Source organism: Thermostichus sp. MS-CIW-34, from assembly GCF_054060435.1.
Window position 1 is genome coordinate 55289 of record NZ_JBSSDE010000003.1, and the last position, 56877, is coordinate 112165.

Here is a 56877-nt window from a genome sequence, read left to right on the forward strand (position 1 = left end):
ATCCACAGGACGAGACCCGATCGCACAGCCGCCGGGCAAGGGAACTCTGGCCACCCCCAGCCGCGCCAACAGAGGCCCTATGATGAAAAAGCTGGCCCGCAACTGGCTGACCAATTCATAGGGAGCTTGAGAGGTTTTCAGGGAGCTGGCATCCAGGTCGAGGGTATTGCCAACATGGGAAACCTTAACTCCCAGCGTGGCCAGGATCTGTCCCATGCGTTCAATGTCCAGCAGACGCGGCACGTTGTGAATTCGACAGGCCTCAGGAGCCAAGATGGCCCCGGCCATCAGCGCCAAGGCAGAGTTTTTTGCCCCGCCAATGGGGATGTGGCCACTCAGGGTCTGCTTGCCAATGATTTTCAGCACTGGCCCCATCATCTCTGGCGCGGTTGCCATGCCGGTCTGGGGCGGCGTCAGGCCAGGCTCTAGGGGATCCGCCCCGCTGACGCGATTGTCAAAACCTTTCAATCTCCCTCCTCACCCACAAAAAATAGGCGAACCCTTCTCAGAGAATACTCTGGGGATCACAGCAGCGGCTAAACTCGCAAGCCAAATTGGGTGTGAGGAAGAAGTTCCCATGGCTGTGCTTCTATCCTGCAGCAGCGGACAGGGGAGCGGCTAGGCCAGTTCACCAGATGCAGGTTCTCAGCGAAGGCAACTGGGGGGCAGCCCAACAGCAGGGGGCGGTATGATGGATGCTCAGGGGAAGTGCTTGCAAGGAAAACAGGAAGGAGACAGCCGATGATTGCCACTCAAGTCTCTGCCCAAGAGTTGTTTCGGGCCGCCTATGAAAACCGCTACACCTGGGATCCCGCTTTCCCAGGCTACAGCGCCGAGGTCAGCTATTGGGATGGGGAGCGCACATTCGTTGGGCAGGTGCGAGTGGGGGCAGACCTAAAGGCCACCGTTACGGGCGTAGAAGATGAGGAAGCTCGAAAAGCCATTCACAACCAACTTTGGGAGATTGCCATTCACCGAGTGCGCCGCAGCTTCGACGAGACCCATGGGAACAACACCTTCCGTTACGGCCAAACCCTGCCCGATGGCACAGTGGAGATCCTGGTGGGGGGCAAAGCAGAAGGGGATCGCTACCACGTGCGCGATAACCAGGTTACCATGGTGCATCGGCATATCCACGGAGTGGTGGTTACCATCCACACCTTCAGCAGCCACGATACCGGCGAAGGCTATCTTTCCCACCGCTACGATTCCGTCTATCACGATCCCCAAACGGGCCAGCAAAAGGGCGGGCGCAGCCAATTCGAGGATCTGTATACAAAAGTGGGCAAGTACTACATCCTCTCGGAGCGGTGTATCCAGACGGAGACGGAAACCGGCCCTGTGGAGAAGCGCTTCACCTTCAGCAACTTGACCTTGCTGGACACTGGGGCGTGAGCGACCCGGCATTGACCCCAGCAGGGTAGGGGGCCAGCTCTCCCGTTCGTCACTGTTGGGCAGCTACCGGGAGGCTGAGTTCACGCCCTTCTTGGCGGCCAAGCCTTTCTCGATAACGGGAAAGCCGATCTGTAGGCTTTCAAGCTTTGTTGCAGAACGATCCTCCCGGTTAGAAAAAGCAAGAGAGCCTGAGCTATGCTTTGAATATTCTCCCGCCTGCGATTGGCATGGACAACACCACAGCAAAACCTGACCCGGATGCCGAAGCCCCCATTGGTGCCCCTGAGCTGATCATTCGCCCCGCCCAACTGGGGGATCTGGAGGCTGTGGAAGAGATTTTGGCGCAAGCCTTTGATGAAGAGTACAGCAGCCGCTCGGTGGATATTCGTCGCCAAGTGCGGCGGTTGCGCCAGTGGTATGGGCCCCTGAAAACCCTGACCCTGTTTCCCAATCGCTTCCAGCACATGTTTACAGTGCATGTGGCGGAGCTGAAGGGCAAGATTCAGGGGGTGATTCAGGTTTCTCCCTTCAACCATTCCCGCAGCACCTGGCGGGTCGATCATATCGCAGTGGCGCCCTCTGCCCAGCGACAGGGGGTGGGATCCCGGCTGCTCAAGCACTGCATGGAGCACTTTCGGGAAGCTCGCACCTGGATCCTGGAGGTGAACATCCACAACAAAGGGGCAATGGCGCTCTACCGGCGCAACGGCTTCCAACCCTTGGCTCAGATCACCTACTGGTCGATTCCAGCCGATATTCTGGCAGCTCTCAGCCAGCACGAGCCCAAATTGCCCAACCTGGTGCCGGTGACCAACCGGGATGCCTATGCCATCTACCAACTGGATACGGGATCCATGCCGGCCACTGTGCGCCAGGTGTACGACCGTGAGGTGAACGATTTTCGCACTAGCCCACTGGATTGGCTTTTGGAGCAGGCCAAATGCGCCATTAGCCAGACGGAGCGGGTGGAAGTGTGTGTTTATGAGCCCGAACGCAAAACCGCCATCGGCTACTTCAACTTGAAGTTGGATCGCACCGGGCAGCAACCTCATGTGGCCAAGCTTACGGTTCACCCTGCCTACACTTGGCTTTACCCCGAACTCATGGCCAAGATGGCCCAGCTTACTCAGGCTCATCCGCCGCAATCTCTGGCCTTGGCCTCCACCGATTACCAGCCGGAACGGGAGGAGTTCTTGCTGAAGCTGGGAGCCCAGGATGTAGAGCGGACGTTGCTGATGTCGCGTTCGGTGTGGCACAAAATCCGCGAAAGCCGCCTCTTTACCTGGGATAGTGCTTATCTCAACGCGATGCTGCGGGGATTACAGGTGAAGCAGCCGGTGCCGGAGCGGTTTGAGGGGCCACCGGAAGGCTGGCTGGAGCACCACTTTCATCCCATCAGCCCAACTGAGCCGGATCCCAGCTCTGGTCGCGTCGGCGGTGCGGAGTCCTCACCAGGGCTCTCCAGAGACTCCCAATCTGAGGCTTCTCCACCCCCTAGCTAAGGGAGAGAGAGCCCCAATCCTGGCTTGCTTGCACCTTGCGAAAAACGGATGAAAGACCCGAAGGGCAATTCTACTGCGGATCCCTCTTGGCGGGCGCTGATTCAGGCGGCACTGCACCGGAACCGTAGCGATCCCGGTGTGCGGTATTTGCAATTGGCCACGGTGGATCCCCAGGGGCATCCGCGCAACCGCACGGTCGTTTTCCGGGGGTTTTTGGGCGATACCGACCGCATTCAATTGGCGGTGGATAGTCGCAGCGAGAAGATCCGACAAATTGCCCACTGCCCCCAAGCCCAGATCTGCTGGTATTTCTGCAAAACCCGCGAGCAATTCCGCATCGCTGGCACCCTTGAGGCCATCGCCGCCGATCATCCGGATCCCCAGGCCCAGCGCCAGCGGCAGCAGTTGTGGCAACAGATATCGGAAAAAGGACGGCTCCTCTGGTTTTGGCCGGAACCTAAGGGGCTGCTTGCCCCGCCAGAGGCTTTTATTCAAGAGTTGCCGAAAGAGAAAGATCTGCTGCCCCCGCAGACTTTTGTGGCATTACTGCTGGAGCCAACAGAGGTGGATCACTTGCAGCTTAAGGGGGATCAGATCTATCCCCAATTGCGGACAGTGTACGAACGTACCTCCCAAGGGTGGCAGCGTCGGGCCGTGAATCCCTGAAGGCGATCCAAACTGGTTTCAGCCTGGTCTGGAGTGGGGGATCCCTTATTCCTTGTTCCTCCAAAGCACAGGGAATAGAGGAATGGACGTGTTAACGTAGCTGAACGATCGTGTTCTGCACGGTGGGGGCGTTATCCTCTGATGGAACTCTGTACGCGTATGGCTGGTCTATCAGGGGTAGGGCAGCAGTTGATGCCTTTTGTCTAACTCGACACGTATCACTTTGGCTTGCAGTGGTCTCGATGTGCGTCTTGATCTGCTCATTCGCTCAGGCTGTTGCCTCTTTTTTCGCCGGCGGCCCATTGCTGAACAGAGCTTTGAGGGGCAAGGGATCCCTAGTGTTGTCTGTCGCTTTGGTTGGGGTAGGGGTTCTCGTGCAGGGATTGAGAGCACAGACTCTGGAGAAACCGACGCTGGAAGCCTTGGAAGATTCCGTTGAGGGGAATGTTGTCCCTGTTCTGCACTCAGAGCCTGCCTTGCCCCCCCAGGCTGCCCCCACCTCCGCCCGCACAGGATCCTTTCGGGTCGGCAATCGCACGCCCCATCCGGTTCGGCTGGTGATCTTGATGCGCAGCGGCGAACGGATGATCAATCCGGAAACGGCCCACTGGGACTTTGCCCCTGGAGAGGGGGGGAGCGAGGGATTGCTGCTGAGCTTGGGAGAAGAACCGCTGCAAATCGGCCCCGGAGACATTGTGGTGGCTTTCGCCTTGGATGGAACCCGCCGCTATTGGGGGCCAAATGTGGTGGGAGAGTCTCTGGCCCCGTTTTGGGATGGGGAGAGCGGCTCCTGGTCGATGATCTTGCAGCCTTAGGGTGCTCCGCGCGCAGCTTGGACATTTGCAGCGGTCACCTCAAACTCCTCTGGGGCAACTTCTCCATTCCTCACTCTTCTGGGCCGAAGGGGGAGGATCCAAGCAACAGAACATTTTGAGAACAGTCTCCAAACCATAGTCATTTCAAGCTAGATTGAGACACTCCCCAAGCGCTCTGTGCCGCTGCCGCGACCAACCCCAGCTCTTCTCCCAGAGAGAGAGGGAAGTTAGGGAACAATGCAACAGAAATGTTTCATTCCTGTTTAATAATGACTACACAAGTGGCTGCGCAGTTTATAGCTCTGTAGGGTGTTGGCCAGCAGCATCGTTACCGTCATCGGCCCTACGCCGCCCGGTACGGGCGTGATGGCAGCGGCCAACTCTTTGACCGCTTCATAGTCCACATCTCCCACCAGTTGCTCAGATCCGGCAGGGGTCTCGATGCGGTTGATGCCAACGTCGATGACCACCGCGCCGGGTTTCACCATGTCTGCCCTCAATAGGCGGGGGCGGCCCACGGCCATCACCACAATGTCGGCGGCGCGGGTCACTTCTGCCAAGTCGGGGGTGCGGGAGTGGGCTAGGGTGACCGTCGCATCGGCGGCCAACAACATCAAGCTCAAGGGCTTGCCCACCAAGATGCTGCGACCGACCACCACTGCCTTTCGGCCTGCAATCGGGATCCCTTCTGCCTGCAACAGGCGCATCACGCCCAAAGGGGTACAACTGCGTAGGCCGGGCTCGCCGCGCAACAGCCGGCCCAGGTTGAGGGGGTGAAGTCCATCCACATCTTTGTCGGGATTGATGGCCAGAAGGGGGGGGATGGGATCCCAGCCGGGGGGCAGGGGCAGTTGGACGAGGATGCCATCCACCCGCTCGTCCTGATTGAGTTGGTCGATGGTGTCGAGCAAATGGGCAGGGGAGTCTTGGGCGGAAAAATGTCGGCCAAAAGAAGCAATGCCCAACCGCTCACAGGCCCGCTCTTTGCCGCGCACATAAGCCGCACTGGCGGGATCCTCTCCAACCCGCAGCACTGCCAATCCCGGTGGCCGCCCCACCTGGGGTATCCAAGCTTGCACTTGGGCGGCCATCTCCGCTTGCAAGCGGGCGGCTAAGGCTTTGCCATCGAGGATCTTTGCGGGCATGGGGGCGCAAGGATAAAGACAACCATCCAACGACCATCCATAGTGAAGCAGAATGGCGACAGCAGTGCAGGGGGAATGATCAGGTGGGATCCCTAGAACGCCTGCGAGTCTTCTTCCTCTTGGCCCAATTGCTCGATGATGATCTCCACCTGCTGCCGCTTTTGCTCTAAAAAGTCCGCGCAGGTTTTCAGGGTTTGGGCGGCCTGTTGAAAGCGCTCCACCACTTCCGCCAGATCCAGTTCCCCCGATTCAATCTGGGCAATCAAAGTTTCCACCTCGGCAATGGCTGCTTCATAGCGCCACGGCTCCTCACGTTTGCGGCGGCTCATGGCTCTCCTCTACTCGTACCCATAGGCTTCCCGAGGCCAGTTGTATCATCAGGCGGGTTTGGGGAGGCAGGCGATGGGTGCGGATCAGGGATCCCTCTTCATCTCGCACCAAGGCATAGCCCCGTTTCAGAATGGCTTCGGGATCGAGCGCTTGGAGGCGATCTTGTAGGGCCTGTTGGTGCTGTTGGTGTTGCTGGAGGCGATGGCGCACGGCTTGGAGCAGGCGATGTTGGCGCTGGGTCAAGCGCTCCTGGGCCTGTTGCAACAGCCGCTCTGGATGCACGTAAGCCAGGTGGTGTTGGGCCTGCTGCAAACGCTGCTGGGCCCTTTCCAAAGCTTGGCGAGTGCGTTCGATCAACTTCTGGCGCAACTGGGATCCCTGACGCTGCAATTCCCCCAGATCCGGCACGATCCGCTCGGCAGCTGCCGTTGGGGTATGGGCGGCGTAGTCGGCAGCGTAGTCAGCCAGGGTTTCATCCCGCTGGTGGCCAATCCCGGTGACCACCGGGATCCGACATTCGGCAATGGCTCGCACCACCCGCTCATCGTTAAAACAGGCCAAATCTTCGCTGGCTCCACCGCCCCGCGCCAAAAGAAGCACTTCCGCCCGCCCATCCTGTTCCACCCGGCGAATGGCCCGCACAATTGATTCCGGGGCCGCCTCCCCTTGCACTTGAGCTGGGGAGAACAGCACCCGTAGCCCGGGGTAGCGCTGGTTGAGGGTGCGCCGAATATCTCCCCAGCCGGCAGCGTGGGGGGAACTAACGACGGCAATGCACTGGGGATGAACAGGCAGAGGTCGTTGATTATCGAACAAGCCCTCAGCACTGAGGCGGGCCTTGAGCTGTTGAAATCGCAACGCCAACAGCCCTTCCCCGGCAGGCAGCAATTGCCAGATGACGAGGCGATAATGGCTGCCGCCGCTATAGATGCCAAGTTGCCCAAGGGCAAGCACCTGTTGCCCCACTTCCGGCCAGAAGCTGAGCCGGGAAGTTTGGCCCTGCCAGACCACCCCCTTGAGAACGTCACCGGTTTCCGGATCGACTAGGGTCAAGAACAGGTGGCCATTGCGGTTGCGCTGGCAACTGGAGACTTCCCCGCTCACCCACAGCCTGACCAAGTAGGGATCCCCGGCCAGCAGCGATTTCAAATAACGGGACACTCCCCCCACTGAGAGCAGGGGAGCTTCATCCGTGAGCAAAAACTCCATCCCACTGCTGCGGGCGGCTAAAGTCACTTCTGAAGGGACAGGATCGCGCATCCAGGGTTCTCGAATAGCGATGGGACTTGTCGGGATCCCATCTAGAATAGGCGACAACCGGGCGAGAGAGGAGGTGAGCTGGCGGGTGACCTTCGCCCAGTGGCTGGGGCTAGGGGCGCTGTTGGGCCTGCTAGTTCTGCTTTGGCAGATCCGGCAGATCCTGCTGTTGGTGTTCGCGGCCATTGTGTTGGCAGTAGCATTGGATACCTTGGCCCAGATCCCACAGCGCTACGGCTTTCGGCGTGGCCCCTCAATTGTCATCACCAGTTTGACGGTTTTGGTGGCCGCGATCTTGGTGGGGCTAATCGTGGTGCCCCCCCTGGCGGAGCAGTTGCGGCGGCTGTTTACCGATGGGGTGCCCGCCGGGATCGTGCAAGCGCAGCGGCTGTTCGAGAGCTTGATTCTCTCTTTGCCGACGGATATTGAGCTGCCGACGCTGCGGGAATTGGCCAATAGCTTGGTGCCCCAGGCCACCGAGTTGGTGCGACAGGTGCGCGACTTTTTCTCCGAGTCCTTCACTGCCTTTTTTGGCACCCTGCTCAACCTATTGTTTGTAATCATCCTCACCATTTTGTTGTTGGCGGATCCCCAAGCCTACAGTCGCGCTTTTGTCTCGGTTTTCCCGGCCTTTTACCGTCCCCGCATTCGCTACATCCTCAAGCGCTGTGAGCTGGCGCTGCGAGGGTGGCTGATGGGGATCCTGTTTACCAGCACCTTGGTGATGCTGCTGAGTGGGATCGGGCTGTGGATTTTGGGGGTGCCCCTGATCTTGGCCAATGCGGTGCTGGCGGGATTGTTCAACTTCATCCCCAATATCGGCCCCACCTTAAGCGTGGTGGCCCCCATGCTGGTAGCCCTCACGGATGCCCCTTGGAAGTCCTTGGCAGTGCTGGGGCTGTATATCCTGATCCAGCAGTTGGAAAGCAGCGTCTTCACCCCCATCGTTATGTCCCGACAGGTGTCGCTCCTGCCCGCCCTAACCCTAGTAGCTCAAGTTACTTCAGCCTTTTTCTTTGGGGTGCTGGGCCTGTTCCTGGCCGTGCCTTTGGCGGCAATCCTGCAGGTGTGGATTCAGGAGGTGCTAATTCGGGATGTCCTGGATCCCTGGCAGGGATCCCGATTGCGGCCCTTGCTCAGGTTGGAAAGTGGAGAGAACGGGATCCAAAGCTCCACCCAGGCGGAAAACCAGGATCCCATTCCGCGACCGCAATCGGTGCGAGAAGGTTGAGGGGGCAATGCTCCTGACTTGGCTCAACCCCATCAGCTTAGCCACACGACCGGCCCTTCCATTGGGCAGGAATCGACGTTCTCCCCACGGCTAGAGTCGGGGGATTCTTTCCCGTCGCTCCACGCTCCTCGCGCTTGACCGGTGTGAGAACGCGACAACTGGCAACTGCGCACCCAGGCAGAGCGGCATCGGGGAAACAGTGAGGCCCACGGCCCGCTGTGCGAAGGGCATTCTGTCAACCAAGGATTCTGTCCCGCTATCGCTCACCTGGCAAGGTTGGACTGTGGAGTCCCGGCGGGAAAAGCCGCAACCCCTGCTGTCGCACCCGCCGCTCCTGGAAAGGGATAGGGGTCACGCGCGGCAAAGGCGTAGCCACAGGCTGGGGAGTTGAAGTGGGCACAGCTTGCGGAGAGGGCTCTGGGCTGGGCTCAGGCGTAAGCTCAGGTTCAGGAGTGGCCACCACGGGCGGTGGCGTTGGAACAGCCGGGATCCCCTCTGGTGTCGGACGGGGGCGGCCCAGTTGAAAGCGCGGCTGGCGACGAGGTGCAAGCGTGGGCGTCGCCTCTGGCGTTGGAGTCGGAGTGGGTGTGGGTGTGGGCGTCGGGCTGGGTGTTGGCGTCGGAGTAGGAGTGGGCGTGGGTGTCGGAGTTGGCGTTGGCGTCGGAGTAGGAGTGGGCGTGGGTGTCGGAGTTGGTGTTGGCGTCGGAGTAGGAGTGGGCGTGGGTGTCGGAGTTGGTGTTGGCGTCGGAGTAGGAGTGGGCGTGGGTGTCGGAGTTGGCGTTGGCGTCGGAGTAGGAGTGGGCGTGGGTTCCGGAGTCGGTGTAGGTGTGGGGGTCGGACTTGGTGTTGGAGTCGGGGTGGGCGTCAGCGTTGGGGTGGGCGTGGGTTCCGGAGTCGGCGTGGGTGTGGGCTGCGGCTGCACAATGGCGAGGGCCTCTTCGGCTTTTAGCTCCCCCCGAACCAGCTTGGAGAGGGTGTCTTGGCCGCCAGGGGTGTAGGTGATCTCGCGGGCGGCGCTGTTGAACACATTGCGGATGGGATCCCCTTTGCTGTCCACCAGTTCCAGCACCATCACATTGCGACCGGGCCTGAAGCCCTTCAGATAAAAAGACTCCCAGCGATCCAGCAGGCCGGATTGGCCGTTGAGGGTGTAGCGGATCCGCCAATCCCGTGGCAAGTCACTCAACAGGCTCTCCCGCACCGGGGCATTGGCCAGCCAGAAATCCACCAAGATTGGCTCGGCCCCGTAGCTGCCTGTGGGGCGGTTGTAGGTGAGCAGGGGCAGTTGCGGCTGTGGTACGTACTCAGGGGTGGGAGCTAACACGTGAAAGCTAACCTGGGCATAGGCTTCAGAGTTTTTGAAGCTCTCGTGCCAGGGTTTGCCGGCAAACACCCGCAGAGTATGGGATCCCGGCTCCAAATCCTTGAAAACGAGGGGAGCATCGGCATCGTAATGGGCGATGTAGGGCCGGTTGTCCAGCACCACGTGCAGATGAGGGCCGAGACCCAATTGCGGATCTTGGAAAAGCGGATACCCTTGCACCGCGAAGCGAACGGTTACCTGCCGCTCTGACAACACCTCACCTGGCTTGGGGCTGAGGATCTGAACTTGCGGGCGACAATACTGCAAATGGGCATCCAGCTTGGCAATCTCCGGGGGAACCGGCACGCGCTCTAGCTGGGGAAGCTGTTCCTGCGGGGGTTTAGGCGGGGATCCCCCACAAGAGGCCAAAACGAGGGCGGCCAACAGGGCCAACAGACAGATCCACCATCTCAACAACCCCCACCTTCTCAACCTGGCATTTCCGGCGTGTTCTTGCATGAGCCTTACATCCCAATGCTCTTTGTATCCTGCCGAGCCGCAGACAAGCCATCCCCACATTACCAGCATGTGTCCTTTGGGGAAGATCCCTTCCCCCGCCCTAGAATGGGATCAACTGGCCTGGCTCAAGCCGGGTCGGAGACACTTTTGAGGTCGTGTATGGCTCTGTTGGCGATAACAGCTCTTGCGGGCATGGATCTGGCCCAGTGGCAAGCTCTGCTCAACAACGTGGCGTTTGCCATTTCTCTGGGGGCCATGCTGTTTTACTGGGGCGGGGCAGCTTTTCCCCAGGTGCAGCTTTTGGCCGAATTGGGCCTAGCGGGGATGATCGGGGCAAACTTGACGATGGCCGCCCTGTTGACGGCCCGCTGGATCGATGCAGGCTACTTCCCCTTGAGTAATCTGTACGAGTCTTTGTTTTTCCTGGCCTGGGGGATCACCGCTTTGCACCTGCTGGCCCTCCACTGGAGCCGCAGCCGCTGGGTGGGGGTCATGACTGCCCCAGTTGTAACCGGGATCGTAGCCTTTGCTGCCTTGGTGCTGCCGGAAGATATGCAGGTGGCCCAGCCCCTCGTGCCGGCTTTGCAATCCAACTGGCTGATGATGCATGTGACTGTGATGTTGCTGGCCTACGCGGCGCTGCTGGTGGGATCCCTTCTCTCCATCAGCTTTCTCATCGTCACCCGCGGTCAGGAAGTGCATCTCAAGGGCAACTCCCTCGGCCTGCAATTTCGCCCTCCCCAACCCCAAACCCATCCCGAATGGGCGGAAGCCACCCTGCCTTCCCCGGCTTCAGAACTGGCCTACGCCGGCCTCCGCTCCCCCCGTCCTGCCCCCTCGTCCGCTGAACTCCCCCCCCAACCGGCCCCCGAAGGGATCCCCTGGCAACGGCTGAGCCTGGCAGAAATCTTGGACAACACCAGCTACCGGCTGATCGGGCTGGGGTTCCCCCTGCTCACCATCGGCATTATTGCCGGCGCCGTTTGGGCCAACGAAGCCTGGGGTACCTACTGGAGCTGGGATCCGAAAGAAACCTGGGCTTTAATTACCTGGTTGGTCTTTGCCGCCTATTTGCACGCCCGCATCACCAAAGGCTGGCAAGGCAGACGCCCCGCCCTCTTGGCCAGCTTGGGTTTTGGAGTGGTTTGGGTATGTTACCTGGGGGTCAACTTTCTGGGCAAAGGCTTACACAGTTATGGCTGGTTTTTCTGAGGGAATTTTTCTCAAAAACCGGCCCGAGTTTATGGGTATTCTGGTGCTGGCAAGCCGTAGTGGATCCCTTCGAGGAGAAAAACGATGCGACTGTTCAACTACCTGATCTTGTTTTCAGCCCTCCTGGCCATTGCCCTCTTTGCCATGCAAAACGCCACCCCGGTCACGGTTACTTTTGCCCCTGGCGTCAGCATCGAAAGCCCTCTGGTGATGGAACTTCTGGCTGCTGCTGGGATTGGGGCCGCCCTCGCCTGGCTGTATAGCCTCTGGATGCGCGTACAGTTCAGCATCGAAGCCCGGGAAAAAAATCGGCAACTGCAGGAGAAGGAGGTCACCATCACCGAACTCAAGGAAATGGTGGTGGAGCTGGAAGCCAAAGTGAAGCAACTGCCTCCCAGCAAGCGTGCCGAACCCCAAGAGGACATCCAGGATGTGAAAGAAGTGGCCACCGAGGGATCCCCTGCCTAAAATCCCCAGGTTGACCCACAGGCCGTTGAGGTAGAATTGAACTTCTACTTGCCCCTCTCCCTAGCTCATACTTCCTATGCAGGTTATCCAAGAAAAACGCCCTGGCAGCCGGGTCGGTCTCAAAATCGTGGTAGAAGCCGACCGGGTGAAGCGCTCCTACGAAAAAACCTTGCGTCAACTGGAGCAGAATATCCAAATTCCGGGATTCCGCAAGGGCAAGGCCCCCCGCAATCTTGTTGTGCGGCAGGTGGGCCGCGAGCGCATCCTGGCCAGTGCTGTGGATGACCTGATCAGCGAGGCCATTCAACAGGCTTTCAAGGAAGCTCGGCTCACTCCCATTAGCCGGTTCGAGCTGGATGATGAGGTGGGTCAGCTCTTGGCTCAGTTCAACCCCGAAGCAGACTTCAGCTTCTCAGGATATGTTGAGGTGTACCCCGAAGCCCGCGTTGGCCAATACAAAGGGCTGACCGTTACGGCAACCCGTGTTGACGTCAAGCCTGAGCAAATTGACCAGCTCATCGACCGATGGCGGGATCAGCGGGCCACCCTCTTGCCGGTAGAAGATCGGCCTGCTCAGTTGGGGGATGTGGTGGTGATCGATTTTGCAGCCCGCGATGCAGAAGGCAATCCCCTCGACGAGATGACCACCCAGGACTTCCAGCTGGAACTCAAGGAAGACAACTTCATCCCCGGTTTTGTGGCGGGCATCGTGGGCATGCAGCTCGACGAAACCAAGGAGATCGCAGCCACCTTCCCCGACGACTACTTCAGAAAAGAGTTGGCCGGGAAAACGGTTACCTTCACTGTCTGCCTGAGGGAGATCAAGGCCAAAGAGCTGCCCGAATTGGACGATGCCTTTGTGCAAGAGATCAGCAGCTTTCAAACGGTGGCCGAACTGCGGGAGCACTTGCAAAAGCGCCTTGAACAGGATGCCCTGGCACAATCTGAGGAGAACCTGGAAACCGCCATCCTCAACGCCATCTTGGAGACTACTGAGGTGGATTTGCCGGAAACCCTCATCGAACAAGAAACGACACAACTGCTGGCCCAGAGTCTCCAGGCCCTGCGGCAGGAAGGCATCAAGCCGGGGGAGCTCCGTAAGTTCTTGTCCGAGTTGCCTCCCGAAACCCTTAACCAGTTGAAAGAGCGCCACCGACCCGAAGCCATCGACCGGCTGCGGCGCACCTTGGCCCTGAGTGCCATCGTTCGGCAAGAGCAAATTGCCGTAGGTTCCACGGAGTTGGACGTGGAGGTGGAAGAGGTGATGGCGGCCTATGCCCAGCAAGGCCAAAAGCTGGATCGGGAACGAGTACGCCGAGTACGCCAAGCCGTCTATGAAAGCTTGCTGACCAACAAGGTGATGGCTTGGCTGAAGTCTCAGACCACGGTCAACTGGGTCGATAGCGAGGGGAATCCAACCCAGGCGCCCACTTCTTTGGCAGGCTCGGAGGAGAAGGTTGAAGTGCCAGAGGCCGAGTTTGAGGCCGATGGGCCAGAAGCAGAGGTATCTGGGATCCCTGAGGCAATTGAATCCTCATCAGAGACGGCTACGGGGGCGGAAACGGATGGAGAAGCTGCAGCTGCGGAAGCCGAGCCAGCTACAGAAAAGGCTGTAGAAGCATCCCCTGCTGAAACCGTCTCAGCCTCTGCGGCAGAGGCAACGCTCCCAGTTGAGGAGAAAGCGGCAGAGACCGCTACAGAGATCCCAGCAGCAGAAAAGCCCAAGCCGAGCAAAAAGGACAAAAAAGGCAAGTGAATGCGCTGGGGATTTTCTGGCTGAGGGCATTTCCTTCAAAAGCAAGGGGGCGCAGCCCCTAGTGTTCCAAGTCGCAAAAAATAGATATCTACCACTGCTGGCAGTGGCAAAGGGGAGCGTTTAGGGTTTATCCTATTCGCAACATCTGCAAGAGGGCAGGCTGCCATGAAGGGATTTGCGCGCGTACTTGGGGCTTGGGGGATCCTCACCCTGATCGCCGGGATCTCGCCCGGCAGCGCTGTGGGCCAATCGGCCTTGCCTCCTGTGCCCATCATGCCCTCGGATCCCCAAGGTTCGTTTCCCGATCCAGGGATCCCGGCAGCCCCTTCGCCTCCCCGTGAGCCGGTCGGGCTGGATCTCCGCCATCTGGTGGGATTGTTCATCAACGAGTCTTGGGGGGCGGGCAGCCAAGCTGCTGCGGTTAGTTACAACGACCTCTACACCCGCCTGTTGGCCCGAAGCTACGGGGATCCCCGCCCCCCCATTGAGGTGGAGTACGAGTTCATTCAAGAGATCCTGCGGGAGTATGGGGATCCCGCCGATCGTTTCTGGGATCCGCAAGCTTTCAAGGACTTGCTCAACCGTCCCCGTCCTCCCGTACAAGCCCGCGGGATCGGCCCGCGCCAGGTTTATTTGGCAGTGCCGGATCTCACCCCAGCCACGGCTCAGCAGATCCGCCAAACCCTCTACACCCAAGACTACAGCCAGGGCATTGTCCTCGACCTGCGCGGCTCGGTGGGCTACGACCCCCAAGTGGTGGCCGATGTGGCGCGCCTGTTTTTGCCCCGCTCCGTCCAGCCGCTGCTGATTACCGAAGACCGATTCGGGCAGCCCACCCTCTGGAACAGCGAAAATCTGCCCATTGCCGCCGGGATCCCGTTGGCCGTTCTGGTGGATGGTAACACCCGCCAGGGGGCCACCCTCTTGGCTGCCCAGTTGGGAGCCAGCGGCAGCACCCTCATTTTGGGGCAGCCCACCCAGGGCAGCGAACGACAAACCCGCTTCTTTGCCCTTCCCTCCAGCGCGGCGGTGGAACTGGCCGTGGCCACCTGGAAAACAGGGGATGGTCGCTCTTTGGAGCGGGGTCTGGTGCCCTTGCAGACCGTGGAAGGAGATGACAATGCTTGGCTGAATGCCGGCCTGCAAGCGCTGGCCTTGCCCCCCCGGCGACCTGCCCTGCCCCCACGGCCTACAGTGCTGGTGCAAGAGGGTCGAGTCGGTCGCTTTGAGCTGGGCATGGATACCCGCAACGTGGATACCCACCTGCTGGGCAATGTCGATCAGATCCCAGCAGCCTCCGGAGCTAATGTGTTTCAGCCCAACAGCGACCTGAAGATCTTTTACCTACAAGACTACATCCTCTTCACCTACCGTCATCCGGGCATTGTGGATAGCTTTTTCGCCAACCGCATCTACACAACCCACCCGGAAGCCATGACCGGCGAAGGGATCCGCATCGGCTCCACCTATTCGGAAGTGATCGCCGTTTACGGCGGGCCCGGCGAGAACGGCTACAACGAGGTGGTACCCTATCCCAAGGGAAGCCGAGAATATCTGCGCGACGACCGCTACTACGTCAACTACGATGCCCTGGGCCTGGCCTTTGCCTTTGAGGTGGGATCCAACCAGGTCACGGCCATTGGCCTGTTCAAGCCGGGGAGCTGAAGGCGAGGGCAACTGGGGAATCTCTGTTGGCTTGCCAGAGGGTTCGGGGATCCCGCCCATCTCCACGTTGTCCCCTGCCGGAGAAAAGTTAATCGATTGTTAATCTTTTTGTCCTGATCTCTCAACATCGCCCGGAGCGATGCGGTAGATTAGTGCAGCAACCCCCGCAAAGGGGATTTTTTGTGCCATCTACGGACTGTAGGAGAAGCTCTTGGCAAACGTCGTGGTTGTCGGTGCCCAGTGGGGCGATGAAGGAAAAGGGAAGATCACCGACCTCCTCAGTGAAAAGGCTCATGTGGTCGTCCGCTATCAAGGTGGGGTGAATGCAGGGCATACCCTGGTGGTGGGGGGCCAAACCTTCAAGCTACACTTGATCCCCTCTGGCATTCTCTACCCCGACAAACGCTGCATCATCGCCAGCGGCACGGTGATCGATCCCGAGGTTCTGCTGGCCGAGATCGACCAACTGCATCAATTGGGCATTTCCACCGACAACCTGTTCATTGCCGAAACGGCCCACGTCACCCTGCCCTACCACCGGGTTATTGACATCGCAGAAGAGGAGCGGCGTGGCATTTACCGGCTGGGCACCACCGGCCGGGGCATTGGCCCCACCTATGCCGACAAGGCCGAGCGCATGGGCATTCGCGTCGTGGACTTGATGTACCCTGACCAGCTGCGGGAGCGCCTCAGTTGGGCCATTCCCTACAAAAATGTCTTGCTGGAGAAGATCTATAATCTGCCCCCCCTGGATCCCGAGCCAATTATCGAGCAATACCTGGCCTATGCCGAGCGGCTGCGCCCCTATGTTACCGACGCTGCTCTGCTTCTCACCCAAGCCATCGAAGATCGGGAGAACATCCTGTTTGAAGGGGCTCAAGGCACCCTGTTGGATCTCGACTACGGCACCTACCCCTACGTCACCTCCTCCCATCCCATTGCCGGTGGCGCTTGTATTGGCGCTGGGATCGGCCCCACCAGCATTGACCGGGTGATCGGGGTGGCCAAAGCCTACACCACCCGCGTTGGCGAAGGCCCTTTCCCCACCGAGCTCAAAGACGAGATCGGGGCGTACCTGGGGGCAACCGGTGCTGAATTTGGCACCACCACAGGGCGACAACGGCGCTGCGGCTGGTTTGACGGGGTAATTGGGCGCTACGCGGTGCGAATCAATGGCCTAGACTGCCTGGCCATCACCAAACTGGATGTGCTGGATGGCTTGGATGAGATCAAGGTGTGCGTGGCCTACGAGTACCAGGGGCGGGAAATTCGTCACTTTCCCAGCGATGCCCGGGTTTTCGCCCAGTGCAAACCCATCTACGAAACCCTGCCGGGCTGGAAATGTTCCACCAAAGATTGCCGCTCCATCCAAGACTTGCCCCCCGAAGCCCATGATTACCTGAAGTTTTTGGCACAGTTGATGCAGGTGCCGATTGCCATTGTTTCTCTGGGGGCCAGCCGCGACCAGACGATTATCGTCGAGGATCCCATCCACGGCCCCAAACGTGCCCTTCTCTATCCCAATGGTGGCAAGCGCGTCCACGCCCTCATGCCCGACTGAGTGGGCTCAAGAGCAATTGGGAACAAGGGCAATCATAGGGCAATCATTAACAATGTAGTGATCAAATGCTCAGTAATGATCAATGTGAGTTAAGTTATGGTCATTTCAGGTTAGGGTGAAACGCCTAAGCTACGGAGAAAAGCCTTCCGGCCCTGTGCGTTCAACGTCTTAGGTGTGGATGCAGTGTCCTAGTTTATAGTCATTTAAGAGGGAATAAAACTGTTCCGTTGTCTTGCTTCCCAGCTCCTCACTGCCGAGCGAATAGGAAGCGTCTTAATCTAACTTGAAATGACTCTAATGGTTTGAGAAAAACAATATTGCCGCAGTTGGGCCAGTTCTGCCTCGCTGAGATCTTGCCACTGGCCGGGAGCAAGCCCCGCCAGAGAGAGGGGCCCCAGTCCAACCCGAACCAACCGCAAAGTTGGGATCCCAACGGCGGCAGTCATGCGGCGCACCTGGCGATTGCGACCCTCCCGCAGCGTCAGTTCCAGCCAGGTGGTGGGGATGGAGCGGCGAAAGCGGATGGGGGGATCCCGTGGCGGCAGGGTGGGTTCCTCAGCCAAGACTTTGACCTGGGCCGGGCGCGTTTTTCGCCCTTGGATGATCAGCCCCTGTTGCAGCTGTTGCAGGGCTTGGGGGGTGGGGATCCCTTCCACCTGAACCCAGTAGATGCGCTCATGGCCGAACTTGGGGTCGATCAAGCGGGCATTGAGGCGACCATCATCGGTCAGCAGGAGCAGCCCTTCGCTGTCGCGATCCAGTCGCCCCACCGGATAAACCCTGGGCACCGGGATAAAAGACTGGAGGGTGGGCCGTCCCTCTCGATCGGTGAATTGGGTGAGCACGCCATAGGGCTTGTAGAACTTGAGATAGCGCATGACACACAAAACAACAAAACTGTGAACCCAACCTTTCCAATCTTTAAGATTTGGCAGAAAGATTTGGCAGAGCGGCTTCAACGGTAAGATCAAGCCTTAAGGAGCAATATCCCTCCATCGCCAGCAGCGTTTGACGGAGCTCAACCCATGACCATAGACAACAACTTACTCTGGGTTTTGGTTGGAACAGCAGGGCTCTCTCTCCTCAGCCTGGTGTACGTGCTGGTGGATGAGGGCAACAAACGTCGCCGCTACGAACAGCAAAAGGAAAAAGAAGCTGCTCAGCCACCTGCGGTTGTTCCTGCAGAAGAAGCCGGGATCCCAGCTGCACCTCCTCCTTCTGCTCCTGAACCTGTTGCTGCTCAGCCCGCTTCAGCGCCACACACTGCTGACGGGTTCCCAGAAGCGTCGCGTAGCGATGACGAGGAGCCAGAAACCTCCCCGGAAGCGGTTCGCGCCAGCAGGACAGAGTCCTTGCCCAGCCCTGAGGACTCTGCTCTCCCCAAGGAGCCGGATACAGGGCCTGACCCCGCAGAGGAAATGCCGAAAGATACCCCATAACAGTTTTTTTCGGTTCTGGGGAAGTTCTGGGGATAGATGGGATCCCCATCCCGCAAGAGGGGAGCTTCATGCCCTCATCAGGGTTTGCTCTCCGTAGCGCAGCATCATCTCCAAAGCCGCGAGACGGTTGCCCCAAACTTGAACTCGATAGGGGTTGCGCAGAGATTCCAGCCGCATCCAAGTGGCAAGATTGGTTTTCAAGTTGCCCAGTTGCTGACGGGCTTGTTCCAGGGCTTCCGGGGTGGGATCCGCTGCCAAGGCCGCCAGGGATCCCTGCACCCGCTCTATTTGCTCCATCCATTGGCTGTGCTCCCACAACCCCAACCGTTTCTGCTCGAGCAAAAACATCCACTCCTGCCGCAGCGCCTGGAAGCGATCCCGAACAGCCCCAAAGGGATCCCGATAGGGAATGCGAGTCGAGGCAATGGCGGAGGACCTGAGGATGGCTTCCAGCTCTGGGGTAAGCTGCCGCACCGAGAATAAAGCAAACCCCCCGGTGGGCAAATCCCGCACCACCTGCAGTTGATCCAAGAACTCGACGGGCGGCAAGTTCAACAAATTAAGGCTGGGGACGAAGAGGGTGGAGAAGCGGCTGACAATTTCCAAATTGGGCTGCACCAGTTGCGCCAAACGCCGTGTATTGCCCGCATAGGTGAGGGGGATCAACAGATCCAGCTCCCCTGCCTGGATCCACTCTTCCCAGTTCTGCTGCAGCCTTTGCAGGCGCTCCTGCTTGGGCAGAGCATAGACAGCTGCCGAGAGGATCACGCGCGGGTTGAGGGAGCGGGCGGTGCGGGCAATGGCCTCCACCACCTCGTTCACCTGCTGGGTGCGGTAGCGGGTCCACAACTGCCAGAGGGAGCGATCCCTCAAGGGATCCAACTCCAGCGGATCGACGCCGGACAACTGCTGAAACCCCTGACGAGCGGCCCGACCGAAGCCAAACACCTGGCGGCTGGCAGCGTTTTGGAAGGGATAGCGGATGTAGTCCAGGTGGATTCCGTCTACCTGGTAGTCTTGCACTAGCTCGCGGGTAAGAGCCAGGAGATAGCTGCGCACCTGCGGATTGGCTGGGTCTAGCCAGGTTTCCGGCTGCCCGCGCGGGAACAGACGGCCACGATTGTCCAGATTGGCCCAATCGGGGTGAGCCGTCAGCACCGGGCCGATGTAGTCTTGGGGCAAGTTGATCTCCGGCAGCAGATTGTGGCGGGTGTTGCCCACCGCAAGAGTCCAAATCCAAGCGTGCAATTCGAGGCCCCGCTCATGAGCCAAGCGCACCGCCGCCCGCAAGGGATCCCAGCCACGGGTGAGGGGGTTCTGTTGGGGGGCGACGCGGCTGGGATGAATGGCAAAGCCAGCATTCATCGTCTCGAAAAAGACGGTGTTGAGGCCAGCCTGAGCCAGGCGATCGAAAATCTGAGCCAGCCCTGCCTCAGAGCCTGCCTCGACAATGGTGCTCCGATCCAGCCAAATGGCCCGTACCTCAGACAAAGCCGTCAACCGATCCACCGGGTAGTGGGCCCACAGATCCGCCCGTGCTTGTTCAAAAGCCTGCCGCGCCTGCTCGTATTGCCCTGCCTCCACCCAGGCCGGTAGCTGTTGCAACACGCTGCGGGCTTGCTCCAAAATGGGCTTGTACTCGGCTGCTTCTACCCCCCCTTGAGTGGCCCGAGCCAGCAACAGGGATCCCTCTACCCGACCCAGCAAGCTCCCCAGCTCTTGGCGCATGGCCAGCAACTCCAGGGTGTTGATGGTGCTCCGCACCGCTGGCAAAGGGGATGGGGTGGCAGCAGCCTGTCTGAGGGCAGCGAAACGGCCTTGGGCCCGGCGCAGAGCCGCTTGCAACCACTCCCGATCCAACTGCGCCGTCTCCTCGGGAAACTCCCCCCAACGCCAACCCAGGTACACACTCTGGCGGCTGGCAATCACCGCATAGGCATTGTCCCCCATGTCCACCTCTTCCCAGACGGCCACCAGACGACTTTCCGGGCCGGTGGGCAAGAGGGCTCCCCCGGCAACCACAAAGTGCTCCGCACCGCTGGCGCGATCGGCCGCCTGAACGCTGCGGGCCCATGCTTCAGCAAACTCTGTCAGGCGCACAGCACTGGCCAGAGGAATATCTCCGCTCCAGTAGGCGCCAATCAGGCTGCGTAAGGGATCCCGTGCCTCAGCAGGGATTTCCAGCGGGCCGCTGACGATCAACTGACCCCCTTCCTGTTGCATCCATTCGGCGAGAGCATGGGCTTGAGCAACGGTTAGGCGATTCACGTTTGGCAAAAAGACTGTGCTGCGCCCCCGCAAACCTGCTGGCTCGATCCCGTCGATCACCTGGTAGCTGAGGCCGCTCTGCTGCAGTTGCCGCTCGATATTGGCCCAGTTCTGCCCTGGCAAGCGTACCACCGTCAGAAAGTGCTCCGCAGCGGGGACAGCGCTTTGGCCGTGGGCAACCGGGGATCCCGTCCAAACCAGCAGACCCACCCAGAGGAAACCCAGACAAACTGCCAGGGGCTTGAAGAATCTTAAGATGAAGCCCCAGAAACGATCCCTCACCATCCCAGACCAGCCTGCTTGAGGACTCCGTCCCGCCAAAGGACTGGGGAACCGAACCGCCAACAGCATTGGATCTCCTTTCTTTGAAGACCATCCGTCAGGAGCGCGGATATGAACCTGCACCTGCCCAGACCATTCAACATTATTCAATTCAACAATGATGTTGGTGAGGATCCCTGCCAGTGGAAGGGGGAAATCCCCAGGCGGCGCTAGGGCAGGCGAGGGATCCCGTTGCTTGTCCAGGTTGAGAAATAGGGCTTATTTTGGAGTGTGACATACTCCCGCACTCATGCTGACGCAAAGCGCTCCGCGCCGCTGGCGCGAAAAGGACATTTCCTGCGCTTGAGGACTACGTCCCGCTGACGCGAAAAGAACGGGATGCCCCACCGCCCTGTGCTTGATGTTGATGGCCGCATGGTGGTCGCGCTCTAGTTCTAGCCCACAATGGGAACAAGAATGCCACCTGTCTTGAATCGCTTTCGGTACTCTTTGACCACACCGAGAGCAGTTTTGACTGCTGCCGTTGGGATTCACTGCAATCGCCCTCAGCCCAGCTCTTTCAGCCTTGACTGCCAGAATTCGCAGAAATTGTCCCCACCCAGCATCATAGGTAGATTTTGCTAGTCGGGTTCTAGCAACACCTTTGATATTCAGGGCTTCGTACCCAATATGCTTGCCTTTGCTTACCAGCCAGTTCGCTGTTTTGTCATGAAAATCTTTGCGCTGAGATAGTGGTTAGTGGATAGTCACTATTCACTATCCACTGGTCACTATCCACTAGTCACTAGCCATAGGCGGTTTGACCCTTTCTTCTTGCGAGACACTGCCCGCTGCAGTCTCTTTAACCGCTTTTGGGCTCTGCGGTAATACTGGGGAACTGGGACAGACTCCCCCGCATCGGTCACCAAAAAGGAGTCCAGTCCCATGTCGATTCCTATGGTGTTCTCCAGTGTTGGCAGGTCAGGGGTAAATACGGGGACAGATGAATCTTGCAGGCTCAAGGTCACATACCACCCGTCTGCCTTGCGGCTGATGGCAGCGGTCTTGATGACAAAACCGTCAGGCAAAGGACGGTGCTGAATTATCCGAACAGCACCGATTTTGGGCAGATGGATAAACTGCCCGCAAATGCAGTCTTGTTTCATCGGGGGGAAACTGAAGGAGCGATACCGCCCAGCTCCCTTGAATCTGGGTTTCCCTGCCCGCTTGCCGTTACCGTCCCCCTTCAGCCAGCGGTCGAATGCTTTGTGCACTCGCTCTATGCAGTTCTGGAGGACTTGCGAATGGACTGCTCTGTACTCCGGAAACAGGGCTTTCATCTTCACCAAATCCCGTTTCTGGGAGTAGAAATCGGGATTGTCTTTTAACTCAGGCAAGTGACAGATTAAGGGACAAGCATTGATAGCACAGCGATTGTGTTCCCACCACGCAAAGCGCTCTGCCAAGCGATAGTTATAGTGCTTCCGCAACAACTCTAGCTATTGCTCCATTAGAGCAACTTGGCTAGAGGTAGGGCGTAAGCGATATTGATAGGCAGTTCTCATGATGAGTTTATAAAAGTTCTCATGATGAGCGTATAAAATCCTGCTACGCCGGTCATAGCACCAGTAAGGACGAAGCATCGTGTCCTCGCCTTTCATCCCGACCCTCACCCTGGATAGTGGTGAGTGGATAGTGACCAGCCACTAGTCACTAACAGAGGGTGGGGCTTCCCGGCGGTCTAGCTAACTGCGACCAGGGCTTGATTAGCGCTCCTCCGCCAACCGCACCTGTACCGACTGGCCGTGGGCGGGCAACCCTTCCGCTTGTGTGAGAGCCTGAATGGCGCTGGCCACCTCCCGCAAAGCCGCTGAGCTGTATTGAATCAGACTGGAATGCTTTAGGAAAGTTTCCACCCCCAAAGCCGAGGCATAGCGGGCCGCACCGGCGGTGGGCAAGGTATGGTTGGGGCCAGCCAGGTAATCTCCTACCGCCTCCGGAGTATGGTGGCCCAAGAAAATGGCCCCCGCATGGCGAATGGGATCCAGCAAAGCCCAGGGATCTGCCACCTGCAGTTCCAAATGCTCTGGTGCAAACAGGTTGGACAAAGCCACCGCCGCCGTCAGATCCGGCACCACCGCAATCAGACCGTAGTTCACCACCGACTTTTCCACCATCAGACGGTTGGGATGGGCCTCCATCTGGGTGGCCACCGCCTGCTGCACCTGCTGGGCCAGCTGGAGATCGGTGGTCAGAAGGATGGCCGCCGCCAAGGGATCGTGCTCGGCTTGGGCCAGCAAATCGGCAGCCACATAAAGGGGGTTGGCGCTCTCGTCGGCGATGATCAACACCTCCGATGGCCCGGCCAGCGAGTCGATCCCCACCGTGCCGTACACCAGCTTTTTGGCCAACGTTACGTAGATGTTGCCGGGGCCGGTGATCACGTCCACCTTGGGGATGGTCTCGGTGCCGTAGGCCAAAGCCCCTATTGCCTGAGCCCCTCCAACGCGATAGATGGTGTGGATGCCTACTTCTTGGGCGGCCACCAAAATGGCCGGGCTAATCCCCTTGCCCCCCGAGCCGTCGGATCCCGGTGGCGTCACCATCACAATCTCGGGCACCCCTGCCACCTGGGCCGGGATGGCGTTCATCAACACCGTGCTGGGATAGGCGGCTCGCCCTCCCGGAATGTAGAGGCCGGCGCGATCCACAGGGCGGTATTGCTTGCCCAAGACGATCTCAGGGCCGGGAAAGCTTACCCAACTGCTGGGCACCCGCTGCCGGTGAAAAGCCTCAATGCGCTGCTTGGCCAGCCGTAAGGCTGAAAGCAATTGCGGAGACACCGCCTGGTAAGCCGCCTCCAGCTCGGCCCCAGACACCTTCAGTTCGGCAACGCTCAGCTCCACCTGGTCAAACTCAGCCGTATAGGCCAGCAGGGCACGATCCCCCTGACGGCGTACCGCTTGCAGGATCTCCCGCACGGTTGCTTCACGGTGCAGGTTCTGGTCAGCCTGAGTGCGCTCCGAGATCCGTCTAAGCTCGGCTTCAGCCTCGGCTAGCTGGGTGACGATTCTCAGCATGGCAACTCCTTCGCATAGCGCGCCGTAACCCCATACTAACGAGGGATCCGGCGGCATCGCGGTAGCAAAGCGGATCTTTCGCTGGGTCGGCTTGCGGCGACAAGAAGGGACATCCCCAGGCAGGGATCTTGTCTGCACCTGGCGCGATCCGGGTTGATCATGGTCATAGCTTAGCCTGGATTTTCCTCGACCAAGAGCCGGGTAGAGTTCGCCGATAGCCCTACTTAGGAAAAAGCCTGCCCCTTTTTCATAGGCCCAGTTCTGTCGATTTGATCAAGTTGCGAAAATCGTGGATTACCTCTTCACAGCGACGGAAAAAAGCCAGCACCCAATCCCGTAGCACCCTTTGCTGAGATTCGTCCAGTTCCTTGAGGGATCCCCGGTAGTGGATCTGGCCGCTGCGCTCGATCTCGAACTGGTTCAGCCATTCTGCTTTGGATCCCTGGCGTTCCACCACTTCCTGCCGTGCTGCCTTCCAATAGTTGACGATCACCGCCTTGCCCAAATAGCCGGTTGTCATCTGGCAGAGACGGTTCAGAGATTGCACGAAGACATCCATCTCCATGCGCGGGCCCGCCGCAGGAGCGGAACTGGGCTGGGTAGCGTTCCGGCCTGCCTCCGCCTGGCTGGTAAATAGACGAAAGGTGGCCAAGCCCTTTGGCGTATCCTGCTGCAGCTCGGCTCGCAGGCGGTTCACGGCCAAGGTGTAAACCGGCATCACCAGCTCGTCATTCACCGCCACCAGCAGCGCCCATTCCGGCCCGAGGGGGTAAACGAAGACCCGCTGCTCGGCAAACTGAAAATCAAAATAGTCAAGTCCTGGGGGCATGGTCTGCAAAACTTGAAACAGCCCTTCGGTGAGGGCCTGTTGCTGTCGGCTATCCAAATCCTGAAAAGAGCGGTAGAAAAAAGGGCGACCTGTCCGACTCAAGAGCGCCACCCCCATCACCCCGCGGATGGACAAAAAACTGTCGAGCGTTTCCTTCTCCATGCCCACTCAACTTGGGTAACACTCTTATCCTGACTTAGATTGCCCGAGGATGGACGAGCACAACCAACCGCAGTTGCGAGAGGTGGATGCTCGATTTTGGGATTTAGGAAATTCACTGGGACAAAAACGCCTCGATCCGTCCCACCGCCTCCTCCAGACGGGATCCCTCGACCACCAAAGCAAAGCGGACATAGCCTTCCCCACTGGGGCCAAAGCCAGAACCCGGAGACAGGGCAACCCCTGTGGCTCTCACCAAGTCCAGACAAAACTGGGCAGAAGAGCCGCGATAAAACTCCGGCAGAGGCGCCCACAGATACATGGTGGCCTCCGGCAAAGGCACAGGCCAACCGATGCGGTGTAGAGCCGCCACAGCTATATCCCGTCGCTCTCGGTACACCTGCCGCCAGCGCTCCAAAAAACTATCGGGAACTGCCAAAGCCGCTGCTGCCCCCCGCAGAATGCCCTGGTACTGATGGAAGTCGATGGTGGATTTCACCCATCGCAGGGCTCGGATCAGCTCTCGGCTGCCAATGGCGTAGGCCACCCGGAACCCTCCCATGTGATAGGACTTGGAAAGAGAAAAAAACTCGATGGTGCGGGTTTTATCGGGATCCGCCTGCAGCGCGGAAGGGGCTACCTGGCCGTCGAAACGCCAGTCCACATAGGGAAAATCGTGGGCCAGAACGATGTCGTACTGCTGACAAAACTGCAGGGTTTCTTGCCAAAACTCCGGGGTGACGGTGGCAGTGGTGGGGTTGTGGGGGTAGTTCAGCACCAGCAACCGTGCCTGCCGGCAGATTGCCTCCGGGATCCGATCCCAGCGGGGCAAGAAGCGGTTTTCCGCCCGCAGGGGCAGGTAGTAGGGGATCCCGCCCGCCAGATGGATCCCGCCCACGTGAGAGGGATAGGCCGGATCCGCAACCAAAGCAACATCGCCGGGGTTGAGCAGGGCCAGGGGCAAGAGGGCCGTTCCCTGCTGGGATCCGATCAACGGCAGCACCTCTGTTTCCGGATCGATCTCCAGGCCGAACTTCCCCATGTACCACTTGGCGCAGGCAGACCGAAAGTCCGCCGTGTCGTGAAACAGCGTGTAGCCATAGGTAGAGGGATCCGACAGAGCCGATTGGATGGCCGCCAAGGAGTCTGAAGGTGGGGGCAGATCGGAGGATCCCAGAGACAGATCGATCACATCCAGGCCAGAGCGACGAGCCTCTCGCTTGGCTCGATCCATTTGGTCAAACACATTGCCGCCGAGGGGCTGAAGTCGCTGGGCGAGGGGAATCGACATGCAACAACTCTTGCAAAGCAGGGGGGTCTATCCTAGCTTGAGGATCCCCTCAGGGATTGTCGCCAGAAGTGGGGGAAGAAGGTGAGGTTGGACGCGTGCTGGCCGCCGGCCCCCGGTCGAAAATCTCGATGTGCCACTGTCCTTGGCCGTTGCTCTCAAAAGCGATAAACCGGCCATCGCCGCTGATGGTGGGGTTGCGCACATCTCCTGGCACCCGGCTGCTGATGTTTTCTATCCTGCGGGTTTCGCGGTCGTAGAGAAAAATCTCAGACTTGCCCAGAGCATTGGACACGTAGACGATGTAGCGGCCATCAGCGCTGATGTCGGGCGAGGTAGCCGCCACGTCGCTGGAGTTGAGGCCGGGCAGATCCACCAAGCGACGTTCCACCGTGTCGTAGAGAAAAATATCCTGGCTGCCGCTGCGGGCCGAGGAAAACACCAGGTAGCGGCCATCTCCGTTGAAAGCAGGCTCCCCATCGGGGAAGATGCTGTTGAGGCCACTGTTGGTCAGGCTGGGACGCGGGGTGCGAAAACCTGCAGGGCTGCAGCCCAACAGCACCAAGCTCAATCCGGCCAGGCCCAGCTTTCTCGCCCACCGGGCCGCGCCAAACAGGATCCGGCCATTGGTCAGCATGGCATCGCCTCTCCAACCCACTCTTCCCATCATAGCCGGTTGACAAACTCGGCTCCGGCTAGGGCTCCACCTTGACACCCTTCCAGAAGGCCACATAGCCCCGGATGTTGGCCGCAGCGGGTTTGGGATCCGGGTAGTACCAGGCGGCATCTTTGTTCTCCTGGCCGTTGACCACGAGGGTGTAGTAGCTGGCCTCCCCCTTCCAGGGGCAGGTGGTGTGGGTAGAGCTGGGCTGGAAGTATTCCCGGCGCAGAGATTCCGGCGGAAAATAGATGTTGCCTTCTACGGTTTCGTAGCGGTCTGTCTCCGCCACCACTACCCCATTCCAGATGGCCCTGGGCATGGAAAACCTCCTCTTGCCAAGTTTTGGATATCGGATTTTTGAGTTGCAGATCCCTGCGGCTGAGGCCGCCTTGCTTTGAGCTTAGCTCTTCCCTTCCTCCTATGATCGTCTTGTATTGTCCCTTGTATTGTCCGATGAGAAGCTCTCTGTCCGGTGGGGAAGCCTGCCGATCCCGAGAGCAAAGTGGAGTCTTTTAAGGGCTGCTTCCTACCGCTATTGAGCGCTACGGCTATGGCTCGCCGCAACACCCTACAAGATGACCTCAACTACCAACAAGCCAAGCGCAGCCTGCGCCAGTGGGTGGCCCAACTGGATCTGCGCCCCCAAGAGGTCGCGGGCTTAGAAGGGGAGTTGGAGAGCTTGCAAGCGCTCTTGGACAAGCTGGAAACCGAGGTCATCCACATCGCCGCCTTTGGTCTGGTGGGGCGAGGCAAGTCTTCCCTGCTCAATGCCCTGCTGGGCGAGCCAGTCTTTGAGACGGGGCCCACCCATGGCATCACCCGTACCCAGCAAGCGGCAACTTGGAACATCAGCTGGGAAACCCGCCCCCAGTCCTCCTTCTCTGGCACATCCCTGCAGGGATCCCGCCTCCCCCCTTCCTCGGTGCAGTCGGTGCAGGTTGCCCATTGGCAGGGATCCCGTCTGGAGCTGATCGACACTCCCGGCCTGGATGAAGTAGACGGCGAAGAGCGGGCGCGGCTGGCCCGAGAAGTGGCGCAGCGGGCGGATTTGATCCTGTTTGTCGTCTGCGGGGATCTGACGCGGGTGGAGTTTGAGGCCCTGGCCACCCTGCGGGAGGCGGGCAAGCCCATGCTGCTGGTGTTCAACAAGATCGACCAGTACCCAGAGGCGGATCGCCAGGCCATCTACGACAAGATCCGCAACGAACGGGTGCGGCAGCTCCTTTCCCCCGACGAGATCGTCATGGTGGCGGCCTCCCCTCGCGTACCCCGCCTGGTGCAAAGGCCGGATGGGAGCTTTGCTGCCCAAATGGAAGTGGGATCCCCGCAGGTGGACGAGCTGCGCCTGAAAATCCTGGAAGTGCTGCATCGGGAGGGGCGCTCGCTGCTGGCCTTGAATGCCCTCTTGTTTGCCGATCGCGTTAACCAGCAGGTGATCGAGCGCAAGCTGCAAACCCGTGCCCAGCAAGCCCAAGATCTGATCGCCTCAGCCGCCCGCACCAAAGCGCTAGCGGTTGCCCTCAACCCCATCACCCTGCTCGATACCTTGGGAGGGCTGGCCATCGATGTCACCCTGATCCTGCGCCTGGCCCGCCTGTACGGCTGGCCCATGAGCACTGCAGGAGCCACACAACTGCTGCAGAAGATCATCCTCAGCATGCTCAGCCTGGGCGCCGGCGAGTGGGTGGCGCTGTTGGGCCTGGGATCCCTGAAAACCTTGCTGGGGGGATTCTCTCTGGGAGCCTACGGTTCCGTGGCCCTGACGCAGGCGGTGTTGGCCGGGTTTTCCTGCTATGCCATCGGCGAGTCCGCCCGCCGCTACCTGGCCCAGGGAGCCAGTTGGGGGCCAGAGGGGCCCAAAGCCGCCATAGCCCAGATTTTGGCCGATTTGGACGAAGCCTCGATTACCGCCCGCCTGCGAGAGGAAATCCGCCACAAAATCGGATTTGCTTTCCCCTGAACCTCTACAATCGCCTCTACCATCAGAGAGCCGAGCCGCATCGTTCGCATGACCTACTGCCTTGGCATCATCACCCGCTTTGGCTTGGTGATGGCGGCAGATTCCCGCACCAACGCCGGGGTGGACTACGTCTCCACCTACCAAAAGCTGTTCGATTTTTCCGTGCCCGAAGAGCGGGTGATCTTGATCTGCACCTCCGGCAACCTGTCCATCACCCAGGGCGTTTTGACCGAAGTGCAGCGGGATCTGCGCCAACAGGAAAGTTCCAATCTCCACACCTTCCCCCATCTCTACGACGTGGCCCGCTACCTGGGATCCAAAATTCGTTACATCCAGGAGCAAGACCGACCCTGGCTGGAAAAGGACGGTATCGACGCCCAGTGCAGCCTGTTGTTGGGGGGACAGATCCGAGGCGAGGAGCCGGCCCTCTTTTTGATCTACAGCCAGGGCAACTGCATCCAGGCCACCCCGGAAACCCCTTTTTTGCAGGTGGGGGAAACCAAATACGGCAAGCCAATCTTGGATCGCACCCTCTCCTACGAAACCTCGCTAGCAGATGCGGCCAAATGCGCTCTCCTCTCCATCGACTCCACCATGAAATCCAACATCTCCGTCGGCCCCCCCATCGATTTGGTGATGGTGCAAGCGGATCAGTTCAAGGTCACCCACCGTCTGCGCCTGCGCACCGGGGATCCCTACCTGGCCAAGATGCGCAAACTGTGGGAGAGCGCCCTCAAACAAGCCTTCGACCAAATGCCCCCCATCGAGTGGGACTACTCGGATCCAGCTGATCGGGAAGAGCTGCTCGACTGAGAAGAGGAGATTGGTAGGATAGGGGTTAATCCATCTCTGCCCAACCCCTGCCATGTCAGCCCACACCTTTCAAGACTTGATCTTTCGCCTGCAACAGTTTTGGGGGGAGCAGGGCTGCTTGATCCTACAACCCTACGACCTGGAAAAAGGCGCCGGCACCATGAGCCCCCACACGTTTTTGCGCGCCTTGGGGCCGGATCCCTGGCGAGTGGCCTATGTCGAACCCTGTCGCCGCCCCACCGATGGACGCTACGGTCAAAACCCCAATCGCCTGCAGCACTATTTTCAATACCAAGTGTTGATCAAGCCCTCCCCCGATGACATTCAAGATGTGTACCTAAATAGCCTGCAAGCTTTGGGCGTGAACCCGGCAGAACACGATGTTCGCTTTGTGGAAGATGACTGGGAATCTCCCACCTTGGGGGCTTGGGGCGTGGGCTGGGAAGTGTGGCTGGACGGCATGGAAGTAACCCAGTTCACCTACTTTCAGCAGGTGGGCGGACAAGATTGTCGCCCGGTTTCTGTAGAAATTACCTATGGGCTAGAGCGCCTGGCCATGTATCTGCAGGGGGTGGATTCGGTTTTCGATCTCTGCTGGAATGAGCATCCTTCTCTGGGACGGATTACCTATGGACAAATCTATTTCCAAAATGAGGTCGAGCAATCTTATTACAACTTCGAGTATTCCGATCCGGAGATGCTACTGGAATTGTTCCGGCTCTACGAAGCCGAGGCCAAGCGTTTGATCGAAACCACCCAACAGAAACTGCAGAAACAGGTGTTGCCGGATCGGTTGGCCGTGTCTCTGCTCCTGCCCGCCTACGACTATGTGCTCAAGTGCTCCCACACCTTTAACCTGCTCGACGCTCGTGGTGTCATTGCTGTAGCCGAGCGCACCCTCTACATTGGGCGCATCCGTAACCTGGCTCGACAATTGGCGGAGCTGTACGTTAGCCAAGCCGATCGACCGGGATCCAGCTATGCCCTGCGGCAACCGGAACCCGCTTTGGTTTACAGGGGTGCCTCTCCCCAGAGTTAATTCTTGAGAAAGGGATCCCACCTTTGGCTATGATAAGAGATTGGTGTCAGCAAGGTGCTGGCTGCCCAAATGGCTCTTGTGGAAAGTCAGTGACCTCGTTTTCATCCTCTTTTTCTGACCAGTTCACCTTACTTTTTCGGAAAAGCTTTATGTTTTACCATCATCCCGTCACTCGGGTTTCCATCTTTATTGATGGCAATAATATGTTTTATGCTCAACAGAAAAATGGCTGGTTTTTTGACCCACGCCGGGTGTTGGATTATTTTGTTAGATCACAGCCAAATGTTGAATTGGTCAACGCATTTTGGTACACCGGCATCAAGGATCCCCATGATCAGAGGGCCTTTCGAGACGCTCTGATCAGCATGGGCTTCACTGTGCGCACCAAGATCCTCAAAGAATATCGAGATGAAGACTCCGGTCGGTACTCCCAAAAAGCAAATCTGGATATCGAAATAGTAATCGATATGTTCAACACCGTTGGCCAGTACGATAGGATCATTCTATTTAGCGGCGATGGAGATTTTGAGCGGGCCGTCGAGCTGTTGCGTTCCAAAAACACGCTGATTACAGTTGTCTCCACCGAAGGGATGATCGCCCGCGAGCTGCGCAACGCCACCGACCGCTACATCGACCTCAATGACATTCGCCCCTACATTGAGAAGTTAGACAAGTAGTGCTTTGGGCAGGGTTCTGGACTGCTTCCTCTGCCGTCGGGTCAGACCCATAGCCTCCTGGCGAGCTGGCGACAACACCGCCTAAGTTCGTTCTGGCTTTTTCCATCTTCACGGATCCCATCCCTGCCACACAAGCGGCACGTCTGTTGTACCGGCTCTAGTCAGCGCTGCCGGAAAGGAGCTGTCCCGGCCAATTCCAGTAGGGTGCTCTGGTGTCCGGCAGAAGGGCTGTGTCTTCTCCCCTTGGCAGCCAACTTCTGGGCAACCTCAGTTCAGGCAGGGGAGCAGAGAGGCTAGCATTGTAAAAAATCTTTGCCCTGATCAGGTTTTTATGACCGGCGTTCCTGTCTCCCGTATTCGCAACTTTTCCATCATCGCCCACATCGACCACGGCAAATCCACCCTCGCCGATCGCCTTCTGCAGGAAACGGGCACCGTTTCAGCCCGCGAGATGAAGCCACAACTGCTGGACAGCATGGAACTGGAGCGGGAACGGGGCATTACCATCAAGCTGCAGGCGGCCCGCATGAACTACCGTGCCCAAGACGGCCAAGACTACGTTTTGAACCTGATCGACACGCCGGGGCATGTGGACTTCACCTACGAAGTCTCCCGCTCCCTGGCCGCCTGTGAAGGGGCGCTGCTGGTGGTGGATGCCTCTCAAGGGGTGGAGGCCCAAACCCTGGCCAACGTCTACCTGGCCCTGGAGAACAACCTGGAAATTATTCCGGTGATCAACAAAATCGACCTGCCGGGGGCCGAGCCGGAGCGGGTGATTGCGGAGATTGAGCAGGTAATCGGCCTCGACTGCAGCGGGGCAATCCTCGCCTCTGCCAAGGTGGGTATTGGCATTCAAGAGATTCTGGAGGCCATTGTGCAGCGGGTGCCGCCCCCACGGGATACGGTGGCGGAGCCCCTGCGGGCCTTGATTTTCGATAGCTACTACGACGCCTATCGCGGCGTGATCGTCTATGTGCGCATCATGGACGGGGAGGTGAAAACGGGGGACAAGATTTGCTTTATGGCCTCTGGCCGAGAATACGAGATTACCGAGCTGGGGGTGATGCGTCCCAACCAAGAGCCGGTGGATGCCCTACATGCGGGCGAGGTGGGCTACATGGCCGCCGCCATCAAGAGCGTGGAACACGCCCGTGTTGGGGATACCATCACACTGGTGAATCGCAAAGCTCCTGAGCCCCTGCCCGGCTACAAAGAAGCCAAGCCGATGGTGTTTTGTGGCCTGTTCCCCAGCAGCTCCGATCAGTACGCCGAACTCAAAGAGGCTCTGGAAAAGCTCAAGCTCAACGATGCTGCCCTGTACTTTGAGCCAGAAATTTCCAGCGCCATGGGCTTCGGCTTCCGCTGTGGTTTTCTGGGCCTGCTGCACATGGAGGTGGTTCAGGAACGCCTAGAGCGGGAGTACAATCTCGATCTGGTGATCACAGCTCCGACGGTGGTGTACCAAGTTACCCTCAACAACGGCTCTGTGATTCGGGTGGACAATCCCAGCAAGCTGCCTCCCCCCAACGAGCGCACCAGCATTGAGGAGCCGATTGTCAGGGTAGAGGTGATTCTTCCTGAGGAATTTGTCGGTACCGTGATGGAGCTGTGTGAGACCAAACGCGGCACTTTTAAAGACATGAAATATCTGGCGCAGGGTCGGACTACGCTGGTGTATGAGCTGCCCCTGGCGGAAGTGGTCACCGACTTTTTCGACCAATTGAAATCACGCACTCGTGGTTATGCCAGCATGGACTACCAAATGATTGGCTATCGCGCCGATGATTTGGTGCGTTTGGACATTTTGATCAACGGCGATGTGGTGGATTCTCTATCCACGATTGTGCATCGGGATAAAGCTTTTTATGTAGGCCGTTCCCTAGTTGCCAAGTTACGGGAGCTGATCCCACGCCATCAATTTGAAGTGCCCATTCAGGCGGCAATTGGCTCTAAAGTGATTGCTCGTGAAACCATACCAGCCCTGCGCAAAAACGTCTTGGCCAAATGCTACGGAGGAGATGTGACCCGCAAACGCAAGCTTTTGGAAAAACAAAAAGAGGGGAAAAAACGCATGAAGGCGGTGGGAACGGTGGATGTGCCCCAAGAAGCGTTTATGGCCGTGCTGAAGCTGCAGAATGACTAGGGCCATGGGCACTCAACTGGGGCGGGAAGCGGTGTTGGCCTGGCTACAGGAGCGGGTGTCTCCTCCTCGCCTCCGCCATATCTTGGGGGTAGAGGGGATGGCCCGACAGCTGGCGGCCCACTACGGGCTGGATGAGCAGAAAGCTGCTTGGGCAGGGCTGATGCACGACTTGGCCAAGGCTTTCCCGCCGGAGCAACTGTTGCAAAGGGTGGCTCAGGAACGGGAGCTGGATGAAATTGAGCGGGCCGAACCTCACATCCTGCACGCTGAGGTGGGATCCCTGGTGGCGCGGGAGCAGTTTCAGGTACAGGATCCGGAGATTTTGGCGGCCATTGCCAACCACACGCTAGGGCAGCCCGGCATGGATCCGCTCAGTTGCGTGGTTTTCGTGGCCGATGCCCTGGAGCCGAATCGGGGCAACAGCCCAGAATTGGAGCGGTTGCGGCAGATGGCTTTTGTAGATTTGTCTAAAACCGTAGTGGGAGTATGTGACTTGAGCCTAAAATTTTTGCTAGACCGGAATCAGGTGGTTCATCCGCGCACACTCATGACTCGGAATCATTTTTTGTTACATCCTTTAGAAAAAGCGGTGTCCTAGGTTAACTCAGTCGTTTCAGGAGGGTTTTAGTTGCTACATCTCATGCCTGCCCCTGCTGGGGATCCCATCTATTGCATGGCGCTGAGTGCAGCTCGCGCGGCAGAAGAGAAAAAAGGTGGCGATATCGTTCTGCTGGATGTATCCCAAGTCTCCACTTTGGCAGATTACTTTCTTCTGGTCAGCGGCTACTCGCTTACGCAAGTCCGCGCCATTGCCCGAGCAATTGAGGAAAAGGTTTGGGACGAGTGGAAACAAACTCCGCGCCGCATCGAAGGGCAGGAATCGGCCTCTTGGATACTGATCGACTATGCCGATCTCATTGTCCATGTGATTATGCAACAGGAAAGGGACTACTATGACCTAGAGTCTTTCTGGATCCAGGCTCAGCGAGTCGATCTGCCCATAGCAGGCTAAATCTATTTGTTTTGGATCCCTGGATTTGGCAGTTCTTCAGAGCTTGGAGCCAAGGGAAGAGTTGCTCTTTACAACTCTTTAACTGCCTTCCAGGGCCTCCTTGACAGACAGAAGTTTTAGTCAATTGTCAAGAAATATGTAAGTTTCTTAATATTCCCGCAATTTCTTACACAGTCACGTGTTAGGGTAGTGAATGACAAATAGCTGAGTAAGCTCTTCCTGCCTTTTGCAGTCGAGTTTCTATAGTCTTTGTTAAACGCTCTACCTTGTTTCTCTTGAACGCTGATAATTCTTCGTTGGTACTGAATACCAGCAAAAAGATTTTCCAGCTGCTGATGGCTCCTATTGGCTGCTTTCAGCGGCAAGTGGAAAGGCAAACGAGGCGAATAGAGGAGGCAAGGATTGGCTGCACAAGAGGATCTTACGAACGAAACCGCAACTTCTTCCCGACGGCAGACTTAACTGCAACCGGCTTAAATGGTCGGCCTGTAGGCAAAATCCGGTGCCAAAAGCAGCGGAGGAAGATGGGGAAGCAGCGTTTTTTGTTTAATGTCTGTTTTTAAGAGCGACAGGGATTTTTAGGAGGGACATTCATCATGGAAAAGATGTTGGTTAATATCGTCGAGTACCTGGCATTGGGAGAACTGGAAACTATCCTCTCCACTGAGCACCCCCATCAACAGGTGTTTTATGACGCTAGGGAGCGGGAAGCGATGATGCAGCAGATCCTAAATCGGGTCCCCGCCATCTACATGTGGCTGGCTGCCGATGAGTGTCCCAGCCGCGATCAACTCAATTCCTCTGAGCTGGAATTGCTGCGGTCGGTAGTGCGGGATGTGGTCAATCAAAAACTCCAACAAGCCTCTTTTGGCCTTGACCCCTATGCGGGATCCATGTCAGAGGTCTTCTACGGATAGAGGGGGCGGGCTTAAGCTACACTGCAAAGGCGTTGCCTTAGCTTGTTGCCTCTGCCCATGTTGCCTGTTTACTATTCCGATATTTTCCTCAGCCACGATACTGGGCCATTTCACCCCGAGCGTCCGGCTCGCTTGCAGTCCATTGTTAAGGCGCTGCGTGGTGCCCCTTTTGCCAACCAGTTGGAATGGCGGGATCCTCCCTTGGCGGAGCTGGCAGAGCTGGAGCGAGTACACTCGCGTCAGCACATCCAACAGGTGGCTGAGTTGGCAACAGCAGGTGGGGGACACATTGATGCCGACACTGCTCTCTCGGAGAGAAGTTTTGAAGCGGCGCGCCTGGCTGTGGGGGCTTGGGTGGCCGGCTCTGCCTCGGTTTTGACCACCGCTCAGCCAGCGCTGGTGCTGTGCCGTCCACCTGGGCATCACGCAGAGCCAGAACGGGCAATGGGGTTTTGTTTATTCAGCAACGCAGCCATTGCGGCGCTGTGGGCGCTGGATCAGCCGGGGGTGAAGCGGGTGGCGATTTTCGATTGGGATGTTCACCACGGCAACGGCACGCAGGCGGTGGTGGAGCGCTATCCCCAACTGGCCTATGCCTCCATCCATCAGTTTCCCCTCTACCCCGGCACCGGCTCCGCTCGCGAAACCGGGATCCACGGCAACCTCTGCAACGTGCCTTTGCCTGCCGGCTCGGATTGGTTGGCCTACAAAAAGGCCCTCGACGAGAAGATCTTGCCGTTCTTGCAAGCGTTCCAGCCGGATTTGCTGCTGGTGAGCGCCGGCTTCGACTGTGCCAAAGGGGATCCCCTGGCCGGTATGCAGCTAGAGCCGGAAGACTTTGGCCGCATGGCCCGCCTTTGCCTGGAGCAGGTGACCCGCAAAACCCTCTTCGGCTTGGAAGGCGGCTATAACCTGGACAACCTGGCGCGCGGCTGGCTGAGCCTGGCCCAAGCTTGCCTGGAGAGTTAACCTTTCCACTTCACCTTGGGTAAAATCTGCCGCACATCCACCCGATCCTTGTACTTGAGAGCAAAGTTGAGCAGCGAATCCAAGAGGGAATCGGACAGATAGTGGGGCTGGAGGCCCAGGTCTAGGAGCTTGGTGTTTTTGGCGTTGTAGTAGTGCTCTTCCAGCTCGACGCGGGGGTTCTCCAGGTGGTTGATTTCCACCTTCAGGCCCATGGTGGCTCCCGCCTTTTGCACCAGCAACGCCAGTTGCTCAACACTAAATTGCTCTGTGAACTGGTTCATCACCCGGAATTGGCCCGGCTCGGCAGGGTGAGCAATGGCCAGCTCCACGCAGCGCACCGTGTCGCGGATATCCAGGAAACCGCGGGTCTGGCCGCCCTTGCCATACACTGTCAGCGGATGGCCCACGGCCGCTTGAATGCAGAAGCGGTTCAGAGCTGTGCCGAATACGCCATCGTAATCGAGACGGTTGATCAGCACCTCGTCCATGCCGGTTTCTTCTGTGAGCACGCCGTACACCACTCCTTGGTTGAGGTCGGTGGCCCGCAGACCCCAGACGCGGCAGGCGAAGTGGATGTTGTGGCTGTCGTGTACTTTGGAGAGGTGATACATGGATCCCGGCTGCTTGGGGTAGGGCAGGGTATCCTTGCGGCCATTGTGCTCGATGGTGATGTACCCCTCCTCGATGTCGATGTTGGGGGTGCCGTACTCGCCCATGGTGCCCAGCTTCACCAGGTGGCAATCGGGAAATTCCTCCTTGATGGCGTAGAGGATGTTCAAGGTGCCCACCACGTTGTTCACCTGGGTCATCACCGCATGCTCGCGGCTGATCATCGAGTAAGGGGCAGAGCGCTGCTCGCCAAAGTGAACAATGGCCTCCGGCGGGAAGCGGCGCATGCAGGAGATCAGGGCTTCGTAGTTGGTAACGTCGCAGACAAAGATGGGAATGTCCTTGCCGGTTAGCCCCTTCCAGCAATCCACCCGTTGCTCTAGCTGGGCAATTGGGGTCAGGGTAGAAACCCCCAGTTGCAGATCCCAGAGGCGGCGGACGTAGGAATCGAGAATGGCCACCTCATAACCCCTGTTGGATAGGTATAGGGCCGTCGCCCAGCCACAGTATCCGTCACCACCAATAACCAGGACTTTCATCAGGGAAGCAAAATTCGGCTGCTCACGAATCTACCAAGTTATGGCACCAAAGACAAACTCTCCTGGGATCCCTTTGAGCGCTGCATGGCTCCTCATTCAATGCGAGGCGGGTTATCCAGGGTATAAACCGTGGTCTCGGCGGCAATGGCACGGCGCAGGTGAGCTGGGACTTGGTAGAGGCCCAGAAGGGTGATGCCATCGATGAATTGCAGTGCCCCTCGCTCGGGATCCAACTGTTGGCTCAGAATCTGGTCGATCTGCTCCGGTTCTGGCCTGGGGGAGATGGGATCCTGAGCTGCCAGGGCAAAACCCAGTGGGCCACCGTAGGTGGGGGCATAGATGGCGTAGGGCTGCACGGCGGCAAACACCGTTTTCAGGGTGCGAACAATGCGGGTGTGTTGATGAAGCTCAACCGGCCCCGTCGGCCCGGCTTGGATGGTGAAAGCCCCATCTGGCTGCAACTTGGAGCGGATCTGGCGGAAAAACTCCTGGGTGAAGAGGCGGTAGGCAGGGCCGGACTCAATGGGATCGGAAAGATCGGAAAGGATCACATCCCAAATGGGGCCTGTTTCCTGGAGAAAATCCAAGGCATCGGCAATCACCACCTCCACCCGCGGATCTTCAAAGGATCCCTGGTGCATTTCCGGCAGGTGCTCTCGGCAGGCTGCCACCACCTCCCCATCGATGTCCACCATCACCACCTGCTCCACCGAGCGCCAACGCAGCACCTCCCGCAGCGTTGCCCCTTCTGCCCCCCCCAACACCAGTACCCGCCGGGGGATCCCGCCCGCTTGGACAACCTGCACCATAGCCGGATGAACCAAAGCCTCGTGGTACAGAAACTCATCCACGGTAGTGGATTGCCAATGCCCATCCAGCATCAGACCCTTGCCGAAGGCCCCCGTCTCGGCGATCAGCATCTCCTGGAAAGGGGTTTTTCGGTAGGCCAAGATGCGCGTGACGGCACGGGCGGTGTAGTCCCAAGGGGTAAAGTACTCCTGAACCCAGAAGAAACTTCTCGGGCTGCTCATAAGCACCTCGCTACAGCTTTTTCCAGCAACATAGACTGACCTTTGGGGTGAATCGGATCCCACCCAGCCTACAGATGGCCCCCATGACAGTCTGGAAAAAGCTGCGATTGGCGAAGATCTCAGCGCCTTCGTCGGGTCGCTTCACAGGTGAGCACCTCAGCCGAGTCTGGGGCCTCTTCCAGGAGTGTCGGTTGCGCGGTGCGGCGGGGCACCTTGCGCAGGGAATATCGTCGCGCTTGAAACACGTCGATCAGATATTCACAGGCCGCTTCCGGTCGGGTGTGGCGACCACAGGTGAACACATCCACCGCCGCGTAGCCCGCTTCGGGCCAGGTGTGAATGGAGATGTGGGATTCCCCCAAAAGAGCGAGGGCTGTAATCCCCTGCGGCTCAAATGGATGGCACAGCTCTCCCAAAAAGGTGGAGTTGGAGCGTCTGGCTGCCTCTCGCAAAGCCTGTTGCACCAGAGAGGCATCATCCAAAAGTTTGGCCGGGCAGTCGTAAAGCTCCAGGATACAGTGGATCCCGATCAGAGCTGGAGACCTATCCCCTAATTGGCCAGATAGTGTGTGCAGCATACTATCCCCTAATTGGCCAGATAGAACTGATTAGAACCAGAGGCTGCACAGAAAGCGCAGCTTTACCATTATCTCACAATTGACATACTCCCCTGGCTAAAGGCAGGGGATTCTGGTTACTGGTTCTGCGACAGCACTTACCGTGTCAGGTTGCCCCTCCACAGCAGCGGTGCTCATCGCGGCAGCGGGCCGTAGGCCTTTCTCCCCAGGCGTTCCCCCTTTCGGGGCGGTTCCCTTTTGCCCAAAGGTACCGTTGTTCCACTCCTCACCCAACAACTCCAACCCTTTGCGCAGGATGTTGATGGCCGCATTCTCATCCCGGCAAAGTACCACCCCACACTGCGGGCATTGATGGGTGCGACTGGACAGCGTCTTCTTCACCCGGTGGCCACACCGAGAACAGTCCTGACTAGTGTACTGGGGCGGCACGGCCACCACCACCTTGTTGAAGACCTTCCCGTAGGAGTCCAGCCACCCGGTGAATAAACTCCACCCGGCATCGTGAATCGACTTGGCCAAGTGGTGATTCCGCACCAAGTTGCGCACCTGCAAGTCCTCATACGCCACGATGTCGCTAGACAAAGCGCTCCGCGCCGCCGTAGGCGAGCACCACGCACCGGGCCAACTTCACAGCCCAGTCTCTACGCTGGCGTTGGACTTTGAGATGCACCTTGCCCAGTCGCTTCCTCTGCTGGTGGTAGTTCTTGGATTGGGGTTTGGCCCCTCTCCGTTCGCGTAAGCGGGACGGAGTCCTTAACTTCCGACTTAACCTGCGTTGCTCTCGCTTCAGCCTCCTTTCGGCACGACGCAAAAACTTGGGGCACTCTACCTTGTTTCCGTGGCTGTCGGTATAGAAGTGCGTCAGGCCCATATCCAGCCCCACCACCTGGCCGGTGTACTCCGCCTGCTCACGACGCTCCACATCCAGGCAGAACTGGGCGTAGTACCCATCGGCCCTGCGTATGACCCGCACCCGGTTGATTTTCAGGGTGAGGATGTCCCGCCGTGCCTCGCCGTTGCAGTAGAGGGCAAAAGTACCCGCATTGCAGCCGTCTGTGAAGGTGAGGGACATCCCATCCTGTGAGAGCTTCCAGCCGGAGACTTTGTACTCCACGGAGCGACAGTGTTTCTGGAACTTGGGGTAACCCTTCCGGGCTTCCTGGTTCTTACAGCGGCGGTAGAAGTTAGAGATGGCAGACCAGGCTCGCTCCGCGCTGGCTTGTCGGGCAGAGGAGTTCAGCTTCTGGGCGAACGGGAACTCTCTGGCCAAGTCCTTGCAGAGGGAGTACAACGTGGCCCTGTTCACCCCCTGATGATCCATCCAGTGGCGCAGGCACTTGTTGCGCACGAACTGGGCAGTCCGAATGGCCTCATCCAGGGCTTGGTACTGCTGGGCTGTGCCGTTGAGGAGCTTGGCTTCGAGGACGCGCATGGGCCCACTCTAGCGCAGGTTAGCAAGATAAAAGCCGCCCTGGTCGCGTCAGCGGGCCGTAGGCCTTAGGGCGGGGCTTCAGACCCAGTTTTTTGGTAAAGCCAAACTACCCTCCCCAGCAGCTTTTTTCTTAACCGAAAGTTAACCCTAGGCCCAATCTGGAGCCACTGCACCACCGACACCAGCGTTCCGGGAAGGGGCTGGAGAAGCTAGGGCTGCTGCTCCTTTGAAGAGGGAGAGGGGGGATAGAGCAGGGCTTCCAGCTCCTGCAGCGCTTGCTCCAGGTTGTCGTTGACAATCACGTAGTCAAATTCGTCTTGGGCATCCAATTCCTTGCGGGCCTGCTCCAGGCGGCGCTCGATGCTGGCCTCTGAGTCTTGTCCGCGCTTGCGGATGCGACGTTCCAGCTCTTCCAGAGAAGGTGGACAAAGAAAGATGCGAATGGCATCTGGGTACTGTTGCCTCACCTGACGGGCCCCCGCCAGCTCAATTTCCAGCAGCACATCCTGACCCTGATTGAGTTTTTGGAACACGATCTCGCGGGGAGTGCCGTAAAAGTTGCCCGCATACTGTGCCCATTCCAACAGCTCGTTGGCTTCAATCAAGTTGAGAAATTCCTCCCGACTGCGAAAGTAGTAGTTGACGCCTTCCTGTTCGCTGGGGCGGGGGGGGCGGGTGGTGACCGAAACCGAGAGATACAGCTCGGGGTGGCGCTGGCGCAACTGGTTGACCAGCGTACCCTTACCCACTCCGCTGGGCCCTGTCAAAACCACCAAGCGACCGCGCGGGGTAGGAGCCGGAAGGGATCCCTGCTGCTGCGTACACTCAGAGGAAACCGGGGTAGGAGAGGTTGGCATAGACAGAGACCGACGCAAGACGGCTGGGCAATTGACTTGTTTGGGTTTGTTTTAGGATATCTCACTTCTGGTTTCTCAAACGGCTTACAGCGATGGGCTTTCACTCGGTCTCCTCTGACAAACCGGGCTTGGCCGTGAGGAAGCGGTTGGCAACGGTTTCGGGTTGGATGGCGGAGAGGATAACGTGCCCGGAATCGGTGATAATGACAGCGCGGGTACGACGACCATAGGTGGCATCTATCAACTGGCCCCTCTCGCGGGCATCGCTGATGATGCGTTTGATGGGAGCTGACTCGGGACTGACAATGGCGACCACACGCCCAGCGGCGACGATGTTGCCAAAGCCAATGTTGATTAGGCGGGTATCCATGGGGTGATGAGGGAACCTAACGGTTGTCCGGCCAGCAACCTTCATTAAGGTAGCAAATGGGGCTCTTTCGCGGGTTTGCCACAACGACACCTGAGTTCTCGGCCAATTGGGCAGTGAGTTCTGGCGACAAGTCCCGTTCGGGTGAGCCGCAAAAAGGCTGTGGTTGCATAACAAGCTGCACCCTCCCAAACAACTTGCCCTGTTTATCGAGGACGGTAAAATCGTCAACATGAAGCCACTTCAATGGAACTTGAACTGTAAGCCTCAAAGGCCGCCGCTGTGGTAAGCAGTTTGAGGCAGCTCTGAAAACGAAAAGATCGACCCAGCACCCCAAGCTTGAATAGATTTCTTCCTTGCCTATGCTTGACCTGACTTGGCTGGATCCCCTTGTCCAGCACTTTCAACTGGGGGATCCAGAGCCACCCGAAGCCATCCGAGTGGGCCTCATTCACCAAACTTGGAAACTCAACACCTCTGAGGGATCCTTCATCGTCCAGCGCCTTCACCCCCGATTTGATCCTGCTGTCACTGAAGATGGTCAAGCCATCGGCCAATGGCTGAGACAACACGGCTTCCCTGTGCCCCGATTCCGTCGCGCTCGCGATGGATCCCTGCACTTGTCCTGGGCAGAAGGGCTGTGGCGGGTCATGGATTGTCTGCCGGGATCCTGTCACCCAACTCCTCCCAATTGGGGCTATCTGGAAGAGGCGGGGGCAGCCGTTGGACGCCTGCATCGACTCTTGGCCCAGATGGACTATCGTTTTCGCTTCCAGATCCCGCATTTTCACGATACGGCTCACCTTTGGCAACAGCTACGCCAGTATGAGCCGGCCCTAGAAGTGCAGGCAGAATGGCAGTTTTTAATCGAAACTGTGCCCAATCTTCTGCTGCCCTCGGGGATCCCAACTCAAATCATCCATGCCGATCTCAAGTTCAACAACTTTTTGTTCGATGAGCAGGGGCGATTTGTGGGCCTGGTGGATCTGGACACCTTTATGTATCACAATCTCTATGTTGAATTGGGGGATGCCCTGCGCTCCTGGGGCAAACGAGGAAATACCCTTCAGCCAGAGGCGATCCTGGCCGGGTTGCGGGGCTATGCCCAAACCGGGAACTTGCACGCCTTACAACCGGAACTCCTTCTCCAAGGGATCCAACTGATTACCCTGGAATTGGGGATGCGCTTTTTGCAGGATTGGTTTGAAGACGCTTACTGGAATTGGGATCCCCAACGCTACCCCAGCCGCAAGGCCCATAACCTGGCCCGCTGCCAACAGCAAATTTGCCTCTATCAAGACCTAACCCAGAGGGCACCCCAACTGTTGGAGTCCATGCGCGCCCTTTTGTCTTGTGAGCAGCGGAAAGAGGGAAGGTAGCCAACAGGTTTGCCCAGCTTTTGACAGCTCGTTTTGGGATCTGCTACCGCGGCATAGGAATGAAACATTTCTAAATATTTCTGTGGCATTGCTTCCCGACTCTCCTCCCCCAGAGGGAGAGGGGCTGGGGGCGGTCGCGAAACGCCTAGGAAGTGTCTCAATCTAGTTTCAAATGACGATAACGCTCAATCTCGACTTTGACTTGGATCGCAATGGTCGGGAACACGCTCCAGCCTGGGCCTCCCCTAGGCAGTTTGCACTTGGCGCACCAACCCAGTCGTTTTCAGAGCAGCCAAAGCCCGATCCCGGTAACGGCCATAGCGCTCCTGCTTGTTGCGAAGCTGGCGCCCCTCCAAATCCGGCAACAGCCCAAAGTTGGCCGGCATCGGCTGAAAGTGCCTGGGATCGGCGCTGCTGATGAACTGAAACAGGGATCCCATCATTGTTTCGGGGGGCAGCGTGATCAAGGGCAACCCCAGAGCCAGGCGGGCGGCGTTCTGTCCGGCCAACCATCCCCCTGCCACCGCGCAGGCATAGCCCTCGGTGCCCACCAACTGGCCGGCGGCAAACAGCGTGGGTCGGCGACGAAATTGCAAGGTCGGCCACAGAAGCTGGGGCGAATTCAAAAATGTATTGCGGTGCATCACCCCAAAGCGGACAAACTCCGCCTGTTCCAGGCCGGGGATGAGGCGAAAGACCCGCTGCTGTTCTCCCCATTTCAAGTTGGTTTGAAAGCCCACCAAGTTCCACAGCTGCCCTGCTTTGTCCTCTTGCCGCAACTGCACCACCGCGTAAGGACGGGATCCCGTGCGCGGATCCACCAGCCCCACCGGCTTCAAGGGGCCGAAACAGAGGGTGTCTTTGCCCCGGCGCGCCATTTCTTCAATCGGCAAGCAGCCCTCGAAAAACTTGCGCTCCTCCCGTTCAAAATCCTTGAGGGGCGCCTGCTCTGCCTCCACCAGCGCCCGCCAAAACCGTTCGTACTCCGCTTCCGTCATGGGGCAGTTGAGATAGGCTGCTTCCCCCTTGTCGTAGCGGGAAGCCTGAAACACCACCGCTCGGTTCAACGAATCCCCGGTAACAATGGGGCTAGAAGCATCGAAAAAGCTCAGGTACTCCAGGCCCGTAAAGGCTTGCAGTGCCTTGGCCAGGGGATCGCTGGTCAGAGGGCCGGTACAGAGGACGGCAATGCCCTCCGGGATCTCCGTCACCTCCTCCCGACGCAGGGTGATGCGGGGATGGTTTTGAATGGCTTCCGTGAGAGCCTGGCTGAAGCGGGCCCGATCCACTGCCAATGCCCCTCCTGCCGGCACTGCATGGCAATCCGCCGTCGCGATCACCAGGGATCCCAGTTGTCGCAGTTCTTCCTTGAGCAGCCCTGCCGCCCGATCGCTGGCCGCAGCCCCAAAGGAGTTGCTGCACACCAGCTCCCCCAACTGATCGGTGTGATGGGCCGGGCTCTGACGCACGGGGCGCATCTCCGAAAGGATGACAGGCAACCCTGCCTGGGCAATTTGCCAAGCAGCTTCTGTCCCCGCCAACCCCCCGCCCACAACATGGATGGGGGGAAAGGCTCCCGCTCGTGCAAGCGGGCTGCAAGCCCTTGGGTTAGTTGGAGGGTTCATCACAACCTCCGGGAGGGAAGAGAAGAATGGAGCGCACCCTGCTAGGGCCGGAAACGGCTCAGGTCAAACCCACTATGGTGACATACTCCCGCACTCATGCTGACGCAAAGCACTCCGCGCTGCTAAAGCGAAAGAGTGTGCGCTTCTCGCTTCAACGGGGAGCTATCACAAGAACCCTCAGCGAGCAGACACGGAATGTCCCACCGCGTAGCTGTACCAGATTCCGGCAAAGCCGTTTTGTACAGCCAGGTTGATTATAGAACAAAGACCGCCTTTCATCCCGACCCTTACGCTGAGGCATAGCGCTCCGCGCCGCTAAAGTGGTTGCGTCGCGTTGCGTAGCAATAAGGAGGGCGGAGCTTCTGGGCGGATTAGCTAACCCTCAGCATGGCCCGACCTGCACGAGGCAAGTGACCCAGAGGCGGGATACGCTACTATAAGTACCCGCTGACACCCAGGATCCCGACCCATGACGGAAACGGCTGACCTTTGGCCACAGCTTTTGGGGCAGTTGCTGGATCGGCAATCTCTCAGCGAAGCCCAAGCTGAACAGTTGATGAACGGTTGGCTCCAGAACCAAGTGCCAGATGTGGTGTCGGGGGCGATTCTGGCGGCCCTGCAAGCCAAGGGTGTGAGCGCCGGTGAACTGGCCGGCATGGCACGAGTGCTACAGCGGGCTTCGCTGGGATCCCCGCTGGACTTGCCTCTCCTGGTGGATACCTGTGGCACCGGCGGCGATGGGGCCGGCACTTTTAACATTTCCACGGCGGTGGCCTTTGTGGTCAGTGCAGCCGGGATCCCGGTGGTTAAACATGGCAACCGTTCCGCCTCTGGCAAGGTCGGCTCGGCGGATGTGCTGGAGGCCCTGGGGGTGAACTTGGGGGCTGAGCCAGAGCGGGTGCGGGCGGCTGTGGCGGAAGTGGGCATCACCTTTTTGTTTGCTCCCCAGTGGCACCCGGCCATGCGGGCGGTGATCCCCTATCGGCGGGCCCTCAAGGTTCGCACCATTTTCAACCTGTTGGGGCCCTTGGTCAACCCCCTCTATCCCAACCGCCAGGTGATCGGGGTTTACGCCCAGGAGCTGGTGCCGGTAATGGCAGAGGCCCTGCGCCTGTTGGGACGGGAAGGGGCCATTGTGTTGCACAGCCGCGAAGGTCTCGACGAGGCCGGTCTGGATCAACCCACCGATCTGGGCATCCTGTCCGGTGGGCTGGTACGGACGGAAGTCTTGAACCCTGCAGATTACGAGCTGACCCTGGCACCCACCCAAGCTCTCAAGGGGGGGGATGTGGCGGAAAATGCCGCCATCCTCGCCCAAGTCCTTCAGGGATCCGGGACGCCTGCCCAGCAGGATGTGGTGGCCTTGAATGCTGCTTTGGCCCTGCAGGTGGCCGGAGTGGCCCCTGATTGGAGAACCGGGATCGCCCAAGCTCGCGAGATTCTCGCCAGGGGTGCCGCTTGGGATCGCTTGCAACAGCTGGTTCATTTTCTCAAGGCTTGATGCCGGTAGGAGCCCAGGAGAGGGCGACAGGGATCCCACCTGAGCCTAGGGCTAAAACTCCCGCCCTCGCCCAAAGGCCAGAACTTCATCCACCCCCAAGCGAGGCTTGCGCGGCAGGTTACCCGCTGCCGCATATCCAACCGCCAGCAGCATCACCGGCACGTAGCGGTCGGCAATGCCGAACTCCCGCTTTACCCCTTCCGGATCAAAGCCGATCATCGGCCCGCTCACCAAACCCTTGGCCTGAGCCGCGATCATCAGCGCCATGGCAGCCATCGCCCCAGAGCGAATCGCTTCATCCCGCGCCAAGGTGGGATTGTGGAGCATGCCTCTAACCCCCAAAACCCTGAACTTTGCTGAATTTACTGAGCTTTAGGCGGTTTGGCAAAAGTCATTGAGAGGGATATAGTAGACCAAGTTTCCCCCTGATCCTTGAGTCCACCGCAACGGTTGCCGGGAAGTGAAGGGGGAAAGCGCTCGGGGGGTATTCCTCAGGGCTTTGCGGGATACCGCCTTCCTGCTTGGACTCCGTCCCGCTGACGCGAACAGAGATAGGCAGGATGCGATCGCTTCTTTCCTGAACCATGTTCAGGAGAGTTCAGCGTGAATGTATCAGATAGGTTGCCTGGGCCATGTTCACCCAGCCTTCCGCTTTTTCGGGCGAGAGGATCCCGGCAGCAACGCTTCTTTGCACAATTTCAGGCAGTTTCTCATACCCCCGCAGATCCCCCAGGATGATAAACACCACCGATGCATCCGCCACCTTCTGTTGGTTGTAGGCCAGAGATTTGAGGCGCTCTTTGTCTTCCGGGTCGGTGACCGCAACAAACCGCCAGTGCTGAATGTTGAAGGAAGAAGGAGCTTCCGTAGCATAAGCCACCAGCTCTCGGATCTCCGCTTCCGATAAACGGCGGCTGGGATCCAATTTGTCGGCGGAAATGCGCTCTTTCAGGGCAGTTAGGGCGTCCATAGGGATCCTCAAGTGTCGGTAGAAAGGCTGCTCCCCCCAAAGGTAGGGGCAGGATTGGCAAATGGCTATACATTCCGTGTTCAAACGGTCTGTCTTCTTTGTTATCTCCCTTTTATCCAGCCTGTGGCAACCGGGTGAGGCACAAACTGGGCCTTGGCAGGGCAGGCAAGCGGGATCCCTAACGCAAAGGCAGGTATGATGGAAAAACAAACTGGTCTCATCTGGGTCGCCCGGTTAATCGTCGGATTGGTGTGGTTGATGGGGAGAAGCAATCGGTGAACTTCGGTCGAGTGCTGACGGCCATGGTTACCCCCTTTACTGATGAGGGGGAGCTTAACTACGATGAGGCCGCTCGTTTGGCCGATTACTTGGCAACCCACGGCAGTGACGGCTTGGTGGTCTGTGGCACTACGGGCGAGTCTCCCACCCTAACCTGGCAAGAGGAATACGAGCTGTTCCGCGTGGTGCGAGATGCCGTAGCCGGTCGGGCTAAGGTGATCGCCGGGACGGGATCCAACTCCACCCGTGAGGCCATTGAAGCCACAAAAAAGGCCGCTCAACTCGGTTTGGATGGCTCTCTGCAGGTGGTGCCCTACTACAACAAGCCTACCCAGGCCGGCCTTTATGAGCACTTCAAGGCCATCGCCCAAGCCAGTGACCTGCCCATCTTGCTCTACAACATTCCCAGTCGGACAGGGGCCAGTTTACAGCCGGAGACTGTAGCCCAATTAGCAGAATTGGAAACGGTTGTCGCCATCAAAGAAGCCAGTGGTATGATGGATGTAGCTTCGGAAATTCGGCGACTCACTCCCTCGCGTTTCGCCATTTATTCGGGAGATGACTCTCTGACGTTGCCACTCCTATCTTTGGGAGGCAGCGGTGTGGTCAGTGTAGCCAGCCACCTAGTTGGGTTGCAGTTGCAGGAGTTGATCCAGAGCTACATCAGGGGGCAACACGATCAAGCTTTGGCCCACCACCTGCGCCTGTTTCCGTTGTTCAAGGTTTTATTCATCGAGACCAACCCAGTTCCGATTAAGGCCGCATTGGAGATGCAGGGTTGGCGAGTGGGTCGGGCGCGCCTTCCCCTAGCGCCTCTACAGCCCAGTTCTCTGCAGGTTTTGCGACAGGTGCTTGAAGAGATGGGCCTACTGGCTGAATCGAAGGGATCCGAACAAATGGCGACGAAAGTTTCATGATTGCATTTTTAGGCTTTGCTTCTGCCATGACCACGGTTTTCAGGGGTTTGCAAGGGGCTCTTTTGTGGCGTTTGACCTGTGGGTAAGTGGCTTTTTCCCCGAAAAGCTCTTTCCCAGCTTGGGAAGCAAATAAGTTGCGGCGGCTGAGTTCAGCTTTCACCCACAGCCTTGTTGGGGATAGCTTGTGCCCATTTCTGTTTTTGTTTTTTTACTGTTGAGGATCTAAACCCATATGCCAACACCACGTTCTTCAGTTGCTTCTCGTTCTGTGATCCCACAATCCACCTCTTCCGTTCAGATGATTCCGCTGGGCGGCGAGCGGGAGATCGGCAAAAACACATGGGCCTTCCGCTACGAGGACGACATTATCCTCTTGGATGCCGGTTTGGCTTTTCCCGATGAGAGCATGCACGGCGTGAACATCGTGCTGCCGGACATGACCTACATCAAGCAAAACCGCGACAAAGTGCGGGGGATGGTGATTACCCACGGCCATGAAGATCACATCGGCGGGATCCCGTATCACTTGCGGGAGTTCGATATTCCGGTCATCTACGGCCCCAGATTGGCGCTGGCGCTGCTGGAAGAGAAATTGCGGGAAGTGGGCCTGCTCAACCGCACAGAGCTGCGTCCTGTTGGCCCCCGTGAAATCGTTCCCTTGAGTAAGCACTTTTTTGCCGAATTCATTCGCAACACCCACTCTTTTGCCGATAGCTTTACGGTGGCTCTGCACACGCCTGTGGGCGTCATTATTCAGACCGGCGACTTTAAGATCGACCATACCCCCGTGGATGGGGAGTACTTCGACCTGCAGCGGTTGGCCGAACATGGGGAAAAGGGAGTGCTCTGCCTGATCAGCGACTCCACCAACGCGGAAGTGCCGGGGTTTACCCCTTCCGAAGCCTCTGTGGTGCCGGGTCTCACCAAGGCCATTGCCGGAGCCAAAGGGCGGGTGATCATCACTACCTTTGCTTCTTCGGTGCATCGTCTCAACTTGGTGCTGCAGATCGCCGAACAGCAGGGTCGGGTGGTGTCTCTGCTGGGCCGCTCCATGCTGAATGTGGTGGCTCACGCGCGGCGTTTGGGCTACATCCGCTGCAAGGACGAAACGCTGCAGCCGATGCATGTGATCAACAGCCTGCCGGATGACCGGGTGATCATCCTCACCACCGGATCCCAGGGAGAACCTCTAGCTGCTCTCACCCGCATTGCCAACGGTGAGCACCCGCAGTTGCAAATCAAGCCAGGAGACACGGTGGTGTGGTCGGCCAACCCGATCCCTGGCAACACCATCGCGGTCTCGCGGGTCATCGACAAGCTGATGGAGCTGGGAGCCAATGTCATTTACGGCAAAGACAAGGGCCTGCACGTTTCCGGCCACGGCTGCCAGGAAGACCAGAAGCTGATGATTGCCCTCACCCGCCCCAAGTTCTTCGTTCCCACCCACGGGGAATACCGCATGCTGGTCAAGCACGCCGAAACCGCCATGAGCATGGGGATCCCGCGGGAAAACATTGTAATCATCGACAACGGCGATGTGGTGGAGGTGAACCGGGAGCGCATTGCCATCACGGGCCGCGTCCCCTCTGGCCTGCAGATGATCGCCGCTTCCCACGATGGAGTGGTGATGGATGAGATGCTGCAGGAGCGGCAGCAGATCGCCAAAGATGGCATGGTGACGGTGGTGATCAGCCTGGACGGCAGCGGCCAGTTGCTCTGCACCCCGCAGGTGCAAACCTTTGGCTTGGCGGGGGAAGGGAACCAACTCAAGGGATCCGACCTGAAACCCCTTCTGGAGAACACCCTTCGGCAAGCGTGGCCCCAATTTGCTCGCTCGCTGGAGCGGGGCAGCCTGGACATCGACTGGGCCGGCCTTAAGGGCGAAGTGGAGCGGGTGGTGCGCCGTTTCTTGCGAGAACAATTGCCCGGCAAGCCCACGGTGGCGGTTTTTGTGCAATCCCCTGAAGAGGAGTCTGTGTCTTCCTTGAGTGTGGAAACCCAACCGGAGCCGGTAGCGGGTGCTCTGGGCCGGCGGCGGCGTTCCTCGGCAGCGGTAGCTGCTTCCTAAAACTGGCCCGTTCTCCGTGGCTGGATCGTCTAAGCGCCTTTGGGATCCCTTGCCGAGCGCAGGGATCCTTCCTATTGTGCCGGCTTGTATCCATCCGTGAGAAAACTGCGGAGGGCAGACTCTGCCGCCGCATCTGGTTGCAGGGATCCCACCTCGCTAAAGGGAGGGCAGCGGGGTTGGGGAGGGAGCGGTTGCCGAAGGGCGCTCAAGAAGGCATCGGCCAAATCGGCGTAGCCCCGGTCGTTGGGGTGAAAGCCGTCGGCCAGCGGGCCGGGAAAGAAGGACTCGCGTCGGTAGGAGCGGGGATCGCAGAGCAAGTCCACCACTGGGATCCCCTGTTGGCTTAAGGGGTTGATGGCCCGTTGCGTGAGGCTAACCGAGATCAGGGAGAGCAGTTGGCGCACGCTGCTGGGTTGCTGCTGACCCAGAGGAATCAGGGCGAAGTTGGGCAGGTTGGCCACCGCCAGGCGAGCTTGAGGGGCACGGGCACGCACCGCTTGCAGCAGGGTTTGGTAATCGGCGGCGAATTGTCGGATCTGCTGATCGACGAAGGGCAAGGGATCCTCACCTTGGAGAGCCCGTTGAGCCGCCGCCAGAGCGATGGCGTTGGTATCGTTTCCGCCCACCCAAATGGTGATCAGGGTGGCATCGGGGGGAAGGCGCGGCACTTGATCCTGCAGCAAATTGGCCGGGATCCCCTGCCTCAGGGCTTGCATGGCGGGGCTGAGCACCGCTCCCGAACGGCCCAGGTTGATAAGCTCCACTGGGCCGGGCAGCAAGCGAGCCAGGCGGGGCACATAGCCCGTTCCATTGGGGCAGTCCAGGGGCTCTGAGCGCTGGGGTCGAGTGCCGGCGGCGTTGGCTGGGCCATCACAGGAAATGGAGGCGTTGTAGCCAACGGCATCGCTGGCTCCCAGGGCAACGTAGCGGGTGAGGGTGGGTGGGCTGGGCACAACAGGGGATCCAGAACTGGCAGAGCAGGCGGTTAGCCCCAAACTGAGTATCAAAATCAGCAGGGAGAGGAGGAACACCCAGCTGTCTTGTTGTCTTGGAGTCGAGTTTTCTGGGGTTCGGGTGCTGGCATCCTTTGCAGAGAGAGGCATGGGAAAGCGGGCATAGATAGGGCGAGGCGGGAAGCACCCCCAGACAGGCTAGCCAAGGATCCCAAAATTGGCGAGGTATGGTGGGAGTATGCCGCTACGGTTTTGCAAGTCCCGCACCTACCACGATCCCCTGCATGGCGCCATCAGCCTGAATGGAGGGGACGCGGTTGAGGCTCTGCTCATTCGCCTGATCGATACACCGGCCTTTCAGCGGCTGCGCCGCATTCGCCAGTTGGACACGGCCTTTTTTACCTTCCATGGGGCAGAGGGATCCCGCTTTACCCATTCGGTGGGGGTGCTGCAGGTAACGCGGCGGCTGTTCGACAAATTGGCCCATCGCCACCCGGAGCTGCGTCCCTATCGGGCGGTAACCTTGGCCTCGGCTCTGCTGCACGACATTGGCCATGCCCCTTTTAGCCATGCCGGGGAAGAGATCTTCGGCTGCCGGCACGAGGTTTGGACGGCCCGCATTCTCCGGGAGGATCCCCAGGTGAGGACGCTGCTGGCGGAGTTTGATTCCCAACTGCCGGCCCAGATGCAGCAAGTGCTGCAGAAGCAGTTTCCCCTGCCGCTGGTGGGGCAACTCATCTCCAGCCAACTGGACTGCGACCGCTTCGATTACCTGATGCGGGATAGCCTGCTCACGGGTGCCCAATACGGCCACCTGGACTTGGATCGCATCCTAACGGTGCTGGATTATGACCCGGAGACGGGATCCCTGTCCATCCCGGCTCGCAAAGGCCTGGGGGCCATCGAGCACTACCTGGTGGTGCGCTATTTCATGTACACCCAGGTGTACCAGCACCCCAAGAGCCTCTGTGCCCGTTTTATCTTGGAGCGGCTATTCAGGCGGGCAGAGGCGCTCCTGCAAAGGGGGGAGATTGAGCTGGATCCCATCCTCAGCGCTTGGTGCTGGGCCTCGCTGGCGGCTCAAAAAGGGGATCCCTTCGAGTTGCCGCTCCCCCTCTACTTGGCTGCCGACGATATCATCTTCAGCTACCCCATGCGCCTCTGGGCCATGTCGGGGAAGGATCCCATCTTGGCGGATCTGTCGCGGCGCTACTTGGAGCGGGATTTGTTCAAGGCCCGCAACATTACCCAGTTGTCTGAGGAACAACGCCAAACCCTGGTGGCTGCTGTGCAGGCCAAAATGCTGCGGGATGGGCTGGATCCTGAAAGTTACTTGGGCATCCGCTCTGCCCACGTCCAGGGCTATAGCTTTTATGACCAAGGGATCCAGCTCAAAACCGAGCGTGGCTATGAAGAAATTGCCCATCTTTCCCCTTTGGTGCGTGCCTTGGTGGAAACCCAGCGCCAGGTCTGGCTAATCTTTCCCCGGCCCTATGGCGATATCGTAGAGGGGGTTTTGTCTGCCTAGAAAATCATTGGGCCATCCCAGAGCTAGAGCATTAGAGGTGGGAATCTGTTCGTAAACTACCCGACCCCGACCGCTAAGCGGTACGGGGCGGGCTTTCAGTAGCCCTGAGCCTGCTCTGCTCTACCAGAGAACAAAACAAGCCCGGACCTCTAGGCTGGTTTACGACAGCCCCAAAAAGCGCAATCACATTCGCACCATTCAAATCCGCATCCCCTTCCCATCCACAGTGCCCACACTTAAACGACTTACCACTGCGGTAGGACTTGCCCTGCTCAGGGTGGATGTGCAAACACCGGTGGCAGGTCTGCGACGTGTAGGCAGGCGGCACCAGAATCAAAGCAACCCCTGCACGCAGAGCCTTGTACTCCAGAAATTGACGGAGTTGATAAAACGCCCAACTGTTGGCCCTGCGCCGTTCGGCTTTGCTGCGTGGCTGTTGATTGACCCTTTCCCGGATCCCTGTCAGGTCTTCCAGAGCAATAGCGCTGTTGGTAGCCTTTGCCCTAGAGACAATAGCTTTGGAGATGCGATGATTGACCCACGCTTGAAAGCGTCTCTCCTTGCCAGACAGCCGTTGCAACAGTTCTCTGCATCTGCGCCGCGAACTGCGGGTGCCCTTACTGGCTTTGTGTTGGAGTACCGCCCTCAACCGAAAGTAGTGGTCTCGGACTTTGTTCAACTGCTGTCCATTCCAGTTCTTCCCCTCTGAGGTATGGGCGATATCTATCCTTCCCAAGTCCACCCCGATCACCTTGTCGGTATCTTGCTGCTTGGGTGGTTTTTCCTCTACGCAAATCTGGATGTAGTAGGAGCCATCTTTGCGCTTGATCAGCGTGGCGGCTTTTGGGTTGGAACCAGCCAGCATCCCGCGCTGGTAGTTACCAATGGCCAGCCCAAAGCGCTCCCGACCCTCCACCGTGGCCAGCGACACCGTCCAGTCTTTCTCGCGAAACGAGAAGATACGTGCGTCGTAGGCGACGAACCTACGCTTGAACTCTTTAACCGGACGGTTGCGCTGTCTCGCCACTTTGCGAGCGCCTGCCACCCGCCTGCACACCTGTTGAGCCAAGTTACTGGACAAGCCGAACCGGGCTCGAATCTCGTAGTAGCAAAGGGATTGCAGTTTGACCGCGTTGACGATCTTCTCCGGCATGTTTTGGTTGACCCAGTTCAATGCCTGTACAAAGGCATCCATCGTCGCGTCCAATTTGGCGGCTTGCGATGGGGACACCTTGAGCTTACAGGATATGGTCAGGACTTGGCTCATAAGTTCATTGTACTTCAATTGTACTTCATCAAAGCGCATTCCTCCCGGCACTGACCCTACGGGTACAGTGCGGGGCTCCTGCGATTTCTAGCTGAGCACATCTAAACTGAGCACATCTAAACAACGAGGGAAGCAGGAGTGGGGATCCGAGAAATCCTAACGGGGGTATTGTCCTTAACAGCTTTGGCGATTGCCCTAGTGGCTCTGCAACTGAGGCGAGCGTTGCGGGCTTCCCCCTGGCTGAGGGATCCCCCGGCGGAACAGGCAGGGGAAATCGCGGCCGGGATGGAGCGGCTGGCGGTGATCGTGCCCGCCTACAACGAGGCCGAGAACGTGGTGGGCTGCCTCAGCAGCATTCTGGACAGCACCTCTGCCCCTTTACAGGTGTGGTTGGTGGACGATGAATCCACGGATGCCACCTGGGAGTTGGCCCAAGCCCTGGCTGCCGAACGGCAAGATCCGCGCCTACACCTGCTCAAGGGGGATCCCCGTCCCAAAGGCCAAAGGTGGGTGGGCAAAAACTGGGCCTGTGCCCAAGCCGTCGCCCGCGTAGAAGCCGACTACTTGCTGTTTCTGGATTGCGACGTGCGGCTGGGATCCGGTGCCATTGAAGCGGCCTTAGGACATTTGCTGGCAAGCGGCAGCGGCTTGGTGAGTGTAGGGCCGCAATTGGTGTGCGGTTGCCTAGCGGAGTGGCTGGTGCAACCCATCATGATGACCATCCTGGCGGTGGGTTACAACTTTGTCGCCGTGAACGATCCCGACAACCCCAAAGCCTTTGCCTTTGGTCCCTTCCTGCTGTTTCGCCGCTCTGCCTACGAGCAAGTTGGCGGGCATGCCGGAGTGGCCGATGTGGTGATCGAGGATGTGGCCCTGGGGCAACGGATCAAAGCCCAGGGGTTGGGCCTGCAAATTTGCCTGGGAGGGCCGCGGGTGCGCAGCCGCATGTATGCCAACGGGGCTGCCCTTTGGGAAGGGTGGACCAAAAACTGGTTCCTGGGCCTGGAGCGCAACTGGGCCTTGGCGGTGTTGGCAATGGGTACGGTCTTGGGGATCTGCAGCTTGCCCTGGTTGGGGGTGATCCTGGCTGGGGCTACGGGATCCCTGGAGGTGCTGTTGGCCAGCTTGGCAGGGATCCTGGCCCAATTGGCCATCCGGCTTCTGCTCCGGCATTGGGCGCATCTGCCCCTCTGCTACTGGTGGCTAACGGCAGTGGGGGGTTGGGCGACAGCGGCCATCATCTTGGCTTCGGCCATCCGCACCACCACCGGCCGCAACTGGACTTGGCGGGGCCGTTCTCTCGCCGTCCACTGACCGGAGTGCGCCAACACCCCAGAAATGGTACAAGAACATGGTCTAATGGGGGATGTTCGGAAAACAGGCAAGCTGGGTTTAGAAACAGCGGAATAGCACACCATGCAGGCTCTGGTCATCGGATCTGGGGGGCGAGAACACGCTCTGGCCTGGAAGCTGTTGCAGTCTCCCCAGGTTACTCGGATCTACTGTGCCCCCGGCAACGGCGGCATGCAGCAGCTGCCCCGCTGTCAATCCGTGGCTTTGGCGGCTACCGACATCGAAGGGCTGGTGCGGTTTGCTACCGTACAAGGGATCCGCCTGACGGTGGTAGGGCCAGAGCTGCCCTTGGTGCAGGGGATCGTGGACGCCTTCCAGGCAGCAGGGTTGCCCATTTTCGGGCCTAGCCGCGCCGCTGCCCAACTGGAAGGAAGCAAACTCTGGGCTAAGCAATTGATGCAAGAGGCGGGGATCCCGACTGCTCGCGCTACCGGCTTTGCTGAGCTATCTGCCGCTGTGGCCTATCTCGACTCCCAGAGTTTCCCAGTGGTCATCAAAAAAGATGGACTGGCTGCCGGCAAGGGGGTAACCGTTGCCCAAAACCGGGAAGAAGCCGTGCAAGCCCTGGAAGCAGCCCTGGCCAAGCCGGGCGATCAGGTGCTGATCGAGGAGTTTATCCCCGGCCAGGAGGTGTCGGTTTTGGCTCTAACCGATGGCCAGATCTGTGTGCCGCTGCCACCTGCCCAGGACTACAAGCGCCTTGGCGAGGGCGATACTGGCCCCAACACCGGCGGCATGGGAGCTCATGCCCCTGCGGATCACCTGGTCACTCCAGAAGGGTTGGCCCGCATCCAAACCCAGATCCTGGATCCCACCCTGGAGGCTTTGCAACGGCGGGGCATCCGCTACCAGGGGGTGATCTATGCCGGTTTGATGATCACGCCCAGTGGGGATCCCTACGTGTTGGAGTACAACTGCCGCTTTGGGGATCCCGAAGCTCAGGTCATCCTGCCCTTGCTGGAAAACCCTTTGGACGAGGTGCTGCTGGCCTGTATAGAAGGACGGCTGGCCCAAATCCAGCTCAAATGGAAACCCGGCTATGCCGCCTGCGTGGTGATGGCAGCCCCAGGCTATCCCGATGCCTACGAGCGAGGGATCCCCATCTCCGGCTTGGATGCAGCTGCCACCACGGGGGCGTTGGTGTTTCATGCGGGTACCCGCCAGGCAGGCAAGCAGCTCCTGAGCGATGGCGGGCGCGTTCTCTGTCTTACCGGCCAAGGGGCAACCCTATCCGAGGCCCTGCGCCAAGCCTACGCAGCTGTGGAGCAAGTGCAGTTTCCCAGG

49 protein-coding genes and 2 pseudogenes (2 of these 51 only partly in view) are annotated in these 56877 nt (G+C 58.7%); 27 read left to right on the plus strand and 24 right to left on the minus strand.

All coding sequences use genetic code 11. From position 1 onward, the window contains the following. Positions 1–396, minus strand: partial view of a UDP-N-acetylglucosamine 1-carboxyvinyltransferase gene (murA, locus tag ACVWYY_RS01790; RefSeq protein ID WP_457402852.1) — the 5' portion only. Its footprint begins 921 nt before the window's first position; the window shows 396 of its 1317 coding nt (coding positions 1–396); it begins with the start codon at positions 394–396; its stop codon lies beyond the left edge, outside the window. Between the two features lie 345 nt (positions 397–741). Here murA and ACVWYY_RS01795 point away from each other — a divergent pair, with 345 nt between their 5' ends. From ACVWYY_RS01795 to ACVWYY_RS01810, 4 genes are all read left to right on the plus strand, one after another. Then, positions 742–1395 carry a DUF3386 domain-containing protein gene (locus tag ACVWYY_RS01795; RefSeq protein ID WP_457402791.1) on the plus strand — a complete coding sequence of 218 codons (654 nt, stop codon included), beginning with the start codon at positions 742–744 and terminating at the stop codon, positions 1393–1395. A 227-nt stretch (positions 1396–1622) separates the two neighbouring features. After that, a complete protein-coding gene (locus ACVWYY_RS01800) occupies positions 1623–2897 on the plus strand; it encodes a GNAT family N-acetyltransferase (RefSeq protein ID WP_457439421.1) in 1275 nt (424 codons plus the stop codon). A gap of 48 nt (positions 2898–2945) precedes the next feature. Beyond that, positions 2946–3563, plus strand: a complete 618-nt coding sequence (locus ACVWYY_RS01805; protein ID WP_414388683.1) for an Npun_F5749 family FMN-dependent PPOX-type flavoprotein — start codon at positions 2946–2948, stop codon at positions 3561–3563. Positions 3564–3901: 338 nt separating this feature from the next. Next, a complete protein-coding gene (locus ACVWYY_RS01810) occupies positions 3902–4378 on the plus strand; it encodes a hypothetical protein (RefSeq protein ID WP_457402795.1) in 477 nt (158 codons plus the stop codon). 263 nt (positions 4379–4641) lie between these two features. Here ACVWYY_RS01810 and folD read toward each other — a convergent pair whose 3' ends face one another. The 3 genes from folD to xseA form a co-directional block, all read right to left on the minus strand. Continuing rightward, positions 4642–5523, minus strand: a complete 882-nt coding sequence (gene folD / locus ACVWYY_RS01815) for a bifunctional methylenetetrahydrofolate dehydrogenase/methenyltetrahydrofolate cyclohydrolase FolD (protein WP_414381700.1) — start codon at positions 5521–5523, stop codon at positions 4642–4644. 92 nt (positions 5524–5615) lie between these two features. Beyond that, on the minus strand, positions 5616–5852 hold the full coding sequence (xseB, locus tag ACVWYY_RS01820) for an exodeoxyribonuclease VII small subunit (protein WP_414357481.1): 237 nt from the start codon (positions 5850–5852) through the stop codon (positions 5616–5618). Next, positions 5833–7062: an exodeoxyribonuclease VII large subunit gene (gene xseA, locus ACVWYY_RS01825; RefSeq protein WP_457439462.1), complete on the minus strand. Its 1230-nt coding sequence runs from the start codon at positions 7060–7062 to the stop codon at positions 5833–5835. Before xseA ends, xseB begins: the two co-directional genes overlap by 20 nt. A 124-nt stretch (positions 7063–7186) precedes the next feature. On the opposite strand from xseA, the gene ACVWYY_RS01830 reads away from it, so the two are divergent. Then, positions 7187–8341, plus strand: coding sequence for an AI-2E family transporter (locus ACVWYY_RS01830; RefSeq protein WP_457388773.1), 1155 nt, complete (start codon positions 7187–7189; stop codon positions 8339–8341). Positions 8342–8597: 256 nt separating this feature from the next. On the opposite strand, the gene ACVWYY_RS01835 is transcribed toward ACVWYY_RS01830, so the two are convergent. Then, positions 8598–10118 (minus strand): hypothetical protein, encoded by a 1521-nt coding sequence (locus ACVWYY_RS01835; protein ID WP_457439423.1) that lies wholly within the window; start codon positions 10116–10118, stop codon positions 8598–8600. A gap of 204 nt (positions 10119–10322) precedes the next feature. Here ACVWYY_RS01835 and ccsB point away from each other — a divergent pair, with 204 nt between their 5' ends. From ccsB to ACVWYY_RS01860, 5 genes are all read left to right on the plus strand, one after another. Beyond that, positions 10323–11375, plus strand: coding sequence for a c-type cytochrome biogenesis protein CcsB (gene ccsB / locus ACVWYY_RS01840; protein WP_457388776.1), 1053 nt, complete (start codon positions 10323–10325; stop codon positions 11373–11375). Between the two features lie 84 nt (positions 11376–11459). Beyond that, the gene (locus ACVWYY_RS01845) at positions 11460–11843 is read left to right on the plus strand and encodes a lipopolysaccharide assembly protein LapA domain-containing protein (RefSeq protein ID WP_414384315.1); all 384 of its coding nucleotides are present in this window, start codon (positions 11460–11462) and stop codon (positions 11841–11843) included. Positions 11844–11919: 76 nt separating this feature from the next. Then, the gene (gene tig / locus ACVWYY_RS01850; RefSeq protein ID WP_457439426.1) at positions 11920–13599 is read left to right on the plus strand and encodes a trigger factor; all 1680 of its coding nucleotides are present in this window, start codon (positions 11920–11922) and stop codon (positions 13597–13599) included. 165 nt (positions 13600–13764) lie between these two features. After that, complete coding sequence (locus ACVWYY_RS01855) at positions 13765–15264, plus strand: S41 family peptidase (RefSeq protein WP_457402803.1); 1500 nt, start codon at positions 13765–13767, stop codon at positions 15262–15264. Between the two features lie 211 nt (positions 15265–15475). Next, positions 15476–16825: an adenylosuccinate synthase gene (locus ACVWYY_RS01860; RefSeq protein ID WP_414332548.1), complete on the plus strand. Its 1350-nt coding sequence runs from the start codon at positions 15476–15478 to the stop codon at positions 16823–16825. Between the two features lie 278 nt (positions 16826–17103). On the opposite strand, the gene ACVWYY_RS01865 is transcribed toward ACVWYY_RS01860, so the two are convergent. Then, positions 17104–17703, minus strand: a complete 600-nt coding sequence (locus ACVWYY_RS01865) for a pseudouridine synthase (protein ID WP_457402805.1) — start codon at positions 17701–17703, stop codon at positions 17104–17106. Positions 17704–17850: 147 nt separating this feature from the next. On the opposite strand from ACVWYY_RS01865, the gene ACVWYY_RS01870 reads away from it, so the two are divergent. Further along, positions 17851–18264: a hypothetical protein gene (locus ACVWYY_RS01870; protein WP_011431749.1), complete on the plus strand. Its 414-nt coding sequence runs from the start codon at positions 17851–17853 to the stop codon at positions 18262–18264. Positions 18265–18330: 66 nt separating this feature from the next. On the opposite strand, the gene ACVWYY_RS01875 is transcribed toward ACVWYY_RS01870, so the two are convergent. The 7 genes and pseudogenes from ACVWYY_RS01875 to ACVWYY_RS01905 form a co-directional block, all read right to left on the minus strand. Next, positions 18331–20742, minus strand: coding sequence for a glycoside hydrolase family 10 protein (locus ACVWYY_RS01875; protein ID WP_457439428.1), 2412 nt, complete (start codon positions 20740–20742; stop codon positions 18331–18333). Positions 20743–21072: 330 nt separating this feature from the next. Beyond that, a pseudogene (locus ACVWYY_RS01880) lies at positions 21073–22358 on the minus strand (RNA-guided endonuclease InsQ/TnpB family protein). 201 nt (positions 22359–22559) lie between these two features. After that, the gene (hisD, locus tag ACVWYY_RS01885) at positions 22560–23873 is read right to left on the minus strand and encodes a histidinol dehydrogenase (protein WP_414343017.1); all 1314 of its coding nucleotides are present in this window, start codon (positions 23871–23873) and stop codon (positions 22560–22562) included. Positions 23874–24120: 247 nt separating this feature from the next. Further along, on the minus strand, positions 24121–24864 hold the full coding sequence (locus tag ACVWYY_RS01890) for a hypothetical protein (RefSeq protein WP_457439430.1): 744 nt from the start codon (positions 24862–24864) through the stop codon (positions 24121–24123). A gap of 112 nt (positions 24865–24976) precedes the next feature. Continuing rightward, positions 24977–26152, minus strand: a complete 1176-nt coding sequence (locus tag ACVWYY_RS01895; RefSeq protein ID WP_457439432.1) for an LL-diaminopimelate aminotransferase — start codon at positions 26150–26152, stop codon at positions 24977–24979. Positions 26153–26201: 49 nt separating this feature from the next. Further along, complete coding sequence (locus ACVWYY_RS01900; RefSeq protein WP_414380455.1) at positions 26202–26786, minus strand: TolB family protein; 585 nt, start codon at positions 26784–26786, stop codon at positions 26202–26204. Positions 26787–26844: 58 nt separating this feature from the next. Then, positions 26845–27129, minus strand: a complete 285-nt coding sequence (locus ACVWYY_RS01905) for a DUF427 domain-containing protein (protein WP_414328853.1) — start codon at positions 27127–27129, stop codon at positions 26845–26847. Positions 27130–27360: 231 nt separating this feature from the next. On the opposite strand from ACVWYY_RS01905, the gene ACVWYY_RS01910 reads away from it, so the two are divergent. The 9 genes from ACVWYY_RS01910 (at position 27361) to ACVWYY_RS01950 (ending at position 36340) form a co-directional block, all read left to right on the plus strand. After that, on the plus strand, positions 27361–28770 hold the full coding sequence (locus ACVWYY_RS01910; RefSeq protein WP_414356311.1) for a DUF697 domain-containing protein: 1410 nt from the start codon (positions 27361–27363) through the stop codon (positions 28768–28770). Positions 28771–28818: 48 nt separating this feature from the next. After that, positions 28819–29583: a proteasome-type protease gene (locus ACVWYY_RS01915; protein WP_011431739.1), complete on the plus strand. Its 765-nt coding sequence runs from the start codon at positions 28819–28821 to the stop codon at positions 29581–29583. Between the two features lie 52 nt (positions 29584–29635). After that, positions 29636–30622 (plus strand): glycine--tRNA ligase subunit alpha, encoded by a 987-nt coding sequence (glyQ, locus tag ACVWYY_RS01920; RefSeq protein WP_414328660.1) that lies wholly within the window; start codon positions 29636–29638, stop codon positions 30620–30622. Between the two features lie 149 nt (positions 30623–30771). Beyond that, complete coding sequence (locus ACVWYY_RS01925; RefSeq protein ID WP_011431737.1) at positions 30772–31299, plus strand: low amplitude/bright protein LabA; 528 nt, start codon at positions 30772–30774, stop codon at positions 31297–31299. Between the two features lie 331 nt (positions 31300–31630). Then, complete coding sequence (gene lepA / locus ACVWYY_RS01930; protein ID WP_414350006.1) at positions 31631–33442, plus strand: translation elongation factor 4; 1812 nt, start codon at positions 31631–31633, stop codon at positions 33440–33442. Between the two features lie 4 nt (positions 33443–33446). Then, positions 33447–34040 (plus strand): bis(5'-nucleosyl)-tetraphosphatase (symmetrical) YqeK, encoded by a 594-nt coding sequence (gene yqeK, locus ACVWYY_RS01935; protein ID WP_457439435.1) that lies wholly within the window; start codon positions 33447–33449, stop codon positions 34038–34040. 42 nt (positions 34041–34082) lie between these two features. Beyond that, on the plus strand, positions 34083–34454 hold the full coding sequence (gene rsfS / locus ACVWYY_RS01940; protein ID WP_011431734.1) for a ribosome silencing factor: 372 nt from the start codon (positions 34083–34085) through the stop codon (positions 34452–34454). Positions 34455–35050: 596 nt separating this feature from the next. Further along, the gene (locus ACVWYY_RS01945) at positions 35051–35371 is read left to right on the plus strand and encodes a hypothetical protein (RefSeq protein WP_011431733.1); all 321 of its coding nucleotides are present in this window, start codon (positions 35051–35053) and stop codon (positions 35369–35371) included. 57 nt (positions 35372–35428) lie between these two features. Continuing rightward, on the plus strand, positions 35429–36340 hold the full coding sequence (locus ACVWYY_RS01950) for a histone deacetylase family protein (RefSeq protein ID WP_457439437.1): 912 nt from the start codon (positions 35429–35431) through the stop codon (positions 36338–36340). Here the strand turns inward: ACVWYY_RS01950 and ACVWYY_RS01955 are convergent. The 6 genes and pseudogenes from ACVWYY_RS01955 to remA all read right to left on the minus strand — a co-directional run bounded on the left by ACVWYY_RS01955 (position 36337) and on the right by remA (position 41756). After that, positions 36337–37488: an NAD-dependent epimerase/dehydratase family protein gene (locus tag ACVWYY_RS01955; RefSeq protein ID WP_457384670.1), complete on the minus strand. Its 1152-nt coding sequence runs from the start codon at positions 37486–37488 to the stop codon at positions 36337–36339. The genes ACVWYY_RS01950 and ACVWYY_RS01955 overlap by 4 nt on opposite strands. Before the next feature lie 92 nt (positions 37489–37580). Continuing rightward, entirely contained in the window at positions 37581–38519 is a 939-nt protein-coding gene (locus ACVWYY_RS01960) for a fused MFS/spermidine synthase (protein WP_414356308.1), read from the minus strand. Positions 38520–38638: 119 nt separating this feature from the next. Further along, complete coding sequence (gene speD / locus ACVWYY_RS01965; protein ID WP_414328672.1) at positions 38639–39097, minus strand: adenosylmethionine decarboxylase; 459 nt, start codon at positions 39095–39097, stop codon at positions 38639–38641. A gap of 96 nt (positions 39098–39193) precedes the next feature. Then, positions 39194–40529, minus strand: a pseudogene (locus tag ACVWYY_RS01970) (RNA-guided endonuclease InsQ/TnpB family protein). Positions 40530–40738: 209 nt separating this feature from the next. Continuing rightward, a complete protein-coding gene (gene gmk / locus ACVWYY_RS01975; RefSeq protein ID WP_457439439.1) occupies positions 40739–41386 on the minus strand; it encodes a guanylate kinase in 648 nt (215 codons plus the stop codon). Positions 41387–41486: 100 nt separating this feature from the next. Then, positions 41487–41756 carry an extracellular matrix/biofilm regulator RemA gene (remA, locus tag ACVWYY_RS01980; protein ID WP_011431727.1) on the minus strand — a complete coding sequence of 90 codons (270 nt, stop codon included), beginning with the start codon at positions 41754–41756 and terminating at the stop codon, positions 41487–41489. Positions 41757–42115: 359 nt separating this feature from the next. Between remA and ACVWYY_RS01985 the strand changes: the two genes are divergently transcribed. Then, complete coding sequence (locus tag ACVWYY_RS01985) at positions 42116–43132, plus strand: phosphotransferase enzyme family protein (RefSeq protein ID WP_457402817.1); 1017 nt, start codon at positions 42116–42118, stop codon at positions 43130–43132. 245 nt (positions 43133–43377) lie between these two features. Here ACVWYY_RS01985 and trmFO read toward each other — a convergent pair whose 3' ends face one another. Beyond that, positions 43378–44757 (minus strand): FADH(2)-oxidizing methylenetetrahydrofolate--tRNA-(uracil(54)-C(5))-methyltransferase TrmFO, encoded by a 1380-nt coding sequence (gene trmFO, locus ACVWYY_RS01990; RefSeq protein ID WP_457402819.1) that lies wholly within the window; start codon positions 44755–44757, stop codon positions 43378–43380. Between the two features lie 469 nt (positions 44758–45226). Here trmFO and trpD point away from each other — a divergent pair, with 469 nt between their 5' ends. Then, the gene (gene trpD / locus ACVWYY_RS01995; RefSeq protein ID WP_457402820.1) at positions 45227–46258 is read left to right on the plus strand and encodes an anthranilate phosphoribosyltransferase; all 1032 of its coding nucleotides are present in this window, start codon (positions 45227–45229) and stop codon (positions 46256–46258) included. 51 nt (positions 46259–46309) lie between these two features. Here trpD and ACVWYY_RS02000 read toward each other — a convergent pair whose 3' ends face one another. After that, entirely contained in the window at positions 46310–46585 is a 276-nt protein-coding gene (locus tag ACVWYY_RS02000) for a nitroreductase family protein (RefSeq protein ID WP_457388120.1), read from the minus strand. A 271-nt stretch (positions 46586–46856) separates the two neighbouring features. Further along, the gene (locus ACVWYY_RS02005) at positions 46857–47228 is read right to left on the minus strand and encodes a nitroreductase family protein (RefSeq protein ID WP_457384674.1); all 372 of its coding nucleotides are present in this window, start codon (positions 47226–47228) and stop codon (positions 46857–46859) included. Between the two features lie 275 nt (positions 47229–47503). Between ACVWYY_RS02005 and dapA the strand changes: the two genes are divergently transcribed. Both dapA and ACVWYY_RS02015 read left to right on the plus strand, forming a co-directional pair. Beyond that, positions 47504–48424, plus strand: coding sequence for a 4-hydroxy-tetrahydrodipicolinate synthase (gene dapA, locus ACVWYY_RS02010; RefSeq protein ID WP_011431720.1), 921 nt, complete (start codon positions 47504–47506; stop codon positions 48422–48424). A gap of 232 nt (positions 48425–48656) precedes the next feature. Then, positions 48657–50492 carry a ribonuclease J gene (locus ACVWYY_RS02015; RefSeq protein ID WP_457402822.1) on the plus strand — a complete coding sequence of 612 codons (1836 nt, stop codon included), beginning with the start codon at positions 48657–48659 and terminating at the stop codon, positions 50490–50492. Positions 50493–50563: 71 nt separating this feature from the next. On the opposite strand, the gene ACVWYY_RS02020 is transcribed toward ACVWYY_RS02015, so the two are convergent. Next, positions 50564–51595: an SGNH/GDSL hydrolase family protein gene (locus tag ACVWYY_RS02020; RefSeq protein ID WP_457439441.1), complete on the minus strand. Its 1032-nt coding sequence runs from the start codon at positions 51593–51595 to the stop codon at positions 50564–50566. An 88-nt stretch (positions 51596–51683) separates the two neighbouring features. Between ACVWYY_RS02020 and ACVWYY_RS02025 the strand changes: the two genes are divergently transcribed. Continuing rightward, on the plus strand, positions 51684–52973 hold the full coding sequence (locus tag ACVWYY_RS02025) for an HD domain-containing protein (RefSeq protein WP_414342966.1): 1290 nt from the start codon (positions 51684–51686) through the stop codon (positions 52971–52973). A gap of 73 nt (positions 52974–53046) precedes the next feature. Here ACVWYY_RS02025 and ACVWYY_RS02030 read toward each other — a convergent pair whose 3' ends face one another. Then, on the minus strand, positions 53047–54240 hold the full coding sequence (locus ACVWYY_RS02030) for an RNA-guided endonuclease InsQ/TnpB family protein (RefSeq protein WP_457402826.1): 1194 nt from the start codon (positions 54238–54240) through the stop codon (positions 53047–53049). Between the two features lie 183 nt (positions 54241–54423). Between ACVWYY_RS02030 and ACVWYY_RS02035 the strand changes: the two genes are divergently transcribed. Together ACVWYY_RS02035 and purD are read left to right on the plus strand one after the other, a co-directional pair. Beyond that, positions 54424–55554, plus strand: coding sequence for a glycosyltransferase (locus ACVWYY_RS02035; RefSeq protein WP_457439443.1), 1131 nt, complete (start codon positions 54424–54426; stop codon positions 55552–55554). A gap of 102 nt (positions 55555–55656) precedes the next feature. Next, positions 55657–56877, plus strand: partial view of a phosphoribosylamine--glycine ligase gene (gene purD / locus ACVWYY_RS02040; RefSeq protein ID WP_457439445.1) — the 5' portion only. Its footprint extends 75 nt past the window's final position; only the first 1221 of its 1296 coding nucleotides appear in the window; it begins with the start codon at positions 55657–55659; the stop codon falls past the right edge of the window.

What these genes read in the sequence shown, in the direction of transcription:
- ACVWYY_RS01795 (WP_457402791.1), top strand. Translation starts at nt 742, where the DNA reads ATGATTGCCACTCAAGTCTCTGCCCAAGAGTTGTTTCGGGCCGCCTAT.
- ACVWYY_RS01800 (WP_457439421.1), top strand. Translation starts at nt 1,623, where the DNA reads ATGGACAACACCACAGCAAAACCTGACCCGGATGCCGAAGCCCCCATT.
- ACVWYY_RS01805 (WP_414388683.1), top strand. Translation starts at nt 2,946, where the DNA reads ATGAAAGACCCGAAGGGCAATTCTACTGCGGATCCCTCTTGGCGGGCG.
- folD (WP_414381700.1), bottom strand. Translation starts at nt 5,523, where the DNA reads ATGCCCGCAAAGATCCTCGATGGCAAAGCCTTAGCCGCCCGCTTGCAA.
- xseB (WP_414357481.1), bottom strand. Translation starts at nt 5,852, where the DNA reads ATGAGCCGCCGCAAACGTGAGGAGCCGTGGCGCTATGAAGCAGCCATT.
- xseA (WP_457439462.1), bottom strand. Translation starts at nt 7,062, where the DNA reads ATGGAGTTTTTGCTCACGGATGAAGCTCCCCTGCTCTCAGTGGGGGGA.
- ccsB (WP_457388776.1), top strand. Translation starts at nt 10,323, where the DNA reads ATGGCTCTGTTGGCGATAACAGCTCTTGCGGGCATGGATCTGGCCCAG.
- ACVWYY_RS01845 (WP_414384315.1), top strand. Translation starts at nt 11,460, where the DNA reads ATGCGACTGTTCAACTACCTGATCTTGTTTTCAGCCCTCCTGGCCATT.
- tig (WP_457439426.1), top strand. Translation starts at nt 11,920, where the DNA reads ATGCAGGTTATCCAAGAAAAACGCCCTGGCAGCCGGGTCGGTCTCAAA.
- ACVWYY_RS01855 (WP_457402803.1), top strand. Translation starts at nt 13,765, where the DNA reads ATGAAGGGATTTGCGCGCGTACTTGGGGCTTGGGGGATCCTCACCCTG.
- ACVWYY_RS01865 (WP_457402805.1), bottom strand. Translation starts at nt 17,703, where the DNA reads ATGCGCTATCTCAAGTTCTACAAGCCCTATGGCGTGCTCACCCAATTC.
- ACVWYY_RS01870 (WP_011431749.1), top strand. Translation starts at nt 17,851, where the DNA reads ATGACCATAGACAACAACTTACTCTGGGTTTTGGTTGGAACAGCAGGG.
- hisD (WP_414343017.1), bottom strand. Translation starts at nt 23,873, where the DNA reads ATGCTGAGAATCGTCACCCAGCTAGCCGAGGCTGAAGCCGAGCTTAGA.
- ACVWYY_RS01890 (WP_457439430.1), bottom strand. Translation starts at nt 24,864, where the DNA reads ATGGAGAAGGAAACGCTCGACAGTTTTTTGTCCATCCGCGGGGTGATG.
- ACVWYY_RS01895 (WP_457439432.1), bottom strand. Translation starts at nt 26,152, where the DNA reads ATGTCGATTCCCCTCGCCCAGCGACTTCAGCCCCTCGGCGGCAATGTG.
- ACVWYY_RS01900 (WP_414380455.1), bottom strand. Translation starts at nt 26,786, where the DNA reads ATGCTGACCAATGGCCGGATCCTGTTTGGCGCGGCCCGGTGGGCGAGA.
- ACVWYY_RS01905 (WP_414328853.1), bottom strand. Translation starts at nt 27,129, where the DNA reads ATGCCCAGGGCCATCTGGAATGGGGTAGTGGTGGCGGAGACAGACCGC.
- ACVWYY_RS01910 (WP_414356311.1), top strand. Translation starts at nt 27,361, where the DNA reads ATGGCTCGCCGCAACACCCTACAAGATGACCTCAACTACCAACAAGCC.
- ACVWYY_RS01915 (WP_011431739.1), top strand. Translation starts at nt 28,819, where the DNA reads ATGACCTACTGCCTTGGCATCATCACCCGCTTTGGCTTGGTGATGGCG.
- glyQ (WP_414328660.1), top strand. Translation starts at nt 29,636, where the DNA reads ATGTCAGCCCACACCTTTCAAGACTTGATCTTTCGCCTGCAACAGTTT.
- ACVWYY_RS01925 (WP_011431737.1), top strand. Translation starts at nt 30,772, where the DNA reads ATGTTTTACCATCATCCCGTCACTCGGGTTTCCATCTTTATTGATGGC.
- lepA (WP_414350006.1), top strand. Translation starts at nt 31,631, where the DNA reads ATGACCGGCGTTCCTGTCTCCCGTATTCGCAACTTTTCCATCATCGCC.
- yqeK (WP_457439435.1), top strand. Translation starts at nt 33,447, where the DNA reads ATGGGCACTCAACTGGGGCGGGAAGCGGTGTTGGCCTGGCTACAGGAG.
- rsfS (WP_011431734.1), top strand. Translation starts at nt 34,083, where the DNA reads ATGCCTGCCCCTGCTGGGGATCCCATCTATTGCATGGCGCTGAGTGCA.
- ACVWYY_RS01945 (WP_011431733.1), top strand. Translation starts at nt 35,051, where the DNA reads ATGGAAAAGATGTTGGTTAATATCGTCGAGTACCTGGCATTGGGAGAA.
- ACVWYY_RS01950 (WP_457439437.1), top strand. Translation starts at nt 35,429, where the DNA reads ATGTTGCCTGTTTACTATTCCGATATTTTCCTCAGCCACGATACTGGG.
- ACVWYY_RS01955 (WP_457384670.1), bottom strand. Translation starts at nt 37,488, where the DNA reads ATGAAAGTCCTGGTTATTGGTGGTGACGGATACTGTGGCTGGGCGACG.
- ACVWYY_RS01960 (WP_414356308.1), bottom strand. Translation starts at nt 38,519, where the DNA reads ATGAGCAGCCCGAGAAGTTTCTTCTGGGTTCAGGAGTACTTTACCCCT.
- speD (WP_414328672.1), bottom strand. Translation starts at nt 39,097, where the DNA reads ATGCTGCACACACTATCTGGCCAATTAGGGGATAGGTCTCCAGCTCTG.
- gmk (WP_457439439.1), bottom strand. Translation starts at nt 41,386, where the DNA reads ATGCCAACCTCTCCTACCCCGGTTTCCTCTGAGTGTACGCAGCAGCAG.
- remA (WP_011431727.1), bottom strand. Translation starts at nt 41,756, where the DNA reads ATGGATACCCGCCTAATCAACATTGGCTTTGGCAACATCGTCGCCGCT.
- ACVWYY_RS01985 (WP_457402817.1), top strand. Translation starts at nt 42,116, where the DNA reads ATGCTTGACCTGACTTGGCTGGATCCCCTTGTCCAGCACTTTCAACTG.
- trmFO (WP_457402819.1), bottom strand. Translation starts at nt 44,757, where the DNA reads ATGAACCCTCCAACTAACCCAAGGGCTTGCAGCCCGCTTGCACGAGCG.
- trpD (WP_457402820.1), top strand. Translation starts at nt 45,227, where the DNA reads ATGACGGAAACGGCTGACCTTTGGCCACAGCTTTTGGGGCAGTTGCTG.
- ACVWYY_RS02000 (WP_457388120.1), bottom strand. Translation starts at nt 46,585, where the DNA reads ATGCTCCACAATCCCACCTTGGCGCGGGATGAAGCGATTCGCTCTGGG.
- ACVWYY_RS02005 (WP_457384674.1), bottom strand. Translation starts at nt 47,228, where the DNA reads ATGGACGCCCTAACTGCCCTGAAAGAGCGCATTTCCGCCGACAAATTG.
- ACVWYY_RS02015 (WP_457402822.1), top strand. Translation starts at nt 48,657, where the DNA reads ATGCCAACACCACGTTCTTCAGTTGCTTCTCGTTCTGTGATCCCACAA.
- ACVWYY_RS02020 (WP_457439441.1), bottom strand. Translation starts at nt 51,595, where the DNA reads ATGCCTCTCTCTGCAAAGGATGCCAGCACCCGAACCCCAGAAAACTCG.
- ACVWYY_RS02025 (WP_414342966.1), top strand. Translation starts at nt 51,684, where the DNA reads ATGCCGCTACGGTTTTGCAAGTCCCGCACCTACCACGATCCCCTGCAT.
- ACVWYY_RS02030 (WP_457402826.1), bottom strand. Translation starts at nt 54,240, where the DNA reads ATGAGCCAAGTCCTGACCATATCCTGTAAGCTCAAGGTGTCCCCATCG.